This window comes from Streptomyces sp. NPDC086554, assembly GCF_040686095.1.
Lineage (GTDB): Bacteria > Actinomycetota > Actinomycetes > Streptomycetales > Streptomycetaceae > Streptomyces.
Genome location: NZ_JBFBJK010000008.1, coordinates 113,077 through 169,557, shown reverse-complemented (window position 1 = coordinate 169,557; position 56,481 = coordinate 113,077). Strand labels below are relative to the sequence as shown.

Sequence of the window (56,481 nt, the reverse complement as noted above, 5' to 3'; positions counted from 1 at the left end):
ATCGGGCCTCGTCCTCCGGCACTTCGGGGCCTTCTTCTATGTGTTCCAGGTGGCCCGACGCGGCACCGGTCATCGCCGAACCCAGCTCCTCCGGCGTGATGGTGGCCGGATCGGCGTCCGCGACGAGCCGTCCGCGGTAGATCACGCGGAGGGTGTCGGAGAGGCCGATCAGCTCGTCGAGGTCCGCCGAGATCAGGAGTACGGCGAGTCCCTCACGCCGCGCCTCGCGGATCTGGTCCCAGATCTGGGCCTGCGCGCCGACGTCCACACCGCGGGTGGGGTGGGCGGCGATCAGGAAGCGCGGCTTGTGGCTCATCTCGCGGCCGACGATCAGCTTCTGCTGGTTGCCGCCGGAGAGGGAGGCCGCGGTGACGTCGATGCCGGGCGTACGGACGTCGTACGCCTCGACGATGCGACGGGTGTCGGCCTGGGCGCCCTTGGGGTCGAGCCAGAATCCCAGTTTGCCGCGAGTATTGGGCTTTTCGGTGACGTGGCCGAGGATGCGGTTCTCCCACAGCGGCGACTCCAGGAGGAGGCCGTGGCGGTGGCGGTCCTCGGGGATGTACCCGATGCCGTCCTCGCGGCGCTTGCGCGTCGGTTCGGCGGTGATGTCCTGGCCGGCCATCCGGATCACTCCGGAGTCGGCGTGCTTGAGGCCGATGAGCGCGTCGATCAGCTCGGTCTGGCCGTTGCCCTCGACGCCCGCGAGGCCGAGGACCTCGCCCTCGTGGATGGTGAAGGAGATGTCGTCGAGCAGCGCGCGGCCCGATTCGCCGTCGGCGAGCAGCTTGAGGCTCTCGACCTGGATCATCGGGCGGTCGGTGACCGTCGACTCGGCGGTCTCGGGGGTGGGCAGTTCGCTGCCGACCATCAGCTCGGCGAGCTGGCGCGGCGTCGTCTCGGACGGGATCGCCGTGCCCACCGTCGTACCGCGCCGGATGACGGTGATGTCGTCGGCGACGGAGAGGACCTCGCCCAGCTTGTGGGAGATGAAGATGACGGACAGGCCCTCGGACTTCAGCTCGCGCAGGTTGTCGAAGAGCGCGTCGACCTCCTGCGGCACGAGCACGGCCGTGGGCTCGTCGAGGATCAGCGTGGTGGCGCCGCGGTAGAGGACCTTGAGGATCTCCACGCGCTGCCGGTCGGCGACACCGAGGTCCTCGACCATCGCGTCGGGGCGCACCCCGAGGCCGTACCGCTCGGATATCTCTACGATCTTGCGGCGGGCCGCGCCGCCGATGCCGTGCAGCTTCTCGCTGCCGAGAACGATGTTCTCCAGGACGGTCAGCTGGTCGGCGAGCATGAAGTGCTGGTGCACCATGCCGATGCCGCGCACGATGGCGTCGGCGGGGCTGCCGAAACTGACCTGTTCGCCGTCGACCGTGATGGTGCCCTCGTCCGGCTTCTGCATGCCGTAGAGGATCTTCATCAGGGTCGACTTGCCCGCGCCGTTCTCGCCGACGAGGGCGTGCACGGTGCCCTTGCGGACACTCAGGCGGATGTCATGGTTGGCCACGACACCCGGGAAGCGCTTGGTGATGCCGACGAGCTCGACGGCAGCGGCCTGGGCGGTGGTCTTGCCCTTGTCGGGACTAGTGGACGCGTCGATGGCGCACTCTCCTCGGGAGTCCTCGGGAGTCTTAAGGAAAGGGGCCACCTACGCGCGTAGCGCCCCTGGTTCAACGGGAGTTGAGGTGTCGGCCGCGCGAACGGGGCGCGGGGGAACCATCGTCCCCCACACCCCGTTCCGCGGCAGTGACTTCGCTGTAACAGCGCGGGCTGCTGTGGCAGCGCGGTCTGTTGTTACAGCGTGATCTTGACCTTGATCTTGCCGCTGATGATGCCCTGCTCGGCCTTCTTCAGCTCGGCCTGCAGGTCCTTCATCTTCTTGAACTCGGGGTTCGAGTCGGCGAGCGCGACGCCGCCGGACTTCAGGTCCGCACGGACCACGCCGCCCTTGGCGTTGCCATCCTGGACCGACTTGGTCAGGTTGTACACCGCCCCTGCGACGTCCTTGGTCGCCGACGTCAGGATGTACTTCTTGTACTTGGCCAGGGCCTTCTGCTTGTACTGGTCGGAGTCGACACCGATCGCCCACACCTTCTTGGCGGCGGCGGCCTCGATGACGCCCTGACCCGAGAGGCCGGCCGCGTGGTAGACCACGTCGGCGCCGTCCTCGATCTGGCCGCTGGCGCCTTCCTTGCCCTTGTCCGGGCTGGAGAAGCCGCCGTCCTCGGCCTTCTCGGTGAGGAACTGGCGCTTGATCTTGACCGACTTGTCGGTGGCCTGGACGCCCTGGACGAAACCGGCCTCGAACTTGCGGATCAGGTTGTTGTTCACGCCGCCGATGAAGCCGACGGTCTTGGTCTTGGTGGCCTTGGCCGCAGCGACGCCCGCCAGGTACGAGGACTGCTCCTCGTTGAAGACCAGGTCGGAGACGTTGTCCGCCTTGATGGTCTCGTCGTCGACGATGCCGAAGGTGACCTTCGGGAACTGCTCGGCGACCTCCTTCACGGCGGGCGCGTACGCGTAGCCGATGCCGATCACCGGGTTGTAGCCCTGCTTGGCCAGCTCGGTGAGGCGCTGCGCCTTGTCCGCGTCGCCCTCGCCGTCGGTCGGCTCGACAGCCTTGGAGCCGACCTTCAGGTCCTTGGCGGCCTTGTCCATGCCGGCGGTCGCGGCGTCGTTGAAGGACTGGTCGCCCTTGCCGCCGACGTCGTACGCGATGGCTACGCCCTTGCCCTTGCCGTCGCTCTTGGAGCCGGCGGCGTCGCTGGACGTGCCGCCGCAGGCGGTGGCGGAGAGGGCGAGGGCGGCGGTCGCGACGCTCGCGGCTGCGATCTTGGAAACCCGGCGCATAGAGAGGAACTCCTTTGTACAAGCAAGCACAAGCACGTACGAGCGCCTCACCTGGCGCTGATTTCGCCGCAGCGTAACGCGCGTAGACCTGACATAAGAACCCTTCTGTCCCGTCCGTTATCGAGCTGTGGCCGCGAGGTTGCGGGGCCATGCACAGGGCGTTGCGGCGGCATGACAAAGGGCAGGGTTCCCCGGCCGCTCCGGCCTGCGGGGCTCCCTGCCCTTCGTACCGTCCGCGGGTTACGGGACGGTCTCGACGGTGACCTTGCCGTCGACGATGTCCTTCTTGGCCTTCTCCACGGCGGCGACCACGTCCTTCATCGCCGTGTACTTCGGATTCGAGTCGGCGAACCCGACACGTCCCGACTTCAGGTCGTAGCGCTGCTCGCCATGCATCGGCTTGCCCTCGACGACCGACTTCGTCAGGTCGTACACGGCGCCGCCGACGTCCTTGAGGGCGGACCCGAGGATGTAGTCCTTGTACTTGGCGAGGGCCTTCTGCTTGTACTGGTCGGAGTCGACACCGATCGCCCACACCTTCTGCGAGCCGGCCTCCTGGATCACGCCCTGCCCCGAGAGCCCCGCCGCGTGGTACAGCACATCGGCGCCCGCCTCGATCTGGCCGCTCGCCGCGTTCTGCCCCTTGTCGGGGCTTGCGAAGCCGCCCTCCTCGGGCTTCTCCGTCAGATACCGCTTCTCGATCTTGATCTTCGGGTCGACGGACTTCACGCCCTGCACGAAGCCGGCTTCGAACTTGTGGATGAGGTTGATGTCCACACCGCCGATGAATCCGACGTGATCGACCTTGGTCGCCTTGGCGGCGGCGACACCGGCGAGATAGGACCCCTGTTCCTCGTGGAACACAAGATCGGCGACATTGTCGGCCTTCACCGTGTTGTCATCGATGATCCCAAACGTAACCTTGGGAAACTTCTTGGCGGCTTCCTTCACGGCGGGCGCGTAGACGAACCCGACGCCGATGACGGGGTTGTAGCCCTGCCGCGCGAGCTGTTCAAGGCGCTGGGTCTTGTCGGCACTGGACTCGCCGTCGCCCGGCTCCATGTCCACGCCGCCGATCTTGAAGTCCTTGCGGGCCTTCGTGTAGCCGGAGTACGCCGCGTCGTTGAACGACTGGTCGCCCTGGCCGCCGATGTCGTAGGCAAGACCTATGCCCTTGCCCTTGTATTCCGAGGACGAGCCACTCTTGGTGTCGCCCCCGTCGTCCTCCGAGGCCTCGTTGCTGGTCTTGCCGCATGCCGATGCCGCGAGGGCGAAAGACGCCACGACGACGGCCAGTTGGGAAATCCTTGATCCACGACGCAAACGCATAGGACGCACCCCTTACGTTCCCCGACGCGCCGTTGACGGCGCTGATTGCGGCGCACAGTAACGCGCGTAGAAAGGGAGGGGAACGGGGTTTCGCACTGCCGTTACCTATTCGTGCCGAGGGCCGGTTACGTCCGGATGAACGGGCCCGGCGCAACCGGCCCATAGCGGGCCCGCGGCGGCCCTCGGCTACCGCGCCGCGTCGAGGAGCGCGGCGGCGGTGAAGAGCTCGACGCCCACCGTGATCGCCGACTCGTCCGCGTCGAAGTCGCCTTGATGGAGATCGCGGACGGTGCGCTCGCCGGGCGTACGGACGCCGAGGCGGGCCATGGCGCCGGGCACGTGCTCCAGATACCAGCTGAAGTCCTCTCCCCCCAGGCTCTGTTCGGTGTCCTCCACGGAGTGCGTCCCGCGCCGCTGCTCCATGGCGTCCCTCAACAGGTCGGTCACATCAGGGTCGTTGACGACGGGCGGGACACCGCGGATGTAATTCACCTCGGACTTGGCGCGGTAGAGATCGGCGATCTCCTGGATGGCGCCGTGCACGAGATCGGGCGCCTGCCGCCAGGCTTTCAGATCCAGACACCGGACGGTCCCGGACAGCTCCGCATGCTGCGGGATGACGTTGCAGGCATGCCCGGACTCGATCCGCCCCCAGGTCACGGCAAGACCGGACCGGGCGTCGATCCGACGAGCGACAAGCGCCGGTACGTCCGTCACGATCTTGGCGGCGGCGGTGACGAGATCGGTGGTGAGGTGCGGCCGGGCGGTGTGACCCCCCGCCCCGTCGAGCGAGACCTCCAACCGATCGCAGGCGGAGGTGATGGCGCCGTGCCGCAGCCCGATCCGCCCCGCGTCGACCCGGGGATCACAGTGCACGCCGATGATCCGCCCGACCCCTTCGAGCACGCCCGACTCGATGGCATCGGGCGCACCACCCGGCAGGACTTCCTCCGCAGGCTGGAAGATCAGCCGTACAGGACACGGCAGTTGACCTTGCTTCGCCAGCTCGGCGAGGACGAGACCTGCCCCGAGGACCACGGTGGTGTGCACGTCGTGCCCGCAGGCATGGGCGCGATCGGGCACGGTGGACCGATACGGGGAACCGAGCTTGGTGTCAGGGATGGGCAGCGCGTCGATGTCGGCACGCAGGGCGAGCATGGACCGCGCGCCGCCGCTCTCCCGCTCACCGATCTGTTCAATACCGATGTCACATACGAGTCCCGTACCGATGTCGAGTACGCGGGGCTTGAGACCCGCGAGTTCGAGCCGGGCCTTGAGGGCGGCGGTGGTACGGAACTCCTGGTTGCCGAGCTCCGGGTGCATGTGCAAGTCGCGTCGGAAGGCAATGAGTTCGGCACGCAGATCGTCGGGAAGCGCACCGGGGAGCATGGCTTCCCCGGCGACGCCGCCTGCTTCCCCGGGCAGATCGGCCTCGGACTCTCGTGACATCAGTTGGTTCACCCTTTGAAGGGTAGGGCGAGGCAGGGGCCAACTGACCCACGATCAACAAAAGTTCAGCCCGATAGGGTAAGAAAAAGTGGCCGCGTGGCGCATGGCTCCTGGTTGAGCTGGGTAAACTCCACCGCTTCTCGAGCGGACCGCGAGCCTCCGCGCGGCGACGACCTGGTCTGCCTGGGTTCGGGGGTGACCCGGCGTTGTGTTCGTACCGGGGCCGCCCGGTTGGCCGGAGGTTGGCGGTTCCGGGCCGGGAGTCAAGGGCGCTCCTTCGTCGCGTCGGCTTCGCCGATTCCGCTTCGCTTCACCCTTGACACCCACCCCTCCACCGCACGGAGGAGATGACCGGGCGGCCCTGGAAGCGGGGCTCACGGGGACCACCCGGCGGGCCACCCGGCTTCGCGGCCGGGTGCGGACTGGTTCGGAGCAGCGCGCCGCATCGCAGGCGGGGCGCGCGGCCGCTCCGGGGATGGGTCCCGGCTTCGTCAAGCGTCTACCGACCGGATCGTCCGGACCCTCCGAGGTGACCGTCTCGCGTCACGAGTGCGGGGGTCCGGGACCTACTTTGGGAAAGTTGTGTTCTGGCACAAGGGGGGCGCGCGGAATTCGAAACGCAACTTTGCCAAAGTAGGTCCCCCACACCCCCCTGACCAGTCCGCCACTGCGGAGTAACTGGCCGTCGGGTGCGGTCAGTTGCGCCTCTGACGCCCGCCCGCCCCAGAAGATCCGGTCCGCACACGCTTGACGAGACTGGCACCCATCCCCGAGCCGACCGCGCACCCCTCCAGCCGGACGGACGGCACGTGAAACGAACTAGTCCGCACCCGGCCGTGAAGCCGGATGACCCAACCCCCAGTCCCCGTGAGCCCCGCTTCCAGGGCCGCCCGGTCATCACGCTTCTCGCGGTGGAGGGCTGGGTGTCAAGGGTGAAGCGAAGCGCAATCGGCGCAGCCGACGCGCAGCGCAGCGGAGCGCCCTTTACACCCAGCCCGGAACCGCCACTCTCGGGACAACCGGGCGGCCCCGGTACGAACACAACGCCGGGCGTCACACCGTAGCCGTAGCTCCCGCCGAAGCCATCGAAGCCAGGCGGTGGACGTCGCGGGCCGTTCCCGTGACACCGGAGAGGAAGCCCTGGGCCCGTGGCGACGCGTTTTCCGTCAGCCAGGCCGGGTCGATGTCGCAGACCGCGACCCTGACCTCCGTACCCGCCAGGGCTAGGGGAAGCGTGTGGACCACCGTCGAGGGGAAGCTCAGGATCGTGCGGCCGATCGGGCCCCGGCGGGCGATCAGTTCCAGGGGGAGGTCCGGGCGGACCACCTGCAGGCCCGTCTCCACCGCCAGGCGGTGGAGTTTCTCGGAGCTTTCGCGGCGGTGTGCGAAGTAGCGTGTTGCGCCGTGTGCGCGGGCCAAGGAGCGGACCGCTTCCAAGTAGCGGTCCGGGTCCACCACGCCCGTCTCCACGAGGGACGTGCCGACCAGGTCCGCGCCCTTCGACACCCGCGGCGGGCCGAAGCGTTCACGGGTCCAGGAGAAGGTGTTCGCCGTGATGACGACCCCCGCCGGCGCCGCGTCTATCGGCATCGAGGAGAAGACCTCCACCGTGCGCTTGCCGCCCGGCGTCAGGCGGCGGCGCGCCGAGGCAGAGATCGGGGTGAAGGCCAGGTCTCGTACGCCGGGACGGCCGCCACGGCGGTGCCAGCGCACAAGCCGTTCACCGGCGGCCAGTTGGGAGATGAACTCCATCGTGGCTGTGCCGTCGTCCACGACGACCAGCGAGCGCGCCCGCGTGATCGTCAGGAGCAGTTGTACGTAGCGCGAGAACGGGTCGCCGATCACTATCCGGTCCGCCGATCGCAGCGCGCCCGTCAGGCCGCCGATCGTGTGGAAGGGTGCGGCCGGGCCGCCGCGCGCCTCCTCCCAGCGGACGTTGAGGCCCTCGTCGCGGGCGAGTTGGGCCATGCGGCGCAACTGGCCGCGGGTCATGGGGTCGTTCGGGGAGAGGACGACGACGGTGAGTCCCCCGGCCGGGCCGGTCGCACCCGCCGTATGCGCCCACTCGAGGACGTTGAGGAGCTGCACAGGGCTCTCTACGAACGCCAGCGTGGTGGGCGCCGCAGCGGTGGGGGCCATCGGCCCGGGTCGGGGGCTCATCGTCGTATGACCGTGTCCTGTCCTTGTTGTAAGGAGTCCCGGTTGTAAGGAGTCCCGGGGGCCTGGTGAAAGGTCCCGGTAAGAGCGGCCGCGCGCTCAGACCGCGACCGGCTCGCGCTCGCCCGCCTCGGCCTCGGCGACGACGCCCGCGACGCGGCGCAGCTTCTTCATCGGGCCGAGCTCCGACTCGTAGACCTTCTTGACGCCGTCACCGAGGGAGGCCTCGATGGTGCGGATGTCGCGGACGAGGCGGGTCAGGCCCTGCGGCTCGACCGAAGCGGCCTGGTCCGAGCCCCACATGGCGCGGTCGAGGGTGATGTGACGCTCGACGAAGGTAGCGCCGAGGGCGACCGCGGCGAGCGTGGTCTGCAGGCCCGTCTCGTGGCCGGAGTAGCCGATCGGGACGTTCGGGAACTCCTGCTGGAGGGTGTTGATGACGCGCAGGTTCAGCTCCTCCGCCTTCGCCGGGTACGTCGAAGTGGCGTGGCAGAGAAGGATGTTGTCCGAGCCGAGGACCTCGACCGCGTGGCGGATCTGCTTCGGGGTCGACATGCCGGTCGAGAGGATGACCGTGCGGCCCGTGGCGCGCAGGGCGCGGAGCAGCTCGTCGTCCGTCAGGGAGGCGGAAGCGACCTTGTGGGCCGGGACGTCGAACTTCTCCAGGAAGGCGACGGCCTCGGTGTCCCACGGGGATGCGAACCAGTCGATGCCGCGCTTGGCGCAGTGCTCGGTGATGGCCTGGTACTCGGACTCGCCGAACTCCACGCGGTGGCGGTAGTCGATGTACGTCATCCGGCCCCAGGGGGTGTCGCGCTCGATGTCCCACTGGTCGCGCGGGGTGCAGATCTCCGGGGTGCGCTTCTGGAACTTGACCGCGTCGCAGCCGGCGTCGGCGGCCACGTCGATCAGCGCGAGCGCGTTCTCGAGGTCGCCGTTGTGGTTGATGCCGATCTCGCCGGTGATGTAGACGGGGCGGCCGGGACCGGCGGTCTTCGAACCGAAGGTGCGCAGACGGGAGTTGGAGCTCATGGCAGGAACTTTCCTTACTTGTTGAGGGAGGGGCCGAGGATCCATGCGGCGATCTCTCGGATCGCGCCGTCACCACCGGGGAGAGCGGTGACCGCGCGTGCGGCGCCGCGTACGACGTCGTGGGCGCTCGCGACCGCCACGGGCCAGCCGACAAGGCCGAAGCACGGGAGGTCATTGACGTCATTGCCGACGTAGAGCACGCGCTCGGGAGCGATGCCCTGCTCCTCGCACCACTGCTTGAGTGCGAGGTCCTTGCGGTCGATGCCGTGCAGGACCGGAATCTTGAGCTTCCGGGCCCGTGCGGCGACGACCGGGTTCTGTTCCGTGGACAGGATCAGCAGCGGCAGGCCCGCGTCACGCAGGGCCGCGATGCCGAGTCCGTCCCCGCGGTGCACGGAGACGAACTCCCGTCCTTCGGAGTCGATCAGCACCCTGTCGTCGGTCTGGGTGCCGTCGAAGTCGAGTACGACCGCGTCGATGTCGTCGCGGGTCGGAAGGGCGTCGGCCCGGTCGGCGTCGAAGAGCGGGGCGAGCGCGCGGGCCCGGGCGAGGTCGTGCGGGTCGTCGATCTCCAGGACGCGCGCCGGGTCCGTACGGACGAGCTCGGTGCGGCCGAAGAAGCGGTGCTTGTGCTCTCGGAAGCCCGCCACGTCCATGGCGTAGACCGCGCCGGTCTCCAGGAGGTCCTGGGGGCGGTCCTGGCGGCGCGGCCGGAAGGACTTGTCGTGGTTGACGCCGTAACCGCCGTCGGTGGCGGTGGAGTTGGCGACCTTGGTGGTGCCGCCCAGCTCGCCGGTGCGCTGTGCGCCGAGGGCGGCGGGCTCGTCGTCGGCGTCCCGCCAGACGAAGCCGTGGAAGGGCGCCACGGTCAGCGCCGTGTCCGCGCCGCCGTCGATGATCGAGCCGACCACACCGTCGACGTCCTCGCGGACGATGAAGGGGCTGGTGCACTGCACGAGGAGGACCACGTCCACGGTCGCGCCGTGCTGCGCCTCGTGCGCGTCCATCGCGTGCAGGACCGCCGCCTCGCTGGTCGCGGTGTCCCCCGCGATCGCGGCGGGGCGCAGGACCACCTCGGCGCCGGCGGACCGTGCCGCCTCGGCGATCACGTGGTCGTCCGTGGAGACCACGACGTCCGTGACGAGCCGCGCCGCCAGGCACTCACGGATGGCGCGCGCCACCAGCGGCACACCGCCGACCGGGGCGAGGTTCTTGGCGGGTACGCCCTTGGAGCCGCCGCGGGCCGGGATGACGGCGAGGACACGGCGGGTTGGCGCGCTCCCTGGGGCGGGGTTGGACATGAGGGCTCCTTGAGAGGGGTGGGGAATCACAGCTCGCCCATCCGCCGGATGACGGGGGCCACGCGCTGCACCCCGTGCCGGTAGGCGCCGCGCGCCGCGCTGCGGACCGCCTGGCGCACCGGTCCCGGCTCGCGGTCCGCGGCGGGTGCACCGGGCAGCGGGGCGCCGTCCGGGCCGAGGTGATGGCGGGCCAGGATGCCGGGGAGGTATCCGGGGGCGGTGGTGAGGCTGTAGTACGGGGCAATCGCGGGGAGTTGGTGCTGAGCCAGGAGCGCGGTGACCCGGTCCCGCGCTTCGTCGAAGGCCTTCTCGTACGTCCCGTCGGGCGCGACGCCCTGCCGTGCGACCCACTCCGGGGCGGCCTCGGGGCTGTGCCCCGCGTCGATCTCGTCCCAGGACGTGAGGCACCCGGAGCCGATGAAGTGGTGGTTGCCGAGCGCCTCGCGCACCCCGAGGTCGGTGAGGACCGCGGTGGGGATGCGACGGTGCAGGGATTCGAGCGCGGCGGTGGAGCTGACCGTGACGAGCAAGTCGGTGCGGTCGAGTACCTCGCCCATGTTCCCGTACACGAGACGGCAGTTGGGCGGCAGGTTCTCGCCCTTGGCGAGCTTCTGGTAGGGCAGTTCCTCGATGTGCGTGGTGTGCTCGCCGGGCTTGCTGCGCAGCTTGATCAGGACCTCGCGGTCCGGGTGCAGGCGTGCGTGCTCGACCATGCGGCGCAACAGATAGGTGCGCTGCTCGCGGCTCTCCGGCACGGAGGGCTGCGCGGCGAACACCACGGTGTACGGGTCGTGTCGCTCGTAGGCCGATCCGCCGAGAAACGGCAGCGCGGCCTCCGTCACCGATGACGCGTCGGCGCCCACACCCTCGTACACGGCTCGGAAACGCTCCGCGTCCTGCCGGGAGTTGGCGAGGACGATGTCCGCGCCGTGCCGGAGCAGCAGGCCGTCGGCGAGCTTCTCGTAGACGACACCTACATAGCCAGTGACGACGACGGGGCGCTTGCCGGAGCCGGCGGACGCGGCGGCGTCCTCCGTTGTACGGGCGAGCCCGTGGAGCACCGCCTGGACCGCGCCGCCCACGAGGGCGAGCACGATCACGTCGGGCGCATCGCGCTCGACCTCACGCAGGAACTCGACCGCGGTGACCTCGCGGAGCGAGTCCGCGCGCACCCCGACCTCTTCGAGCTGACGGACGGTGGGCGTGGCCCGGCCCCTCAGGAGGCGTCCGTCGAGGCGCGTGTCCGGGTCCCCGCCGGTGAGGCGGCTCGCGGTGAGCGCACCCCATTTCCACCGGGTGTCGGAGTCGGCGAGCACGGTGATCCGTGTCGTCCCGCTGTTGCTTACTGGCACAGGAAGGACGCTAGGAAGGCATTTCGATTCGCGGCCCAACTCAGGTGCAACAAACGGTTAACAGCATGCCGACGAATGGCGAATCAGCCCGGGAAACCGCTGGTAAGCAGCCGGGTTAACCATTCCGCCATGCTTCGTTCACCTGACATCCCACCATCGGTCAAGACGAATGCCGGGCCGACACCTAACGTCACCCACGTGGTTAAGCTCTCCGTCATCGTGCCGTTCTACAACGTGCAGCAATACGCGCCCGACACCTTGAAGAGTCTGCGAGCGAACGCACGCGACGACTTCGAATTCATTCTCGTCGACGACTGTTCGAAGGATGAGACTCCAGAGATTCTGGAGCGTGCCGCGCGCGAGCTGCCCGGCGCCGTCCATCTCAGACATGAGACGAACGGCGGTCTGGCGACCGCCCGCAACACGGGCCTTGACGCGGCACGCGGCGAGTACCTCACCTTCCTGGACGGTGACGACTGGCTCGCGCCCGGCTATTACGCCCAACTCGTGGACTCCATCGAGCAGTTGGGGTGCGACTTCGTGCGCACCGACCATGTGCAGTGCACCGCGCGGGCGCGCAGCGTCCACCGCGTCCCGCACGGCCTGCGCGGTGTGGCGATGTCGCCGCGCGATGTGATCCTGCCCGCCGACCGCTCGACGTCCGTCGACTACGCGTACGCCTGGGCGGGCATCTACCACCGGCGCCTTGCCGACCGCGGCCTCCTTCACTTCACGGACGGCCTGCGCACCGCGGAGGACCGGCCGTGGATCTGGCGCCTTCACCGCGAGGCGGAATCGTTCGCCGCGGTGGGTCTGCTCGGTGTGTTCTACCGGCGCGGCGTCGCATCGTCACTGACACAGATCGGCGACGTACGCCAGCTCGATTTCATCCGGGCATTCGACCAGGTCGTACGGGAAACCGCCGAGGACCGCGACGCGGACAAACTCCTGCCCAAGGCCGTCCGTACTTACTGCGCGATCATTTCCCACCATCTGGGATCCATCGAAAGGTTCGAGCCACCTGTGGCGCGGAAATTGAAGTCAATGAGTGCGGCCGCGCTGAAGCGGATGCCGCAGGGTGTCCTGGACGACGCCCTCGACTCCATGGACATACAGCGGGCGACGCGGCTTCGCCGACTGCGCCGGCGTCCGGTGTCGGCGGAGGTGGCCGCGTAATGGCGAAGACGCAGATCTTCATGGCGTCCACGCTGTACGGCACGGCAACGCTGGCCGCCGCGATCGACGCCGACCGGTTCGGGCCCGCCGACCGGCGGATCCTCCTGGTCAGCAATAACGCGGCGACGCCGGAGACGACGGTCGCCGTGGACGAGATGCCGGGGTTCGCGCGGCTGCGCGACCGGTTCGACGAGGTGCGTTCCTGGAACGAGGCCATCCACCCTTTTCATCCGGGCGGCTGGTCACCCCGGTCGGACGACATCCCGATGTGGGAGCGGTACGTCCGGCTCCTGTGGGACCTCGGTGACGACGACATCGAGCTGGCCGTCGAGTCGATCCAGGTCAACCCGGCCCTTGCGCTCGCGCAGATCTTCACGGGCGCGCCCGTGGACGTCTACGCGGACGGCCTGATGAGCTACGGCCCGACCCGCAACAAGATCGACCCGCTGGTCGGCACGCGCGTACGGCGGCTCCTCCACCTGGACCTGGTGCCGGGCCTGACCCCGCTGCTCCTGACCGAGTTCGACGTACCGCCGGAGATCGTGCCGACCGAAGCCTTCGTGAAGGTCCTCGGGCAGCTGGCCGACACCGAGACGGGCAACCCGGATATCCCAGACATTGCCGAACCGGCCCTGCTGCTCGGCCAGTACCTCTCCGCCCTCGGCATCCTGACCGCCGAGGAAGAGGAGGAGCTGCATGTACGCATGGTGCGCGGCGCCGCCGAACTCGGCCACACCCGCGTGGTGTTCAAGCCGCACCCGAGCGCGCCCGCCCGCTGGTCGCGGCTCCTGGAGAAGGAGGCGGAGGCGATCGGCGTCGAGCTGACCGTCCTCGACTCACCGGTGCTCGCCGAGGTGCTCTACCAGCGGATGCGCCCCGCGCTGGTCATCGGCTGCTTCTCGACCGGGCTGCTCACCGCGTCCGCGCTGTACAACCTCCCCGTCGCGCGCACCGGCACGGAGACCCTCCTGGAGCGCCTCGCGCCCTACCAGAACAGCAATCGCGTACCGGTCACGATCGTGGACGCGCTGCTTCCCGACCTCGCCGACAAGGGTGCGGTCACCGGGCGCCAACCCGGCATGCCCACACCGCGGTTGGGCGAGCTGCTCGTCGCCGTCGGCTTCGCCATGCAGCCGCAGATCTATCCGCGCCGGCGGACCGCGGCCGAGCGCTATCTCTCGCAGCATCTCTCGCCGCACACCTGGCGCTACTTCAAGCGGCGCCGCTTGACGGCGCTCGCGCTGCCGGGCGCGCTGCCGTCGCAGCTGTCGTTCATCCCGCGCAACGCGGCCGTACGCCGGGTCGCCCGGCGGGCCCGCTCGGTCAAGCGCACCATCAAGCGGACCGCGCTCGGATGAGTTCTCCCGCCACGACGCTCCCGAAGCACTCTCCGGGGGCGGGCACAACAGACACCCTTTCGCGCACGATCCCGGCCCCGGCGGCCAAGCGGGCGCGGCCACGTCTCAGAGCGCTCGACGGGCTGCGGCTCGTCGCGGCGCTGATGGTCGCGGCCTACCACTACGGCGGCCGTGACGGTGAGATAACCGAGGCCTGGGGCAGCTCGCCGCAGCTTCAGTTCCCCACGGCGCACAACTGGTTCGCGTACGGCTGTCTGGGCGTGCAGATCTTCTTCGTGATCAGCGGATTCGTGATCTGCATGAGCGGCTGGGGCCGTCCGCTGCGGTCCTTCTTCGCGTCGCGCGTCTCCCGGCTCTTCCCGTCGTACTGGGCCGCGATCATCTTGGTGACGGCGGTCTTCGCACTCCCCGTGGTGACGTATCAGGCGGTCTCGCCGAGCGACGCCCTGGTGAACCTCACCATGCTCCAGCAACCGCTGGGCGTGGACCGGGTGTTGGGGGTCTGCTGGACGCTCTGGGCCGAGCTGCGCTTCTACGCCCTCTTCGCGCTGTTCGTGGTCCTGCCTGGCGCGAACAGGGCCCGCGTGATCCTGTTCTGCGCGGTGTGGACCCTGGCGGCGGCGGTCGCCGAGGGCGCCAACGAGCCGTTGCTCGACCTCGTCCTGATGCCCGAGTACGCGCCCTTCTTCATCGGCGGCATCGGCATCTACCTCGTCCACCGCGACCGCAAGGACCTCACGGCGTGGGGCATCGTGGGCGCGAGCTGGCTGATCGGCCAGCATTACGCGGTCTCCCGCCTCTGGCACGCCCCGAACCCGGACTTCTTCTCCTACCGCACGTCGTTCGGCATCATCGCCGTCGTGACGGCGGGCTTCGCGGCGGTCCTGCTCATCGCGCTCGGCGCGCTGCACCGCGTGGACTGGCAGTGGCTGACGGTGGCGGGGGCGCTGACGTACCCGTTCTACCTGGTGCACGAGCACCTGGGCTGGGTGACGGTGGCGGCGCTGCACCGAGGGCTCGGCCTCCCGTCGTACGCGACGTTCGCCCTCACCATCGGGGTGATGCTGACTCTCGCGTGGCTGCTGAACCGTTTCGTGGAGGAGCGGTTCACGCCGCTGATCCGCAACGGGCTCATGACCCGGAAGTGACGCCACGTGGGCCAAGACCTGCATCGATGAGCCAGAACTACGCGTCCCGCAGCGTCGCCCCGATCCCGGTGACCAACGCGGCAAGCCCCTTCTCGAACCCCGCGTCGTAGTCCCGGAACATCTCCTGCCCCGCGGCCGCCGCGAGGGGATACGCGGCCAGGCGCTCGGCGCGGGCCGCCAGGTCGTAGCCGCCCGCCTCCTTCGCGGGGTCCGGGCCCATGGCCTGCTCCTCGATGACGTAACCGATGGTGTAGCTGTACGCCGTGAGCCAGGCGCGGGCCGCGCCGCCCGGCGTGAACCCCGCCTCGGTGAGCGTGCGCAGCTGGGCCTCCATGGGGGCGGCGTACGACAGGTCGGTGAAGCGCGTGCCGCTGTAGACCTTCGCGCCGTCCCGGTACATCAGCAGATGCCGCCGCAGGCCCCGCATCGCGGTGGTGAAGGCGGTCCGCCAGTCGGCGTCCGGCGCGGCGTCCGCGTCCGCCGCGAGGTCCTCGGTCATGCGGCGCAGCATCTCCGTCGCCATCTCGTCGAGCAGCGCCTGCTTGTCCTTGAAGTGCCAGTACAGCGCGGGCGCCTTGACGTCAAGATCCTTGGCGATGGCGCGCAGGGTGAGCCCGTCGAGCCCCGTCTCGTTCAGGAGCTTCAGCGCGGTGCGCGCCACCCGGGTCCGGTCAAGCGGTGTCGTAGCCACCTTGACAATTTAACACCGTTAAGCGCAGGCTCGGGGCATGGCATTTAACAGCGTTAAGGAAAGTCCACTGGAGGAAAGCCCCCTGACCGTGGACGTACTCATCGTGGGCGCAGGGCCCACCGGCCTGACCCTCGCCTGCGATCTAGCCCGGCGCGGGGTCCACGCCCTCGTCGTCGAGCGGGCCGGCGCCCTCTTCCCCGGCTCGCGCGGCAAGGGCATCCAGCCGCGCACCCAGGAAGTCTTCGACGACCTCGGGATCATCGACGCGGCCATCGCGACGGGCGGTCCCGCGCCGGTCGGGATGATCTGGCAGGACGGCGCGCGACAGGGCGAGCACCGGATGTTCGACGAGACGGAGCCGACGCCGGACGCCCCGTACGCAAGCCCGCTGCTGCTCCCCCAGTGGCGCACCCAGGAGATCCTGTACGCACGGCTGCGCGAACTCGGCGGCCCGGACGTGGAGTTCGGCGCCGAGTTGAGCGATCTGACGCAGGACAGGGAGGGCGTCACCGCCCGCCTCTCGGACGGGCGGACCGTCCGCGCCGCCTACGCCGTGGCGGCCGACGGCGGCCGCTCCACCGTGCGGACGGCGCTCGGTATCGGCATGACGGGCGAGACAGTGGACCCGAACCCGATCCTGGTCGCCGACGTCCGCATCCCCGCCCTGGACCGCGACAACTGGCACATGTTCCCGCCCACCGCCGATGGCGCGGGGTTCCTCGCGATCTGCCCGCTGCCGGGTACCCCGGACTTCCAGCTGACGGCCCAGTTCACGGACGGGACCGCCCCCGACACCTCGCTCGACGGCGTACGCGCGGTCGTCGCGGCCCGTACCCACCTCGCCGCCGATGACGTGACCGAGGTGCGATGGGCCTCCGACTTCCGGCCGCGCGCGGCGATGGCGGACCGCTTCCGCGAAGGCCGGGTGTTCCTCGCCGGGGACGCGGCACATGTGCACTCCCCCGCGGGCGGGCAGGGCCTGAACACCAGCATCCAGGACGCCTACAACCTGGGGTGGAAGCTGGGCGCGGTCCTGCGGGGCGCCGCACCGGAGGCCCTCCTCGACACCTACGAGGAGGAGCGCCTTCCCAACGCCGCCCAGATCCTTGCCCTCTCCACCCGCATCCACCGGGGCGAGCAGCGGCGCGGCGCGGCCACCCGGCAACTGGGCCTCGGCTACCGGGAAAGCTCACTCACGGCGGAGACCCGCACCGGGCTTGCGGAAGGGGCGCTGCGGGCGGGCGACCGCGCACCGGACGGGCCGTACGCCGGGGGCAGGCTGTTCGACGCGTTCAGGGGCCCGCACTGCACGCTCCTCGCAGTCGGCACGGATGCCGAACTCCCTTTGCTCGACGAGGAGTTGGTCCACACGTTCCGTATCGACGCCTACCCGCCCTACGGCAAGGGCCTCTTCCTGGTGCGCCCCGACGGGTACGTCGGCTGGGCGGGCGAGGACACGACAGGCCTGACGGACTACTTCAGGCTGACCCACAGAGGCAGTTGACCTCAAAAGACAGTTGACCTCAATCAAACTTGAGGTTTTACGTTCTGGGCATGACCACTTTCACGTACTCCCACAGCGACGAAGAACTCATCAACCAGCCCATCGGCTACTGGGCATCGGCGGCGGGCGAGGCCGTCGTCCACCACATCCGCACCATGCTGGCCGAGGCCGGGCTCACCCAGCCCCAGTGGTGGATCCTGAACCAGATCACCACCGATGACGGCCGTGACAAGGCGGAGGTGGTGGCCACCCTGCGCGGCTACCTGAACGTGGGCGACAACTCCCTGCACCACAACATCAGCGCCCTGCACGACCGCGCCCTGCTCACCGAGGACACCGACGGCCGACTCCGCATCACCGACGAGGGCCGCAGGCTCCGGGACGACACCGCCGCGCGCCAGCAGAAGACGCGCGCGGAGATCCACGAGGGCATCCCGGACGAGGAGTACATCCGCACCCTCAAGGTCCTCCAGCGCATGATCCACAACTCGGGAGGCGAGGCCTGGCACCACTGAGTCAGTCGCCGTCGAGGAGGGTGTCCACGGAGAGGTCGAGGGTGACGCCTACGGACGGGGGGACGGGGACGGTCTGGCCACGCTTGTAGCGTGAGCAGGTCACGTACTCGTCGCCGTTGGGGTCCGAGTACACCAGGACCTCGTCGTGCTTTCGGTCGACGACGACGTACACGGGAATGCGTGCCCTGGCATAGGTCCCGAGCTTGATCTCGGTGTCGTTGGCCCGGTTAGAGGAGGTCACCTCAAGGACCAGGTGGAAGACGTGCGGCGCGTAGCAGTTCTTCTCGACCAGCGCGTCCTTGTAGTCGGCATCGACAACAGACACATCCGGGACGGCGTAGTCGTCCCGGCCGGTGGGCAGCCACAATCCAACCCCCGGAACCGCCCTCAGGCCAGCCTCCCAGGCCCCTGCCTGCCTGAACTCGTAGGCGACCTCGAAACACGTCTCTTGATGCGGCCCATCCGGCGGCGGTGTCACAACAATGCTCCCGTTGAGGATCTCCACCCGGTGTCCGGGCAGCTCTTCCCAGAGGCGATCGGCAGCATCAGCAAGCGACGTCTCATGCATTATCACGGCCATGGCAGCCTCCTTTCGGGAACACTCTTCATGAGCGTAACCGCCCCCGCCGTCGTTCGGCCGGACATCACCCATTCGTGGAACCTCCTGGTCAGAACACGTCCACCGGCACATGCACCCCCCACACCTCCCGCAGCGCGTTGCACACCTCGCCCACCGTCGCCCGCGCCCGCAGCGCGTCCTTCATCGGGTAGAGGACGTTCGCGTCGCCCTTCGCCGCCTCCTGGAGCGAGGAGAGCGCCGCGTCCACCGCGGCCTGGTCGCGGTCCGTCCGCAGCTTCGCCAGGCGGGCGGCCTGCCGGGCCTCGATGGCGGGGTCGACGCGGAGGGGTTCGTAGGGCTCCTCCTCGTCCAGCTGGAAGCGGTTGACGCCGACCACGACACGCTCGCCGGAGTCGGTCTCCTGGGCGATGCGGTAGGCGCTGCGCTCGATCTCGTTCTTCTGGAAGCCGTGCTCGATCGCGGCCACCGCGCCACCCAGGTCCTCGACCCGTTCCATCAGCGCGAGCGCCGCCGCCTCCACGTCGTCCGTCAGCTTCTCGACGACGTACGAACCGGCGAACGGGTCGACCGTGGCGGTCACGTCCGTCTCGTACGCCAGGACCTGCTGGGTACGCAGGGCAAGGCGGGCCGACTTGTCGGTGGGGAGGGCGATCGCCTCGTCGAAGGAGTTCGTGTGCAGGGACTGGGTGCCGCCGAGCACCGCGCCCAGGCCCTGGACCGCGACCCGGACCAGGTTCACCTCGGGCTGCTGGGCGGTGAGCTGGACGCCGGCGGTCTGCGTGTGGAAGCGCAGCATCAGGGACTTCGGGTTCTTCGCGCCGAACTCCTCGCGCATGACATGGGCCCAAATACGCCTGGCCGCACGGAACTTGGCGACCTCCTCCAGAAACGTCGTACGCGCCACGAAGAAGAAGGACAGGCGCGGCGCGAAGTCGTCCACGTCCATGCCGGCCGCCACCGCCGTCCGTACGTACTCGATGCCGTCGGCAAGCGTGAACGCGATCTCCTGCGCGGGCGTCGCACCCGCCTCCGCCATGTGATAGCCGGAGATCGAGATGGTGTTCCACTTCGGGATCTCGGCGCGGCAGTACTTGAAGATGTCCGCGATCAGGCGCAAGGACGGCTTGGGCGGGAAGATGTACGTCCCGCGGGCGATGTACTCCTTCAGGACGTCGTTCTGGATCGTGCCCGTCAGCCGGCCCGCATCGACTCCCTGCTCCTCGCCGACCAGTTGGTACATCAGGAGCAGCAGGGCCGCGGGGGCGTTGATCGTCATCGACGTCGAGACCTTGTCCAGCGGGATGCCGTCGAACAGGACCCGCATGTCCTCGACCGAGTCGATGGCCACGCCGACCTTGCCGACCTCGCCGTGCGCGAGGGGCGCGTCGCTGTCGTGGCCCATCTGGGTGGGCAGGTCGAAGGCGACGGAGAGGCCCGTCGTGCCGTTCGCGATCAGCTGCTGGTAGCGGGCGTTCGACTCCACGGCCGTACCGAAGCCCGCGTACTGGCGCATCGTCCAGGGGCGGCCCGTGTACATGGAGGGGTAGACGCCGCGCGTGTAGGGATAGGCGCCCGGTGCGCCCAGTTTCTGGGCGGGGTCCCAGCCGTCGAGGGCCTCCGGGCCGTACACGGGCTCGATGGGCAGTCCGGACTCGGACGCGCGGAACTCGGACTCGCGGGACTCGTGGGACATCTCTCCACGCCTCCTACTGGTGGGCTGCCTCCAGCATGCGGCAACGTTCAGGCGTGGTCACTCGCGGGAAACACTCTCAGCGGGTTCGTCGATCGATCACGGGGGTCGTTGTGGGCAAGGGTGCGATAGCCGTGGGGGCCGTGGTCGTGGCCGCCCTGGTCAGCGGATGTAAGGCACAGGCGGTCGATTCGGACGGGAAGGCGCAGCCTCCCGTGCGGATCTCCACGACGAAGCCCGGGGACGGCGACAAGAAGGGCGCCGACAACGGCTCCGACACATCCGACAAAGGCGGCGAGAAGCCGGGCGGGGCTGACACCCCGGCCGCGGCGCCGAAGCCGCAGCCCAAGACCCTCCTCGACCGGGGCGCGAGCGGCCCCCAGGTCCGGGAGCTGCAGGCAAGGCTGCGGCAGATCGCCTGGTTCTTCGAGAATCCCTCGGACAAGTACGGCGACTCCACCGCCACCGCGGTCAAGGGCTTCCAGGGCAAGCGCGGGCTGCCCCGCACGGGGACGACGGACACCGTGACCTGGCAGAAGCTGCTCGGCATGACGCACAAGCCGACCAAGTTCGAGCTCTACTCAGGGGGCGGCATCCCGCCGTCGAAGCCCGATCCGCGCTGTCTGAACGGCCGCGTCCTGTGCATCAGCAAGGCCAGCCGCACGCTGACCTGGATGATCGACGGCAAGGCCGTGTCGACGATGGACGTGCGATTCGGCTCGCAGTACACGCCGACCCGCGACGGCACGTTCGAGGTGTACTGGAAGTCCCGGCACCATGTCTCGACGCTGTACGACACCGCCATGCCGTACGCGATGTTCTTCAGCGGCGGCCAGGCCGTGCACTACTCGTCGGACTTCGCGGCCACGGGCTACAACGGCGCCTCGCACGGCTGTGTGAACGTACGCGACGAGAAGAAGATCGCGAGCCTGTTCGCGCAGGTCAGGAACGGCGACAAGGTCGTCGTCTACAAGTGAGCCCGCTACGGGCGGAAGATGCGAAGGATTAGGCAGCGTGGGCGGGATCGGGGGAACGTCTCCCGCCCACGCTGGTGGCACAGAGCCGAAGGTACGGGGGGAACCCCCGGCTCGTGCGCGGGCCGATGACCAGTCGGCTCACTTGTTACTGCGTCACTGCTTCAAAAAACGTCACACCTTCAACGGATCAGGGGTGCGACCAGGGAAAAGAGCGGGCAGGCGCCCTGCGGAAGACGCCGCTGATCAGGATTCCGCGGAGGCGGATGCGGAGGCCGAGGGCAGCACCGGGTCGGCGCTGTAGGACGCCGTGGGGGTGGGCTTCTGCGGGCTGGTCGGCCCTTCGATCGGCGGGGCCGGGTTGGCGCCGCCGTTGCCCTCGGGGGCGTTGCCGCCGCCGGACGATCCGCCGCCGTCGTTGTCGCCGCGGTCGTCGTCACCGCCGCTGCCGCCGCTGCCGCCTTCGCCCTCGCGGTCACCGCCGTCGCCGAGCACGCGGTTGCAGGCCTCGGTGATGCCCTCGGAGCCGCCGAGGAGTTTCTCCAGGCGGCGCTTCTTCTCGCCCTTGAGGTCGCCGTTGCGGTGGTCGCGGCAGGCGGTGACCACCTGGCGGCGCCAGTCGGTGGCCTCGTCATCGCGCTGTCCGTCGCCGGTGCCGGGCTGCTGGGAGCCGCCCCGGGACGCGCCCCCGGAGGCCTCCGGCGACGTCGGCGGCGCGCTGCTGCCGGGTTCGCGCGAGGTGCCGTCCGGTGTCGTGTGTACGTCGTCGGGCTCCACGTCCGGTGCGCCGCTCGCCCCGCCCGACGCCGACTCCAGCGGCTGCGGCGGCGCGACGGGCGACGCGGAGGCCGCGGGGCCCTGCTCGTCCCGGCCGCCGAACGGCAGGACGCCCGTACCGGCCGCGACGGCGACACCGCCGATCATGCAGCCCGCGAGCACGGCGGCGAGCCCGAAGCGCACGGGGCGACCCCAGCGGGTCGGACGCCGGGGGTCGGCAGAGCTTGCGATCTGTACGGTTTGCCCCGCTCCGACGCGCGTAGAAGAGGCCCCTGCGGAAAGGCCACGAGCCTCCCGGAAAGCCGCGAGGGCACCTGCTTCACCAGGGAGTTCGGCGGAGAGGTCACCGGGCGGACCCGCGAGCACCCGCTCGTCGGCGGTCAGCGAACCCAAGGTCTTGGCAAGCCGCTCGGCCTGCTCCCGCGTGTGATGGTCGGCGCCGTCGAAGGACTCACCGCTCAGCAAACGCTCCGCCGCGTCGCGGTCCAGCCACCTGTAATCCTCGTCGGCCATCACATGTCCTTCTGCGCCCGCGAACGCGATTGCGTCACACCGGCGGATGTCACCGCGCGCCCACGCGGCTCTCGCTGCGGAGGCACGGCGTCCAACGCGTCCGGGTTCAACGGGCCGTCCGCGCCGAGCAGCTCCGCGAGCCGCTTCAGGCCGCGGTGCGCGGCCGTGCGCACCGCTCCTGGGCGCTTGCCGAGGGTCTGGGCCGCGCTCTTGGCGTCGAGCCCGACGACCACGCGCAGGACGACCGCCTCGGCCTGGTCCTGCGGCAGCTTCGCTATCAGGGCCATGGCGTCACCGGTGGCGAGCGACTCCATCGCCTCGCCCGCGGTGTCCGCGTCGGCCGGCTTCCCGGTCAGCTCGGTCTCGTCGCCGCCGATCGCGGGGCGGCGGCCCCGCATGCGGATGTGATCGAGCGCGCGGTTGCGCGCTATGCGCGCGGCCCAGCCGCGGAACCGGTCCGCGTCACCGCTGAACCGGTCCAGGTCACGGGCTATCTGCAGCCAGGCCTCGGACGCGACATCCTCCGCGTCCGGGTCTCCGACCAGCGTCCGTACGTAGCCGAGCAGCCGCGGGTGCACAGCGCGGTACACAGTCCGGAACGCGGTCTCGTCCCCGTCCTGTGCCGCAAGCACCGCGGCGGTCAGTTCCGCGTCGTCCCCCAGCACAACTTCTCCCTATGCGCCTACACCGGTTGCGGTCCTGCCCCCGCAGCCTGGCGCGAAGCAGCACGCTACGGGCTGAAGTGGGCTCACGTCCATGTTTGGTACAACGTGCAACTAGCGCGTGACAGAACGCGGTGTGACAGAAAACGCACGCGCGGCGCTGAAGGGAGTACGGGCCGCGTGCGGTCCGTGCCGCGTGACGGCCGGGGTCTCTCCTGTGGGGGGTGGCGACCCCGGCCGCTCACCTTGGCAGAGGGCCTGGCGGGTGTTTTGGTTGCCCCGCGTCCTTGGATTGCGGCTTTCGCCGCCGGGTTTTTTGTTCCGCGCCCCTGAAGGGGCGCGTCTCCCCGGAGTCTCAGTGCTTGCCGTGCGCCTTGGGGCCCTTCGGCGGTAAGTCAGTCGGGCGGCCGTGGGATCCCCGGGGGTGCTTGGAGCGCTTGCCCTTCTTCTTGCCCCTGTCCTTCTTGCCCTTGTCGTCGGCCTTTGGCTTGCTGCTCGGTCTGTCGCTCGGCTCGGCTCTCGGCTCGGCTCTCGGCTTGGTGGGGGCGCTCGACGGGGCAGAGGGCTGTGGCGACGGGGCTGCCGGGGTCGGGTGGGGGCTTTCCTTCGGCGGGGCCGGGGTGTCCTGGTGGGACGTGCCGATGGAGGCGATGGCGACCCCGCCCAGCAGCAGGCTGGCCAGGACCGCGCCGGTCGCCGCGCGCAGGGAGCCGAGGGTGCGACGGCGTACGCGGGGACGCCAGTCGTCGCGGCGGCGGGTACGCGTCCGGTGCGCGCCCGCGTCCCGCGCACAGCGGAACGCGGTGACCGCGCGGCTCTGCGAATCCGGGTCGACGTCGCCGACCCGTACGGCGTCGGCAAGGAGCACATCCAGGGCCCGCTCACCCCCGGAGGAATTCTCGTTCACGTCCATCCTGACTCCCGGGTCATCTCGACTCCCCCAGCGGACCGGGCCCGTCATCCGTCACACCCCGCGCGTCGCCGAGCTGCTCGGCAAGCCGCTTCAGGCCGCGGTACGCCGCGGTGCGCACCGCGCCGGGGCGTTTGCCGAGGACCCGGGCCGCCGATGGGGCGTCAAGGCCGACGACGACCCGCAGCAGCACCGCCTCCGCCTGGTCGCGCGGAAGCCCGGCGATCAGCGCGAGCGCCTGCTCCGTGGAGATCGCTTCCAGGGCCTGGCCCGACGTGCTGTGCGGTCCGGGGAGTTCGAGCATGTCCTGCTCCAGGGCGGACGGCCGGGGCCGGGCCTTCTGGCGGCGCAGATGGTCGAGCGCCCGGTGCCGCGCGATGGTCGCCGTCCAGCCGCGGAAGCCCGCCCCGTCACCGCGGAACCGTCCCAGGTCGCGGGCGATCTCCAGCCAGGCCTCGGCCGCGACGTCCTCCGCGGTCTCACCGTCATGGCCGACCAGGCCGCGCAGATAGCCGAGGATCCCCGGCTGCACCAGGCGGTACGCGACCGCGAAGGCCGCCTCGTCGCCCTCCTGTGCCCGCGCGACAGCCGCGCCAAGCTCCTCGTCGTACGCCTGCGCGCGACGGGGTTCTCCTCCTCGGCCCACGCTTTCCCATTCGTACTGGTGCGACACAGCTCACCGTGTCCGTGCCCCCACGCTGAGCAGCGCCGGTGCGCACAGAAATGTCACAGGTGCGGACGGTCCGGGCGGTTCAGACGGCGAACAGCGAGCCGCCGCCCAGGCCGACGTCCGCGAGGTCGAGGACCAGGGACGGGTCGGGGGCCGGCGCGACGACCGGCTTGTCGTAGTCGGACATCTCCATCTCCATGTGCTCGGTGCCCCGCGTCTGTGTCATGCCGACGATGTACGGCTTGTCGCCCGCCGCCAGATAGACGGTCATGTCGTGGTCGCCGTCCTTCTCGACGAGCGGGGTCACTCGTTGGCCGTGCCACTGCTTGTCCGGCAGCGCACGCGCGCCGTCGGCCGAGCCGACGCCCAGATCGCCGAGCGCTGTGCCCAGGTCGCACATCTGCGTGGGCGAGACGCCCTTCGGCCCCTGGGGCTCGTTCGGGATCCTCAGGTACTTCCCGCGAGCGAGCGCCGTCCGCTCCCTGGACTTTGCCGCGGCCTCCGGGCCGAGCGTCACGCCCTGGGCGCGGATCGCGTCGAGCGCCTCGTCCGAGAACCGGAAGTAGGCCTCTTCGGCGCTGACCATGATGATGTCGCCGCGCTTCATGGGCCCGTCGTCGAAGGTTCCGATGCATTTGTTGTGACGGTCCATGTGCACGGAGATCTTCTGATGCTTGCCGGGACCGGTCATCTCGACGCCGATGCGCAGGGATTCGGCGTCCTTGAGGAGCCGCATGCCCTCCGCGGACAGCCGCTCGCCGCGCACCTCGTCGGCGGGGATCGGCGGCTCCGCCGGCGTCCGCTCGACCATGCCCTCGTAGATCTTCCCCTCCGTCCCGCAGGACGTGAGCGCCCCGAGCATGAGACAGCAGGCGGCCGCCCGCATCCACCGTCTCCGCCTGCCCACGCCAAGAACCTTCCTCGCCCCAGAAACCACGGTCCCCACCCACACTCCTCGTTCACAGCTGTCACGTGACCCAGCGCAATGCTCAGGCCAGATGTCACAGGTTCGAAGTGCGGGATATATCACCCCGATTCGCGCCCTGACACGTACAACCCTTTGCCCCCACGGCCGGTCGTACGCACTCGCTTTAGCCGGGACTTGAGGTCAATCTCGTGGACCCGGGTGTGACGTCGAAGGAGATCGCGTGGGCGGAGCCCGGCTCCATGGGCTAGCACCCGGCACCGGGAATTCCAGGAATGTGACCCACCGGCCCGGAACCCGATGGCGGACTAGCCCCGTTTCCGCCCGTGCAGCGTCAGATAGAAAGTCTGCAGCGATTCGTCGGGGCCGAGCTCGAAGCGGTTGACGACCCTCCCGAGCGGGTTCCAGATCCTGCCGTCCCGCATCCGTACGCCCACGGGCTGCCCGAACCAGGCGCGCCGGCTGTCGTCGAGATCGACCCAGACGGCGCCGGCGCGCCGCACGAGCACCTCGCCCACGTACGCACCGAGCCCGAAGAGCACCACCTCGACGCGGTTGCGCTCCGGGTTCCCCGCTCGGAGCCCCTCGACGAGGGAGTCGACGATGCGGAGGCTGGCCACGCTGTAGTCGAGCGGCAGCCGGCCGCGCGCGCTCGCCCGCGCGACGAACCGCGCGGCGTGCTCCGGCATCGCGGCGGCCACTGGTGCCGCCTTCTCCTCGACCTCACGCATGGTGCCCCACCCTTTGCCGGAATCCGGGGAGCCGTGTTCGGAATCTCCCCACACTCCCAAGCGGATGGGGCACCACAAGCGTCACTCAGGAGCACGGGCCCGTGGTGGTGACACCGCTCCTCCCCCACCACCCCGCCCCTATTCATTTCCACCAAATGTCCCCGGGATCATTTCAACTGAAGCAGAGATAAGGAATTCCGAGTTGAAATTCCCTTACCCAAAAGGAAGGATCGCCAATCCAAGCGAAAACACTTGGCCGACCGGTCGGCGATTGCTGACCGGTGGGTCAAGTACCCATGCCCACAAGGAGATTCAGATGTCACGCAAGGCGGCGGCCCTCGGCTCGTTACTCGCGGCCGCGCTCCTGCTCAGCGGCTGCGGCGAGAGCGACGACGGTTCGGGCGGGAGCGGAAGCGGGTCCGACGGCGGGTCCGAATCGGCCGCCGTCGAGGCGAAGTTGCTCAACCAGGTGCCCATGGCGAAGGTGAAGGACATGGTCGGCGCCATGGGGATGTGGACGACCGACAAGAATTTCGTGAAGGCCGATCTCAACAAAATAGTCGGCTATCCGCTCGGCGGCGGAAAGGCCGAGTGGACGGTACCGCTCGGCGGTGAAATCTGCTGGTCGTCGCCGGAGCCCACCAAGGACGGCCTGGTCGCCGTGCTCTTCCAGGACGCCAAGAAGGACCCCTCCGTCTGTACGGAGGTCGGCCTCGTCGACCTGAACAAGGGCAAGCTGCTGTGGCAGAAGCAGGCGACCGACGAGTACGGCTCCGCGCAGATGTTTGACGAGGTGACCATCGGCGGCGGCACGGTCGCCGCGGCGGGCAGCCTCACCGACGCGGGCTGGACGGTGGGCGGCAAGCCGCTCTGGAAGCCCTCGGACGAAAAGTGCCCGGTGGAGGGCTACGCGGGCAGCGACGACAAGCTGATCGCGCTCCGCGACTGCGGCGAGGTCGACAGCCCTCAGCTGACGCTCCAGACCGTCGCCCCCGCGACGAAGGCGGTGAAGTCGACGTACAAACTCCCCGCCGGCACCGAGAACGCCCACGTCGTCTCCACCGACCCGCTGGTCGTGGGTGCCGACGGCGGTGACGCCAAGAAGGGCTCCTCCGGGGCCTCGGAGTTCCTGACGATCGACGACAGCGGGGCCCAGGGCAAGCTCCTGAGCACGATCAGCACGGTGGGCGGCAAGTACGGGAAGTACAAGCTGGACTGCCCGGCCACCGAGGTCACCGGCTGCCAGCAGATCGCGGTCACCAAGGACACGCTCTTCCTGGGCACTTCGGAGCCCGCGAGCGCCTCGTCGGACGCCGACAACGACATGGTCGCCCTCGACCTGAAGACCGGCAAGCAGAAGGGCAGGACCGAGGGAGTGGAAGGCGGCCCGCTGACTCCGATCGGCGTCGCCGACGACGGCAAGGTCATCGCGTACCAGGAGGCAAGCGTCGTCGACGAGGCGGGCGGCGCGGTCTGGGAGCTGGACCCGACGACGTACAAGAAGACGAAGCTCCAGCAGAACCCGTCCGCCAGCTGGGAGATGGAGGCCAGGTTCACGACGGAGCGACGGATCCTCTTCGCGGGCGAGCGCCTCTACATCGGCGGCGAGCATGTGACGGCGCCGTCCACCGTCTTCAAGAAGAAGCAGCCCCTGGCGGCGATCTTCGGCGCGAAGTAACTGGCCGGGGGCCTGAAGAGGGGATCGCAGGAGGGGATCGCAGGAGGGTCCCGCGGATACGCCGATGTCCGCGAGACCCTCCTGCTACGCGACACCGGAAGTCTCCAGACCCGGAGCTCCAGACCCAGAGCTCCAGGGCCAGAGCTCCAGGGCCGGATGGGCGCTACACCCGTCCCCGCTCCCGCCGCGAAACCACGGCCCGCAGCACCCGCCGCCCCTCGGTCGACACATCAAGGGCCTGGCGAAGGCCGCCCGCGCCAGCACCCTGGTTGGCGAGCAGTTCGAGGATTCGGATCTGCCGGCGCAACTCGGCGGCGACCAGCGGCGACATGCCCTCCGTACGCCCCTCGCGCCGCGCGCTCACGGACGCCCGCTGGGAGCCGCCGTCCGGCGCGGTGTCGAGCAGCCGGTGGATCTGCAGCGCGGCGACCGAGCAGGCGTCGGCCCATTCCCGCAGCTCGGCCGCGGAACGCGCAGCCGGCACCGCACCGAGCATCCGGTGCGCGAGCGTGACGGCCTCGTCGCCGGCGGCCTCCTCCGAAGAACCCGAGGAACCCGAAGAACCCGTGAGCGCCGCCCTGGCCTCCGCGAGCGCCGCGTCCCACGCGCCGCCCTCCGCGAGGCTCCCCCACAGCGGCCGGAGCACCTCGTCGCCGCCCCCGAGGAGCGGTAGGCACCGGTCGAGGCAGGCGAGACCGCTCGCCGCGAGACCTCTCTCGTCGGCCTCGGCTATCAGCTCGACCAGACTCGGGCCGCCCATGATGTACGCCTCCTGTTGCGGACTCTGCACGTCCTCTACTGCGTGCGGCCCGCCGGGAACGTCACACAGTCACGGAACAGTCACGGCAGAGAAGCGGAACGGGCGCCCCGCCGTTCACTGCGGCACAACGCCCAGACGGTCCAGAAAGCGGAAGAAGAGCTGCTCCGCCGAAGGCTCGGCGGCGGCGTTCAGGACGTCGAGGATCGGCGCCGCGGGCACCGTCCTGCCCGCCTCCGCCGCCCAGGCCACCGCCCGGTCCGCCGCGTCGCGCGGCTCGAGGAAGTAGTCGTCGAGGCTGAGCCCGTCGTCACCGAGGTATCCCGCCATCGCGGTCCTTGCCAGGCATGTGGTCCATGCCCCGCTCTCGGGTGCGGCCGCCTCGACGACCACGCAGTTGCTGTCCATGACGTATCCGAAGAGCGCGGGAGCGCCCGTCTCCAGGGCGAGGGTGTTCATGCTGCCCACGTCGCGCGTGCCCTCGCCGCCCGGCACCTCCCACACCTGCCAGCCGTCGTCCCGCTGGACGAGAAGGCTCAGCTCGTCCCGCACCCCCGTCACCGCCGTGAGCTCCACGAGCGGCCGCTCGCTCCTGCCCACGACGTAGTAACCCCAGTACCCCATGCCCGCGTCCCCCCGTGGTTCGACTCTGCTCAACTGCGCTCGACGGCTGCGATCGGCTTTGGCCGAATACACCACAGACTTACGCGAGTTCGCCACCAAAAAGCAGAAAACGGATCCCTACGACCTACACGGCAAGCCTGCTCGGCGGCCTATACCCCGCGTCATCCCACCGCGTCATCCCACCTCGTCCGCCAGCTTCACGAAGTCGCCCCACGGCAGCGCGGGCTTACGCGGATCCCACAGCTTCTGGACCGTCGCCCGCAGCGGCAGCCTGATCCCCGCCGCGACCTGTTCCGGGGTCTGCGATCCGGCCAGATCGCACCAGACCGCGAAGGAGCCGCCGAGAATCTGGTCGTCGTACTCGGCGCTCACCGGTTTCGTCCCGCGGATCACCAGCGGGGTCCACTGCTCGTAGATCCGCTGTCCGGTCGGATAGACGAAGGCGTTCGGCTGCCCGAGCACGTAATAGAGGTACTCGTCGTTGTAATTGACGACCTTCCGGCCCGCCTTCAGATATTCGACGGGCTCCCGCGCGCCGATCTCCTTGCCCGTCCAGTACGCGACTTCCAGATCGTCGGCGGCCTCCTCGACCCCGCCGCGGAAGAACCCGTCGTTCCACGCCTTGAGTTGCCGTTCGTACGGGCGCAAGGTGTCGGCCCGGTCGTTGAGCCAGCCCGTGGTGAGGTCCTGGACGCGGGCGCCCTGCCCGTACCGCTCGCGGGCCGCGGCGGCCAGCTGCGGATAGGAGGCCTCCGGGTTGTCGACCATGAGGGCGCTGTACTCGTCGGCGCCGAGGTGCCAGTAGCGCCCGGGGAAGAGATCGGCGAACTCCTCCAGAAGATCGTCGACGATCTCGGCGGCCTGCGGCTTGGAGATGTCCACCGCGCCGCGCGCGGCGACGCCGCGGGTGTCGACGAGCTGCACGGAGGGGTGCGCCTTGATGACCGCGCCGAGGTGACCCGGCGAGTCGATCTCCGGCACGACCGTGATGTGCCGGGCGGCCGCGAGCTTGAGGATGCGGCGGACCTGCGCCTTGGTGAGGTGCTCTGGCGATACGACCTCGGGGTGCGAGTCCGATTCGATGCGGAACGCCTGGTCGTCGGAGAAGTGCAGGCCGAGCTGGTTGTATTTGAGGTCGCCGAGTTCGCGGATACGGTCCTCGATCCACTCCGCGCTGAAGTGCTTGCGCGCGATGTCGATCATGAAGCCGCGCTGGGGCTTGGCGGGCCGGTCCCGTACGACGCCCTCGGGCGCGGTCCGCTCCCCCTTCACCTCCTGCTTCAGCGTGCGCGTCCCGTAGAAGACGCCTGCTTCCGAGGGGGCGGTGATCTTCACGCGCTGCCCCTTCACGGAGAGGGTGTACGACTCGTCGGCGTCGGGGTCCTCGCCGGTGAGCGCCAGCTCCACGTCTCCCTTGCGGGGGTCGTCGTCACCCGCGTACGCGAGCTTGAGCTCGCCCGCGAGGAGCTTGCCCTCGTCCGCGAGCTCGTCGTCGTCGATGACGATGCGCCCACCGGCGGCGGGGCGCCACCCCGGCCCCCGTGCGGCGGTGTGCTCACGCACCGCGGGGATGGTGGCCGGGGCCTTGGAGAGGGGGTACGACTTCGTGGGCGAGGGGGTGGGGGTGGGGGTCCGCGAGACGGCGGATTTACCGGCGGAGGGGGGCGGCGTGGCCTCGCCCCCGTCCCCGCCCTCGGGCCAGACGGCAACGGTGAGGGCGACGGCTCCGGCGGCAACGACGCCGGCGGCGACGGCGAGCGGCCGGGAGATCACTGGTCACCACCGGGCGTCGGGCGACGCTCTGCGGGGCACATGGGGAGGGGGTACCCCCTGCTCTTTGGAGCTTGGGGGAGGGCGGGAAAGATCCGCCGCGAAGCGGCGGCACAGGAAACACCCGGCGAGCAGCACAAGGCACCAGTCATGAGCCCACGCTAAAACGGGGCCCGCGGCCATACCGTCCACCACGCGTAGCGAAACTCTCCCATCCGGGTGAAATTCACGCATCTGTCAGACAGTCCCCATCACACCTCGCTAGCGTTACGACACGTCCCCCACCCCTCCTTCACCGATGCCCCCTGCCCAGGAGCACCAGGAGCACCCGCTGTCCCCGCACAGTTCACCGATCACCCCGGAGCGGCTGAACACCGCGGCGCCCGGCACAGCCGAAGCCGCCCTGCTCACCTGCTGCGGCAGTCACGCCTGGGCCCGCCGCCTCGTCGCCCACCGGCCCTACCCCGACCTCGACGCGCTGCTCGCCGCGTCCGACGAGGCGGCGTACGACCTCCCACCCGCGGACCTCACCGAGGCCCTGGCCAGCGAATCTCTCGAACCTCGCATCCCGCGCCAGGGCACGTACTCCGCCGCGCACACCGCACTGAGCGCCGCGACCGCCGCGTACGAGAGCCGCTTCGGTCACGTATTCGTGATCTGCCTGGACGGCGTCGCCCAGGGCGAGGCCCTGGATCATTTGCTCGCCGGAATCCGCACGCGCCTGGGCAACGACCCGGAGGAAGAGCGCGTCCTGGCCGCCGAGGAACTCCGCAAGCTGGCCCGCGGGCGACTCACCCGGCTCGTGCACGAGCTGAATAGCCCGTACGTGCCTGTTTGATTGCCTGTTTGATCACACCTGGCTACCCCGCGCGAGCGAACCGACAACTCGTCGATACGATGACGAGCGGCCGGTGGACCGTACCCGGCCGGGCCCGTCCGACCACCCAAGCCGGCTGGCCCCAATCCCCGCTCCCGGAGGGTTCTGCCGTGCCGGCTGGAACGCTGTACCGCGGCCGGGAAGGAATGTGGTCCTGGGTGGCTCACCGAGTCACCGGCGTCCTCATCTTCTTCTTCCTGTTCGTGCATGTGCTGGACACCGCTCTCGTCCGCGTCTCCCCGGAGGCGTACGACGATGTCGTCAGCACCTACAAGACGCCCCTCGTCGCACTCCTTGAGTACGGCCTGGTCGCCGCCATCCTCTTCCACGCACTGAACGGCCTGCGTGTCATCGCCGTCGACTTCTGGTCGAAGGGCCCGCGCTACCAGAAGCAGATGCTCTGGACCGTCGTCGGCATCTGGGTCGTCCTGATGGTGGGGGCGCTCTACCCGGTCCTCGGCCACGCCGTCCGCGAAGTCTTCGGGAGCTGACGCCAGACATGTCTGACACCACGCTTGAGAAGTCCGGAGTGGGCCCCGTCGAAGGCGCCTCGCTCTACGACGTCGACAACCCGGCACCCGTCATCGAGGCGCCGCGCAAGCGCACCTCCAAGACCCCGCGCTCGACCCGCGGCAACTTCGAGATGGCCGCATGGCTCTTCATGCGCCTGTCCGGTGTCGTCCTGGTCGTCCTGGTCCTCGGCCACCTGCTGATCCAGCTGGTGCTCGACGGCGGAGTATCGAAGATCGGCTTCGCGTTCGTCGCGGGCCGCTGGGCGTCCCCGTTCTGGCAGGTCTGGGATCTGCTGATGCTGTGGCTCGCGATGCTGCACGGGGCCAACGGCCTGCGCACGGTCATCAACGACTACGCGGAGCGCGCCAACACGCGCCTGTGGCTCAAGGGCCTGCTGTACACCGCCACGGTGTTCACCATCCTTCTGGGCACGCTGGTGATCTTCACCTTCGACCCGAACATCCGCTAAAGCCGAGGCGAACCCAGTGAAGATTCACAAGTACGACACTGTCATCGTCGGCGCCGGCGGCGCGGGCATGCGCGCGGCCATCGAGTCGACGAAGCGCAGCCGCACCGCGGTCCTGACGAAGCTCTACCCCACCCGCTCCCACACGGGCGCGGCGCAGGGCGGCATGGCCGCCGCGCTCGCCAACGTGGAGGAGGACAACTGGGAGTGGCACACCTTCGACACGATCAAGGGCGGCGACTACCTGGTCGACCAGGACGCCGCCGAGATCCTGGCGAAGGAGGCCATCGACGCGGTCCTCGACCTGGAGAAGATGGGCCTGCCCTTCGGCCGTACGCCCAAGGGTGAGATCGACCAGCGCCGTTTCGGCGGTCACTCCCGCAACCACGGTGAGGCTCCTGTCCGCCGTGCCTGCTACTCGGGCGACCGCACCGGCCACATGATCCTCCAGACGCTGTACCAGAACTGCATCAAGGAGGGCGTGGAGTTCTTCAACGAGTTCTACGTCCTCGACCAGCTCCTCGTGGAGGTCGACGGCGTCAAGAAGAGCGCGGGCGTCGTCGCCTACGAACTCGCGACCGGCGAGATCCACATCTTCCAGGCGAAGTCCGTGGTCTACGCGTCGGGCGGCACCGGCAAGTTCTTCAAGGTGACGTCGAACGCGCACACGCTGACGGGTGACGGCCAGGCGGCCTGCTACCGCCGCGGTCTGCCGCTGGAGGACATGGAGTTCTTCCAGTTCCACCCGACCGGCATCTGGCGCATGGGCATCCTTCTTACGGAGGGCGCCCGTGGTGAGGGCGGCATCCTCCGCAACAAGGACGGCGAGCGCTTCATGGAGAAGTACGCGCCGGTCATGAAGGACCTCGCGTCCCGTGACGTCGTCTCGCGCTCCATCTACACGGAGATCCGTGAGGGCCGCGGCTGCGGCCCCGAGGGCGACCATGTGTACCTGGACCTGACGCACCTTCCGCCGGAGCAGCTGGACGCCAAGCTCCCGGACATCACGGAGTTCGCGCGTACGTACCTCGGCATCGAGCCCTACACGGACCCGATCCCGATCCAGCCGACCGCGCACTACGCCATGGGCGGCATCCCGACGAACGTCGAGGGCGAGGTCCTCGCGGACAACACCAGCGTCGTCCGGGGTCTGTACGCGGCGGGCGAGGTGGCCTGCGTGTCGGTCCACGGTGCCAACCGCCTGGGCACCAACTCGCTCCTGGACATCAACGTCTTCGGCCGTCGCGCGGGCATCGCGGCGGCGGAGTACTCGGCGAAGAACGACTTCGTCGAGCTCCCCGAGAACGCCGAGGAGCTCGTCGTCTCCCAGGTCGAGCGCCTGCGCGACGCCACGGGCAACGAGCGGGTCGCCGAGCTCCGCAAGGAGCTGCAGGAGACCATGGACGCCAACGTCATGGTGTTCCGCACGGAGCAGACGATCAAGACGGCGGTGGAGAAGATCGCGGAGCTCCGCGAGCGCTACCTCAACGTCTCGATCCAGGACAAGGGCAAGCGCTTCAACACCGACCTCCTTGAGGCCATCGAGCTGGGCAACCTGCTCGACCTGGCCGAGGTCATGGCGCAGTCGGCCCTGGCCCGCAAGGAGTCGCGCGGCGGTCACTACCGCGAGGACTTCCCGAACCGCGACGACGTCAACTTCATGCGCCACACCATGGCGTACCGCGAGGTCGCCGACGACGGCAAGGACTCGATCCGGCTCGACTACAAGCCGGTCGTCCAGACCCGCTACCAGCCGATGGAGCGTAAGTACTGATGGCAACCCCGACCCTCGACAAGGAAGACGCCAAGCCCGAGGCCGGCTTCGCCGACTCCCCGTACATCACGGTGACGTTCCGCATCCGCCGCTTCAACCCGGAGATCTCGGCGGACGCGACCTGGGAAGACTTCCAGGTGGAGATCGACCCCAAGGAGCGTGTCCTCGACGCACTCCACAAGATCAAGTGGGACCTGGACGGGTCACTGACCTTCCGTCGCTCCTGCGCCCACGGCATCTGCGGCTCGGATGCCATGCGCATCAACGGCCGCAACCGCCTGGCCTGCAAGACCCTGATCAAGGACCTCAACCCGGAGAAGCCGATCACGGTCGAGGCCATCAAGGGTCTGACGGTCCTGAAGGACCTGGTCGTCGACATGGACCCGTTCTTCCAGGCGTACCGCGACGTGATGCCGTTCCTGGTCACGACGGGCAACGAGCCGACGCGCGAGCGCCTGCAGTCGCCGGAGGACCGCGAACGCTTCGACGACACCACAAAGTGCATCCTGTGCGCCGCGTGCACGTCGTCCTGCCCGGTCTTCTGGAACGACGGCCAGTACTTCGGCCCGGCCGCGATCGTCAACGCGCACCGTTTCATCTTCGATTCGCGTGACGAGGCGGGCGAGCAGCGCCTGGAGATCCTCAACGACAAGGACGGCGTGTGGCGTTGCCGCACGACGTTCAACTGCACGGACGCGTGCCCGCGAGGCATCGAGGTCACGAAGGCGATCCAGGAAGTGAAGCGCGCACTGATCACGCGCCGCTTCTGAGTCCTTCCGGTTCGCCGGTCGTACGTCACTGTGGGCCCCGCTCCTTTTGAGGAGCGGGGCCCACGTGCGTTCCCAAGCGCCCCACAGATAGCGTTGGTTCGCTTGCGTATCCCTCCACATCACCAGGAGACCGAAGTGAACCGCCCCATCCGTCTCGTGACGGCCGCGCTGACCGCGTCTGCGGCCCTGCTGTTGACCGCGTGTGGATCGGGAGGCGATGACAAGTCCTCCGACGAGATCGAGGGGGCGGGTGACGGCGGCGGTAAGGCTTCGGCTTCCGCGAGCGCCGAGCCCGAGGGCGCCAAGCGGCCCGAGATCAAGCTTCCGGCCGAGTTCCGGGCGGAGTTCGCGGGCTGGACGGACAGCGACCCGAAGCTGCGGGCGATCCTGGACGACGGACGGGAAGAGCTGAGGGCGAAGTACGCGGCGATCATCGAGGGGGACCCGGAGTCGGACGCGGTGGCGTTCTACAACTCGGGAACCTCCCTCACCACCGCCCGTAAGTGGATCAAGGGCTTCACCGACACCGACGACAGCCTGATCGGCGAGATCAAGGCGTACAACGCCAAGGCCAACATCGCCGACAACGGCGCGGGCCTGCTCTTCTACTGCGTCGACGAGCGCAAGGCGTCGACGAAGAACCGCAAGACCAAGAAGGTCACGGCCACCCCCGACACCCCGGAATCCGTCCTGCAGTACCGGGCCAGGCTCACCAAGTCCCCCAAGGGTGTGTGGCAGACCGTCTCCCTGGAGACCGTCCCGGGCGGGTGCAAGTGATGCGTACGACCACGAAGGCAGGGGCCTTCCTCCTCACCGCGGCGCTCACCCTGGGCCTCTCCTCGACGGCGTACGCCATCGGGGACAAGAACAACCAGAACCCTGGCCCCTCGGGCGGCGCGAACGGCAAGACGCTCATGGCCGGAGCCGGGACCACCAGCATCGAGGTCAAGCAGGTCAGCGGCGGCAAGGGCGGTTCGTCCAACAAGCCCGTCGTCCCGGTGGACCCCAACTGGAAGCCCCCGGCCTGCTGGTACGAGCCCGTGGCGACGTCCGAAGAGGTGAAGGCCGCGACGGACCAGCTCAAGAAGACCCCCAACGAGAACCTGGTCCCGGTCACACCCAGCCTCAGCTGGGGCGAGCAGCTGATGGTCGATCACTACGAGAAGGGCAAGACCCAGTCCGACGGCGCCGAGGGCTACAAGAACTTCAACATCGGCAAGAACGGCAAGTTCTGGCGGGGCGTCGTCAACCCGGACATGGAGGACGATCCGGCGGCGTACGAATGCGAGAAGAACCTCTTCTGGCAGGACGCCGGGGTCATCCCGAAGATCGCCAACGCCCCGACGCCCAAGGTCCTCGCCTCCTACGCGTACGACCAGATCAAGGTCCCCGACACCAAGGTCGAACTGAAGCCGGAAGGCAAGTCGACGGTGAACCTGCCCACCTGGGTGTGGCTGGACAAGGGCACCTTCGAGGACGTCAAGGTCCGCGCCGAACTGCCCGGCACCGGCCTGTGGGCCGAGACAACGGCCAAGCCGGTCGGCCTCCACCTGGAGCCCGGTACGGCGGACGCGCAGACCTTCCCGGCCTCCGGGGACTGCAAGGCCAACGACGACGACAGCATCGGCACCCCGTACACGAAGGGGTCCTCGAAGCAGGACCCGCCGTGTGGCATCTCCTATCTGCGGGCCACCGGCGGGAAGCCGTTCCAGCTGAAGGCGTCCATCACCTGGGAGATCACCTGGGAAGGCACCGGCGGCGCGGGCGGCGACCTGCCGAACGGCACGTTCGACGGGACGCAGGACGTCGAGGTCCAGGAGATCCAGTCGATCAACCGCTGACCCGCGGCGGCAGCCGCCCTGCACGCCAGCCGGGTGACGTCCGCGTCCATGTGGGCGCTCCGCGGTGGCAGTGCGGCTGAATCCGGGCCGGCCGACCTACTCTGACGGAATGTCAGACAACCAGTCGGTCGGCCTTTCAGCTGACCAGTCCGTCGGCCAGTCCGCAGGCGGGGCCGCCGCCGGACAGGCGACCGATCTCCTCGGGTTCGACAACGTCCTCTTCCCCGTGGGCGACCTCGACGAGGCCGTCGGGTTCTACGAGCGTCTCGGGTTCCCCGTCTCCGCCCGGATCGACGAGATCGGGCTCGCCATTCTCAAGGTGGGCAAGGAGATGCCCGGCGTGCTGCTGCGGGTGGAGGACGAGGCCGTGCGGCAGCCGCCGCCGTGGGCCTCCCCCAGGGTGTGGCTCGAGGTGCGCGACGCGCGCGCCGCGGGGCGCGCGCTGGGCGCGGCAGGGGTCAAGCTGCTCACGCCGCCGTTCTCCGTGGCCACCGGGTGGACCGTCGAGGTCGCCGACCCGTGGGGGAACGTCGTCGGGTTCACCGACTACTGCAAGCGGCCCGAACTGGCGCGGAGTTAACCGCAAGGGGTAGCAGTGGCGTCGGGCGGGCGTCAGCGCCAGGACGCGCCGCCGCCCTCCTCCGCCACCAGCATGATGCGGCGCAGCATGTCCGAGAACTGGGCCCGCTCGTCCTTCGAGAGGACGCCGAGGACGCGGTACTCCTCGTGGCCGAGGACATCCATCGCGCCGAGCCAGATCGAGCGGCCGGACTTCGTCAGCTCCACGTCGACCCGGCGCCGGTCCTTCTTCGAGGGGGTGCGGCGGATCAGGCCCCGGCCCTCCAGGCCGTCCAGGCGGCCCGTCACGGAGGCGGGGGCGAGGTCGAGGTCGGCGGCCAGTTCGGAGGGGGTGGCCCGGCCGCCGCGGCCCGCCAGCTTGTGGAGGGTGTCGAACTCCGGGCGCTCCAGGTCGAAGTCGATCAGGGACTGCTCGCGGATCCGGCGCAGGTGCACCGTCAGCTTCTTCATGCGGGTGACGGCGCCCTCGATGTCGGGGTCGAGGTCGGGGAGCACGGGGAGCCAGCGTTCGACGTGACCGTCGGTCCAGTCGCGGGCGGCCGGCTCGAGGGCTCCTTCGTGGGCTTCGTGGGCCTTCTCGGGTACGTTCCCCGATCCCGCGTCCCTCGCCGATCCCGCGTCCCTCGCCGTCGTGCTGTCGCGCTTGCCTGCCATGGAGCGCAGCCTACTTCGGCTCCATATATTTCGTTGACGAATAATTCGGTTCCGAAATACAGTCCTCCCCATGCCGTCGCACCCCCTGTTGCGCAACCGCCCCTTCCGGCTCCTCTTCCTCGGCCGCTCCCTCTCCCTCATCGGCGACGCCGTCATCCCCGCCGCCCTCTCCCTCGCCGTCATCCGCGCCACCGGCTCCGCCTCCGCGCTCGCCCTCGTCCTCGGCTGCGCGATGGGCCCGAGGCTGCTGCTGCTTCCGCTCGGCGGGGTCGTCGGCGACCGGTTCAATGCCCGTACCGTCGCGCTCGGCACCGACGTCGTGCGGTGCCTGACCCAGCTCTTCGTAGGCGTCGAACTCCTGGGGGGCAACCCCCAGTTGGGGCACATCGCCCTCGCCTCGGCGGTCGGCGGCGCCGCCTCCGCGTTCGCCATGCCCACCCTGCCGACCCTCATCACCGGCACCGTCGACGGGAAGGAACGGCACGCCGCCAACTCCGCGCTCGGCATCGTCAAGAGCACCGCCGTGGTCGGCGGGCCCGCGCTCGCCGGGCTCCTGATCACGTACGCGGGCCCCGGCTGGGCATTCGTGCTCGACGGGGTCTCCTTCGCCGTCAGCGCGTGCCTGCTGGCCGCCATCCGCGTACGGCGGGTCACCCCGGAGGGGCGCCGTTCACTCCGTAGGGACCTGGTCGAGGGATGGCAGGAGGTGCGGTGCCGGGACTGGTACTGGACCAGCCTCGTCGCGCACTCGGCGTGGAACGGCGCCGCCGCCGTGCTCACCACCCTCGGACCCGCCATCGCCGTCAAGGAGTTGGGCGGCGAGGACGTATGGATCGGCATCCTGCAGGCGGGCGCGATCGGGCTGCTGCTCGGCTCGCTGCTCGCGGGGCGGGCACGGCCCCGGCGCCCAATCCTGACGGCCAACCTGGGCCTCGCGACATACGCCCTGCCCCTGGGCCTGCTGGCCGCCGAGGCCCCCGCCCCGCTCATCATCGGCGCCTACGCCGTCGCACAGGCGGGCCTCGGCTTCCTCAGCCCTGTGTGGGAGACATCGGTCCAGGCGGCGATACCGCCCGGCGTGCTGGCCCGCGTCACCTCGTACGACTGGCTGCTCTCGTTGGCCGCGATGCCCCTCGGGTACGTGCTCGCGCCCCTCGCGGCGGACGCGTGGGGCGTGGCGGCGCCGCTCTGGATCGCGGCCTGCGTGGTGGGCGTCGCGTGCGTGGGAACGGCGGCGGCGCCGGGAGTGCGCGGGTTCAGGGCAGGCGGCGCGGGTGCACCTCGTGAAGTCGGGGGTGGGAGTGGTCAGTTCACCCCGGACTGCGAAGGCGACACCGGGCGTTCGAAGAACGTCTCCAGGGACACCGTCGCCTGAGTGCCGCTCACCCCTTCGATGGCGTAGAGCCGCCGCAGTACGTCCTGGAGCTGCTCCGTCGTGGACGTGCGGACCTTGACCAGCACGCTCGCCGACCCCGCGATGACGTGCGCCTCCTGGATCTCGGGGATCGCGGCGAAGTCTTCCGCCCGGTCCCCCATCCACGCCGTCGAGTCGACCATGACGAACGCCAGGACGCCCCGGTCCACGGCCGCGGGGTCGACGTCGACCGTCGTGCGGCGGATCACCCCGCGCTCGCGCAGCTTGCGTACGCGTTCATGGGCCGCGCCCGCCGAGAGGCCCACCGCCTTGCCCAGGTTCGCGTAGGACCGGGCCGCGTCCTGTTGCAGCAGCGCCAGCAGCTCCCGGTCGGTGTCGTCCACCCTCATTCGCTCCCCGTTCCTTACGCCGTATCTCATACTGTTGTACCGTCCTGGAGCTGAATGATATTCGATTCTGCCTCAGGATGGTGTCGTCATGTCTTCCCAGAAGTACCCGACGTCGTACGAGATTCTGGACGAGCGCTTCCGTACGGGGCGGTGCGCCAACGGGGACAGCAAGCTCGAAGTGCTGTACGACGACTGCCGGTGGGCCGAGGGGCCGCTGTATCTGCCCGCCTGGCGCCAGCTCGTCTGGAGCGACATACCCAACGACCGGCTGCTGCGCTGGGACGAGGCGACCGGCACGGTCGGTGTCTTCCGGACGCCCGCCGGGCACGTCAACGGCAACACCCTCGACCGGGAGGGGCGGTTGATCTGCTGTGAGCAGGGCAACCGCCGTGTCACCCGCACCGAGCACGACGGCCGCGTCACCGTCCTCGCCGACCGCTTCGAGGGCAAGCGGTTCAACAGCCCGAACGACGCGGTGGTCCGCTCCGACGGGTCGGTCTGGTTCTCCGACCCGGACTTCGGGATCACCAGTGACTACGAGGGGTTCCGGGCGCCTGCCGAGATCGGCGCCTGCAACGTCTATCGGATCGACCCCGTGACCGGTGCCGTGCGGATCGTAGCCGACGGCTTCGAGGGGCCCAACGGGCTCGTCTTCTCGCCCGACGAGCGGCAGTTGTACGTCTCGGACTCGCGTGCCGCCAGAATCCGCGTCTTCGATGTCGGTGCCGACGGGACGACGCTGTCGGACGGCTCCGTCTTCGCCGAGTCGAAGGACTCCGGCTTCGACAACATCCGCTTCGACGACGAGGGCAGGCTGTGGGCGGCCGCCCTCGACGACGGGGTGCACTGCTACGACCCCGACGGCACCCTCATCGGGCGGATCACGGTCCCCGAGGCCGTGGCCAACATCGCCTTCGGCGGTCCGAAGAACAACCGCCTCTTCATCGCGGCGACGACCTCGCTGTACTCGCTGGTGATGTCCGTGACCGGCCTTCCGCGGGTGCGGAAGGCCGTCTGAGCCCCCTGCCGGGGTCAGTTGACCGCGTCCACCTCCCCCGCGTCCACCTCCCCCGGAGCCAGCTCCACGTCGTACATGAGCGGCTCGTCCGCGATCACGATGTGGCGGGCGCGTGAGGCGTGGCCGGGGGCCGTGGCGGCCAGCAGGTAGGCACCCGCCGACGGGGCCGCCACGATGTACGAGCCGTCGGCCAGTGACGCCACGCGGTCCAGTTGGCGGCCGCCCTTGGACAGGAGCGTCAGGGTCGCGTCGGCCACCGGCTCGCCCTCCGTGGTGCGGACGAAACCGTGCACTACGGAGGCCAGGCCCGAGCCGTTGGACTCCACGCGCGCGTGGGGGACGGTTTCGGACGGGGCCTGCTCCGGCTCCTCCCGTGGCTCAACCGCCAGGTGCGGCAGGCGCTTCTCCAGGCCCGCGGGGAGCCACCAATTGGCGCGGCCGAGCAGCTGCATCGCCGCAGGGACCAGCGCCGTACGCAGGATGAACGCGTCCAGGGCCACCGCCGCCGCCAGGCCGATGCCCGCCATCGCGCCCTCCATGTCGCCGCTCAGGACGAACGCGGAGAAGACGCAGATCATGATCAGGGCCGCGCAGTTGATGACCCTGCTCGTCTCGGCGAGGCCCACACGGACCGCGCGTGCGTTGTCCTTCGTATGCACCCATTCCTCGTGCATGCGACTCACCAGGAACACCTGGTAGTCCATCGAGAGCCCGAAGAGCAGCGACAGCATGATGACGGGCAGGAACGCCGTGATCGGTCCCTCCTTGCCGACGCCGAGGAGCTCCGTGCCCCAGCCCCACTGGAAGACCGCCACGAGTACGCCGAAGGACGCGGCCGCCGCGATCAGATTCATCAGGGCCGCCGTCAGGGGCACCACCAGGGAGCGGAACGCGATCAGCAGCAGGAGGAAGCCGAGCGCGATGATCGCTCCTACGAAGTAGGGCAGCCGCTCGCCCGTCACCGCGGCGAAGTCCTTGAAGACGGCCGTCACGCCGCCGACGTGCGCCTCGACGCCGGCCTCCGGAATCACGTCTCCCCGTAGCCGGTCGATGAGCTGGTCCGTCTCCTCGGACTGGGGGGACGTGGTCGGGACGACGTTGATGACCGAGATGCCGTCCGACGGTGGGGCCGCCGCCACCTGCGCGACGCCCTCCGTCGCCCGGACGCTCTCCACCAGGCCTGAGGTGTCGCCTTCTTCGGCCACTACTTGGAGCGGGCCGTTGAATCCCGGACCGAAGCCGTCGGCCAGCATGTCGTACGCCTGCCGGGTCGTCGTCAACTCCTGGTGGTTGCCCTGGTCGGTCGCGCCGAGCCGCAGGGAGAGCAGCGGCAGGGCGAGGAAGGCCATCACTACGAAGGCGAGTGCCGCGATCGGACGCGGCCTCTTCTGTACGTATGACGACCAGCGCGCCGCGAGGCCGCTCGGCTCGGCGGGCTCGGGCCCCGTCGCCGCGAGTCGCCGCCGCTGCCTGCGGCTGAGCACCCGGGGGCCGAGCAGCCCGAGGAGCGCGGGCAGCAAGGTGACGGCCGCGAGGACGCTCAGGATCACCGTCAGGGAGGCCGCGATGACCACGCCGTCCAGGAAGCGCATGTTCATCACCAGCATCCCGGCGAGCGCGATGCACACGGTGCCGCCGGCGAACAGCACGGCGCGGCCCGAGGTGTTCAGCGCCTGCGCCGCCGCGTCCCGCGGCTCCATGCCGCGCAGGATGCCGCGCCGGTGCCGGGTCACGATGAAGAGCGCGTAATCGATGCCCACGCCCAGGCCGATCAGGGAGCCGAGCAGCGGGGCCACTTCGGGGATGTCCGTGACATGGCTGAGCAGCATCGTCGAGAGCATGCCGAGGCCCACTCCGAAGACGGCGATGACGATCGGCAGGACCATCGCGAAGAGCGATCCGAAGGCCAGGAAGAGGACTACGGCCGCGGCCGCGATGCCGACGAGTTCGGAGGTGCCGGTCGGCGGCTCCTGGATGCGGGTGATCGCCTGGCCGCCGAGTTCGACCTGGAGGCCGCCGCGTTCGGCGTTCTGAGCCGTGTCCACGACGTCCTGGACGAGGTCCTTGGGGACGGAGTTCGCCTGCTCGGTGAAGGTCACCTGGGCGTAGGCGATCCGCCCGTTCTCGCTGATCTGGGCCGCGCCTGCCTCCTTGGAGGCACCCGCCTTCTCAGAGGCACCCGCCTTCTTGGATGCGTACGGGCCCACCACCTCGCCGACGCCCTTCATGCCGGCGATGTCCTTCAGCGCGGGCTCGATCCGGGAACGTACGTCCTCATCGCGCACTGATGCGCCCTCGTCGACGCGCCACACCACCGTGTCGGTGTCCCCCGAGCGCTCCGGGAACGCCTTCGTCATCAGGTCGTACGCGCGCGTGGAATCCGTGTCGGGCAGGGAGAGCACATTCGAATAGTCGGTGCCCGCGGAGGTCCCCGCCGCCCCCAGGCCGAACAGAGCACCCACCCACAGCACAAGGACCACCAGGCGGTGCGCATGGCACCACCGCGCCAATGCCGTCACGATCCGTTCCTCCTCCGCGTCGCCGAGCCCCCCAGGTCCGTGCCTCGTCGGACCTCAGCATCGGCGGCACGGCGCCACTGCGGCGCGGCGCGGCCATGATTCTCAAGTAACTCCAAAGCACCGACCGAGACTTCGTATAACGTCCGCGCCGATACTGGGGGCATGAGCCACGCCGAAGGCCGCCGGGGAACAGATGTCGGAACGCCGCGGGGCGAGGCGGCGACCGTCCTCGTCGTCGAGGACGAGCCGAGCATCGCCGACGTGCTGGCCATCGCCCTGCGCTACCACCGCTTCGACGTGATGGTGGCGGGCACCGTGCGCGAGGCCCTCGCGCTCGACGGGCGCACCCGGCCCGACGTGGCACTCCTGGACGTGATGCTGCCGGACGGCGACGGGCGCGCGCTCGGCAGGGAACTGCGCGCCCGGCGCCCCGAACTGGCCCTGGTGTTCCTGACCGCGCGGGACGCGCCGTCGGAGGTCGTGGGCGCGCTCGGCTTCGGCGACGACTACATCACCAAGCCGTTCAACATCGACGAGGTCGTCGCCCGTATCGGGGCGGTCCTGCGCCGCACCAGGGCGGGCGACGTGCTCCCCCAGCGCCCGCCGCTGCGCTACGGCGACCTGGAGCTCGACGACGCGACGTACGTGGTGCGCCGCGCGGACCGCACGGCGCAGCTCACGCCGACCGAGTACGCCCTGCTGCGCTTCCTGGTGCGCAACGCGGGTCGCGTCGTGCCCAAGGAGCAGCTCCTGCGCCATGTGTGGAGTTACGAGCACACCGCGGAGTCGACCGTCGTCGAGACCTACATCAGCTATCTGCGGCGCAAGCTGGCCGCCATCGGCCCGCCGGTGATCACGACCCGGCGGGGCGTCGGATACGGACTCGCATGAGGCGTGCGCACCGCGGCATGCGCTCGCTGCGCGCCAAGCTCACCTGGGTCAACGTGGCGCTGCTCGCCCTCGGCATCGTCACCGCCACGGCCGTGAGCATCATGGGCATGCGGCACTTCCTGCTCGACAACATCGACGCGGAGCTGAACTCGTCGCGCGAATCGCTGCACCGCATGGGTCTGACCATGGAGCAGATCGAATACATCAGCGCGCTCGGCATGGCGCTCGACAACCTCTCCCCCGACGACACCGACCGAAGTGGGCTCCCGCGCGCGGACACGCTCATCGTCGCGATCGGCGCCTCCGGGAAGCCCGTTCCCATCGGCTCGCTGGAGCCGACAGCACGCCAGCGTGCCCTGGCCGCTGCGGTGGACGACCCGGGCGCCCTGGTCAGCGCCTCGCAGCCGCGCGACGTCACCTTGGACGGCGACCCCTACCGCACCGTGGGCGCCCGCCTCGACGACGGCACGACCGTCCTGATGGCCACCTCCACGGAGAGCCTGCATTCGGTCATCAAGAAGGCGCTGAAGGTCGACGCCGCCTTCGGAGTGGCCCTGTTGGGGCTGCTCGCCGTCCTGACGATGATCTCCGCGCACCACCGTCTGCGCCCGCTGGAGGACATGGTCGAGACCGCGTCCGCGATCGCCGACGGCGACCTGACGCGACGGGTGCCGCCGCACCCCCGTGATGGAGACCGAGCAGCTGCGGCTCGCCCTCAACTCCATGCTCCATCAGGTCGAATCGGCCTTCGAAACCCGCGAACGCAGCTCGGCACAGCTGCGCCGCTTCGTCGCCGACGCCTCGCACGAGCTGCGTACGCCGCTGTCGGCGATCCGCGGCTATCTCCAGCTGTACGACAAGGGGATGCTCCGCGACCCGGCGGAGCGCACGCGCGCGTGGGACCGCGTCAACGCCGAGGCCGACCGGATGGGGCGCCTGGTCGACGAGCTGCTGACCCTGGCCCGCCTGGACCAGCAGCCGGAACTGCGCTTCAGGAACGTCGACTTGAGCCGCCTGGTGCGGGACGCCGCCGACGATCTGCGGGTTCAGGAGCCGGAGCGCCCGCTCACCGTCCGCGCCGATGGCGCCCTGCTGATCCGCGCGGACGAGTCGGGGCTGCGCAAGGTGCTCGGCAATCTGCTGGGCAACGTACGCGTCCACACCCCCGCCGACGCGCCGGTCACGCTGGGCGTGGAGCGGGCGGACGGCCTGGTGCGGCTGCGCGTCGAGGACCTGGGGCCCGGTCTCGCGGCGGAGGACGCGGCCCGCATCTTCGACCGCTTCTTCCGCGCGGGCGGCGGCGCGGGCAGCGGCCTCGGCATGGCGATAGTGCAGGGGGTCGTCACCGCGCACGGGGGCGAGGTCGACGTGGAGACGAGCCCGGGCAAGGGGCTCACCGTGACGGTCACTTTGCCCGCGCAGCGCCCGGGTTGAGGCCCGCCTCGCGGCCGTGCCGACGGGGCTCCGCCTCAGGGCCACCTGGCGTCCCCCGCGCCCCGCACCAGCGCCCACACCGTCTTGCCGTGTCTCCCGCGCTGCCAGACGCCCCACGCCTCGGCCAGTGCGTCAAGGAGTCTCAGGCCCCGGCCGTTCTCGTCCTCCCAGGTGCCGGTGCCCCGTAGCTCCGGGCCCATGGGGCTTTCGTCGGACACCTCGATGAAGCAGTCGCCGTCGGCGAGCACCGTGACCGCCACCTCGAACTCCCGCTCAAGGACGAGGCCGTGGCAGACCGCGTTGGTGGCGAGTTCCGACACCAGGAGTACGACGTCATGGCGCGCCCCGCTCTTCTCCGTATGCCCCCAGGCCGTCAAGTGATCGCGAACGCGAATGCGAGCGAGCGCGACGGACGCCGGATGCGGTGGCAGCCGGAACGCGTGACGTCGTAACAAACCTTGGCCCCCCGTCAGCCTCCGGCACACCAAAGCACCGGGAACCGCACACACTTCCGACACCAAATGCTGCGCAGAGGAAGCGCCCGGTGTCACACCGTCACCGTGCGACCCCGCAGTATCCGGCCAAGTCCGAACCAAATCGAACCGACAGCCGATTACGCCTGACGGGAGGCCAGTTCCACGACCGTGATGTCGGACGGCGCCCCGACCCGCACCGGCGGCCCCCACGCGCCGGCGCCGCGCGTCACGTACAGCTGGGTGTCGCCGTACCGCTCGAGTCCCGCAAGGGTCGGATTGGCCAGGTCGGCGATGAAGTTGCCTGGCCAGAGCTGTCCGCCGTGGGTGTGCCCGGAGAGCTGGAGGTCGACGCCGTGCTTGACCGCGTCGTGGATGACGACCGGCTGATGGGCGAGGAGCACGGACGCCCGTGACCGGTCGCGGTCGCCGAGGGCCTTGGCGAAGTCGGGCCCGCGCCCCTCGCTCTCGCCCGCCACGTCGTCCACGCCCGCGAGGTCGAACGCGGGCAATTCGGCACGCGCGTTCACCAGGGGGCGCAGGCCGAGTTCGCGTACGTGATCGACCCACTGCTCCGCGCCGGAGAAGTACTCGTGGTTGCCGGTGACGAAGTAACTGCCGTGCCGGGCCCGCAGCTGCGCAAGCGGCGCCGCGGCGGGCCCGAGGTTCTCGACATCGCCGTCGACGAGATCACCGACGACGGCGATGAGGTCGGGCTGCGTGCCGTTGATCGTGTCGACCACGCGCTGGGCGAAGCCGCGTCCGAGGACCGGCCCCAGGTGGATGTCGCTCACCACGGCGATCCGGAACCCGTGCGCCGCGCGCGGCAGCTTGGCCAGCGGCACGGTGACGCGCTTCACCCGGGGGCCGCGCAGCACGCCGTACGTTCCGTAGCCGACCGTTCCGACGGCGACGGCCGCGGCGGTCCCGCCGACGATCCGTGAGACGAAGAGGCGGCGCGAGGGAGTGGCTGGTTTCCGTGGCGCTTCCTGGACACTGGCGGGGGCGTCATCCGTCGAAGCCGGGTCCTCCGTAGGAGTGGCTTCCGTAGGCGTCGTCTCCGTAGGGGTGGCCTCCGCAGACGTCGTCTCCGTAGGAGTGGCCTCCGTGGACGCCCTCTCCGTAGAAGTCGTTTCCGAGCGTCGCCGGCGAAGCAGCACAGCGCGTACGAGCTCGCCCGCGAGCAGCGCGAGGACCAGGTAGATCGACAGGGCCATCCACATGAAGCCCGGCCAGGCGAGCACCTGCTGCAGCCAGAACGGCGCACCGGCCCGCTCACTGGCGACCGCCGCGAACATCAGCAGCGGACCCACCGTGAAGACGACCGCCCCGGCCCGCCGCACGAACCCGGGCCGCTTCGTGGTGTCCCGCACCAGGCGACGCCACGCATACCACTGCAGCCCGCCGAAGGCCCCGAGCACGGCGAGGCCGATGAGCACGAAGAGAATGATCACGCCTATGACGTACGGCGCAGAGCCCGCACCCCACGCAACCCGATGGTCCCCACCACCGTCCCCAAGACAAAGGACGTGACGGCGAGCGTCAGGTGCACCCAGAAGTACGCGGTCGGGTCGCCGTCGTCGAAGGCGAGCCCGCTGCCGTCCTTCCACAGGTTCTTGACGAAAGTGATCCAGATGAACCAGCTCCACACGCCGAAGGCGAGCAGGAACCAGGAGACCGGGCGGCTGAGCTTCATACGTTCAGTATCGCGAGCCTCCCTTCCGCACCGCCGCCGGGGTGGGGAGCCCGACGCACAGGCCACCTCGGCGGCGACTTCCACAGCGGCGCCCTGTACGTTCTCGTCCGTGCCTGCCGTAAAAAAGACCGCCTTGTTGGTCACTTCCGCCGCGTTGTTGACCTTTTCGACCGCAGCGCCCGCACTGGCGGACGGCAAGCCAGGAGGCGACAAGAAGCCCAAGCCACCGTCCTCCATGTCGACGGTCGGCGGCGCCAAGCTCGGCGAGGCAGGCACCCAGGTCAGCCTGAAGGCGGGCGCGCCGGTGCTCCCCAAGGACCTGTCGGCACGCTCCTGGATCGTCTCGGACGCCGAGTCCGGCGACGTGCTCGCCTCGCACAACGCGCACTGGAAGCTGCCCCCGGCGAGCACCCTGAAGATGCTCTTCGCGGACACGGTCCTGCCGAAGTTCCCCAAGACGCAGAAGCACAAGGTCGAGCTCTCGGACCTGGCGGGCATCGGCGCGGGCAGCAGCATGGTCGGCGTCAAGGAGGACGAGACGTACTCGGTCCACGACCTGTGGCTAGGCGTCTTCCTGCGGTCGGGCAACGACGCGGTGCACGTCCTGTCGTCGATGAACGGCGGCGTCCCGCAGACCGTCAAGGACATGCAGTCCCACGCCGAGGAACTGCAGGCCCTGGACACCCACGTGGTCAGCCCCGACGGCTACGACGCCCCCAAGCAGGTCTCCTCCGCGTACGACCTGACGCTGTTCGCCCGCTCCGGGCTGCAGAAGAAGGACTTCCGCGAGTACTGCTCGACGGCCACCGCCAAGTTCCCCGGTGAGACCAAGAAGGTCACGAAGGGCAAGGACAAGGGCAAGAAGAAGCGCGAGTCCTTCGAGATCCAGAACACCAACCGACTCCTTACTGGAGACGTCGGTCTCGACCCCTACAAGGGCATCGCGGGCGTCAAGAACGGCAGCACCACGAACGCCGGCACCACCTTCACCGGTGTCGCCGAGCGCGACGGCAAGGTGCTGCTCGTCACCGTCATGAACCCTGACTCCGAGGAGCAGCACGCCGTCTACAAGGAGACGGAACGCCTTCTGGACTGGGGCTTCCAGGCCTCGGGCAAGGTCGACCCGGTGGGCGAACTGGTCCCTCCGAAGGGTGCCGCCACGGGCAGCGGCAAGGGCGCTCCGGGCGCGGGCAAGGGCAAGTCGGGCTCGTCCAAGAACGTGGCGCACGCCGCCGAGAAGGACTCGGGTGGTGGCGTCGGCGTCGCGCTCGGCGTCGTGGGTGGTGTGCTGGTGCTCGTGGCCGCCGGGTGGTTCGTGATCAGCCGCCGGCTGCCGCTGCCGGACCTGGTGCGCCGGAAGGGCCGTCACTGACGTCTCCGGAGGGCGCCTCGTCGTTCTGGGCGTCCTCCTGGTCGTCTTCTGCCGGCTCTTCTTCTGTACGTCCCTGCTTCCGCGTCGCCGTCCAGGCGGCGCAGAACAGCAGGAGTTTCGCGGTGAAGTTGATCCACAGGAGCAGCGCGACGGGCACTCCGAAGGCGCCGTACATGTTCTTCGCTGCGACGCCCTTCATGTAGCCGCCGAGCAGCAGCTTGAGCAGCTCGAACCCGGCCGCGCCGATCAGACCCGCGGTGATCAGGTGACGGCGCGGCGGCTGGACCCCCGGCAGCAGCGTCAGGACGTAGAGCAGCAGCAGGAAGTCCGCGAGGACCGCGATGGCGAACGCGATCGCCTGCAGCAGCAGCCCGCCCCAGCCGTCCCTGGAGACGCCGAGGAGGTCGGCGCTCCAGCCGACGGCGGTCGACGCGAGGGTCGAGGCGACGACGGACGCGAGTCCTGCGCCGCCGAGCCCGACGAGCACCCCGGCGTCCTTGACCTTGCGCAGGACGGGGTTCTCCTCCTCGTCCTCCAGCTCCCAGACGACCCGCAGGCACTCCCTTATCGAGCCGACCCAGCCGATGCCGGTGAAGAGCAGCAGGGCGCCCGCGATGAGCCCGATGGTGCCCGCGTTGGCGACCAGGGCGTCCAGGTTCAGCTGGTCGGAGATGCCGGGGACCTGCTTCGAGATGGTGTCCTCGAGCTTCTCCTGCTGGCTCTTGGAGAGCGTCGCGGCGGCGATCGCGGCGGCGACGGTGATCAGCGGGAAGAGCGCAAGGAAGCTGATGAACGTCATCGCGGCCGCGAGCCGGGTCCAGTGCACACTGTCGAGCCGCTCGTACGCGCTCCACGCGTGCGTGCGCATCACCCGCTCCACCAGGGGCCCGATTCCGGGGAGCTTTTTCAGCCAGTCCATGATGCCTCCCTGCCCGCTGTGCGGAAGACCAAGGTCCGGGTACCCCAGAAACGCAGCACAGTGGCGAGTGCCATACCGACTCCCGCCCCGGAGACGGTGTCCGCGCGCTGTGAGGTGAGGCCGAGGCCGTAGTGGGACACGGCGATGCAGAGCAACTGCACCACGGCGCCCGCGATGTTGACGGCGAAGAAGATCCCGTACTGGCGGAGGCGCGACACCCTGGCCTGCTCGCGCCGGTAGGTGCCGAGCGCGTTGCCCGCGTACGCGACGGCGCAACCGGCCACGAAGGACAGCGCCTTGGCGGTCAGCGGGTCGAGGCCGACGGGGCCGCGCAGCCAGATGAAGAGGCCGAGGTCGGCGGCGTACGCGCAGATCCCGGCGGCGGCGAAGCCGAGCAGTTCGGGGCCCATGGCCCGCAGCCGCTCCCTGAGGGCGCTCACCAGTCGGCGACCGCGAGTCCGTACATCGCCAGCCACACCACGCCGATGACGGCGAGCGCCCGGTCGCGCAGGACGACGTCCTCGGGCTCGCCCGCGGTGCCCCGGTCGGCGAACACGGCGTACCGCAGGACCGCGAGGACGAAGGCGGCCATCGACAGCTGCCGCCAGGGCAGCAGGCTGCCGTTGGCGGTGCCGCCGCTCTCCATGGCCCACAGGCAGTACGCGAGGACGGCGACCCCGGCGGCCAGCTGCCACACGAAGCGCAGGTACCCGGTGGTGTATTCGGTGAGCAACGCGCGCGTGGCGCCCAGTTCCTCGGCGCTCTCCGACATCTGGACGGCTTCGGAGTAGCGCTTGGCGGAGACCATGAAGAGCGCGCCGAAGCCGGTGGTGATGAGGAACCACCGCGAGAGCGGGATGCCGAGGGCGAGGCCGCCGATCATGGCGCGCATCAGGAAGCCCGTGGTGACGACGGCGAGATCGACGACGAGGACGTGCTTGAGGCTGACGCAGTAGGCGAGTTGCATCACTACGTAGGCGGCGAGCAGTGCCGCGGTCAGCGGTGTGCAGAGCGCGGCGGCGGCCGTGGGCGCGAGGACGGCGAGCAGTCCCCCGACCGCGTACGCGACAGGCACGGGGACCTGCCCGGCCGCGACCGGTCTGCGGCACTTGGTGGGGTGGGCGCGGTCGGCGTCGGCGTCGCGTGCGTCGTTGATGAGGTAGACGGCGGACGCGGCGGCCGTGAACAGCGCGAAGACGATGGTGAGTTGGCTGAGCGAGTGGCGTGAGAAGAGCTCGCCCGCCGCGGCGGGGGCCGCGACGACCAGGACGTTCTTGACCCACTGGCGGGGGCGCGCGGTCTTCAGGAGGCCGAGCGGCAGGGCGAGCGGACGGGGGCCCGACGGCTGGGGCCGGCCGGGGCGTTCGAGCAGGGCGGCGCGTTCAGCCATCGCTGCGGCCTCCGTGCATCCAGGCGGCGCCCACGCGCGCGGTGAGGGCGCCCAGAGCCGCCCCTGCGGCCACGTCGCTCGGGTAGTGGACGCCGATGACCATCCTGGAGACGCACATAGCGGCGGCGACCGGCGGGACGAGGCGGGCGCCCGCGGGGCTCAGCGCTCCGTAGGCGACGGTCGCCGCGGCGGCCGAAGTGGCGTGCGAGCTGGGAAAGGAGTGCCGTCCCGCGGTCCTGACGAGGGGCTCGGCTCCGGTGTCCGCGCCGGGCCGCGGGCGCCGTACGACCCGTTTGACGCCCATGCTGGCCAGGTGGGCCGCCGCGGTGAGCGCCGTGCCGCGCAGCCACGCGCCGCGCCGCTCACGGTCGACCACGGCGGCAGCCAGACCCGCGACGAGCCAGAGCGCCCCGTGCTCACCGGTCCAGGAGAGGGCGCGCGCGGCCGCGGCCACGCGCTGGTCGGAGCCGCAGTCGCGCAGGGCCGACAGCAGCCGGTGGTCCATGTCGTGCATGTGGCCTCCCTTTCCGGGGACTTCAGGGACTCCGGCTCCGGAGACTTCGAGGACTCCAGGAACCTCGCCTCCCGACTCTTCTAGGCGATCTCTCAATATTTACGTCAATATCGGACGACACTCCATCAATCACCCATTTCGGTGAGAGCTCTGATGATTCATGACAAACTGCCCATGCATGGGCGATACGGTCGATCCCATGCCTGCCGACTCCGCATCCCCTTCCGTGACGACGTCCGAGGCTGTGTCCGTGTCCGGCTGGGGGCGCACCGCACCCACCACCGCCCGGCTGATCCGCCCCCGTTCGCCCGAGGAGGCCGCCGCGGCCCTCCGCGCGTGCGACGAGCGCGGCGGCATCGCCAGGGGCCTGGGACGGGCCTACGGGGACGCCGCGCAGAACGCGGGCGGCGCGGTCATCGACATGACCGGGATGGACCGTGTGCACGCCATCGACGCCGACGCGGGCACCGTCCTGTGCGACGCCGGCGTCTCGCTGCACCGCCTGATGGAAGTCCTGCTCCCGCTCGGCTGGTTCGTGCCGGTGACCCCGGGGACCCGGTACGTGACGGTCGGCGGCGCGATCGGCGCGGACATCCACGGCAAGAACCACCACGGCTCCGGTTCGTTCTCGCGCCATGTCGACGCCATCGAGCTGCTCACCGCCGACGGCACGGTGCGGTCCTTCGAGCGCGGCACCGCCCTGTTCGACGCGACGGCCGGCGGCATGGGCCTGACCGGCGTGATCCTCGCGGCGACCATCCGACTGCAGCCGGTCGAGACCTCCTTGATGACGGTGGACACGGAACGCACTGCCGATCTGGACGACTTGATGGCCCGCCTCACCGCCACCGACCACCGCTACCGCTACTCGGTCGCCTGGATCGACCTCCTCGCGCGCGGCAAGTCGATGGGCCGCTCGGTGCTCACGCGCGGCGACCACGCTCCCCTGGCCGCCCTTCCTGCACGCGCGCGTAGAGCCCCGCTGACGTTCCGCCCGGGCCAACTGCCGCCCGCCCCGCGCTTCCTGCCCGAAGGGCTCCTCGGCCGGAAGTCGGTGGGCCTCTTCAACGAGCTCTGGTACCGCAGGGCACCCCGCTCCCGCGTGGGCGAGCTCCAGAAGATCTCCACGTTCTTCCACCCCCTGGACGGCGTCCCGCACTGGAACCGCATCTACGGACGCAGCGGTTTCGTGCAGTACCAATTCGTCGTCGGACACGGCAAGGAAGAAGCCCTGCGGCGCATCGTGCGGCGCATCTCGGAGCGCGGCTGCCCGTCCTTCCTCGCCGTACTGAAGCGCTTCGGAGAGGGCGATCCGGGCTGGCTCTCCTTCCCGATGCCCGGCTGGACGCTGGCCCTGGACATCCCGGCGAATCTGCCGGGACTCGGCGCTTTCCTCGACGAACTGGACGAGGAAGTGGCCACGTCCGACGGCCGCGTCTACCTGGCCAAGGACTCCCGCCTGCGGCCCGAGACACTCGCCGCGATGTATCCGCGGCTCGACGACTTTCGCGCGCTGCGGGCCGATCTCGACCCGCGCGGCCTGTTCCGCTCGGACCTCTCGCGCCGCCTCGCCCTCTAGCACCTCCAGGAGTTGGTCCCATGAAGGACGCCTTCGGCACCCCCCAGTCGCTGCTCGTGCTCGGCGGCACCTCCGAGATCGGCCTCGCCACCGCCCGCCGTCTGGTCGCGCGGCGCACCCGCACGGTGTGGCTGGCCGGGCGGCCTTCCCCGGGCCTGGAGAAGGCCGCAGCGGGCCTGCGCGACTTGGGTGCGGACGTCCGCACCGTGGCCTTCGACGCGCTCGACTCGGAGTCCCACGAGAACACCCTCGGCAAGATCTTCACCGAGGGCGACATCGACATGGTCCTGCTCGCGTTCGGCATCCTCGGCGACCAGGCACGCGACGAGGACGAGCCGCTGTCGGCGGTGCGTGTCGCGCAGACGAACTACACCGGGGCGGTCTCCGCGGGCCTGGTGTGCGCGCGGGCGCTGCAGTCCCAGGGGCACGGCTCCCTGGTGGTCCTCTCGTCCGTCGCGGGCGAGCGGGCGCGGCGCTCCAACTTCATCTACGGGTCGAGCAAGGCGGGCCTCGACGCCTTCGCCCAGGGCCTGGGCGACGCGCTGCACGGAACGGGCGTGCACGTGATGGTCGTGCGCCCCGGCTTCGTACGTTCGAAGATGACGGCGGGCCTCGAAGAGGCCCCGATGGCGACCACTCCGGAGGCGGTCGCTGAGGCCATCGAGACGGGCCTGCGCAGGCGCTCGGAGACGGTGTGGGTGCCCGGGGCGCTGCGCGTGGTCATGTCGGCGCTGCGGCATGTGCCGCGGACGGTGTTCCGGCGGCTTCCGGTGTGAGGTGCCTCTCCTGTTTCTGCGGTGAGGCACCTCCTAGGGGGAGGTCAGCGGGCGGGCAGCGTGCCGTGCGCGGCCGGGGCCGCCGCCTGCGGAGGCACGACCGGGCCGCCCCCTCCGAAGACGAACTCGCGCAGCTTGCGCCACACCCCGTCGGCGCCCTGCTCGTAGAGCGCGAACCCGGTGCAGGGCCACTCGGCCTCGTAGTCGGCGAGCTCCGTGTACGCCCGGTCCATGGCCTCTTCGGAGATGCCGTGCGCCACCGTGACATGCGGGTGGTACGGGAACTGCAGCTCGCGCTCGATGGGCCCGGAGGCGTCCCTGACGCGCTCCTGGAGCCATCCGCAGGCCGAGCCGCCCGCCACCACCTGGATGAAGACGACGGGCGACAGCGGACGGAACGTACCCGTCCCGGAGAGCCGCATCGGGAAGGGGCGCCCGGCGGCCGCGACGGCCACCAGGTGCGCCTCGACCGCGGGCAGCGCCGCTGCGTCCACCTCGGTCGGCGGGAGCAGCGTGACGTGGGTGGGAATGCCGTGCGCCGCGGGGTCCCCGAAGCCCGCGCGCCGCTCCTGGAGCAGGCTGCCGTGTGGCTCCGGGACCGCGATCGACACACCGATCGTTACGGTCCCCACGTCGTACTCCTGTCGGTCGGGTGGCGGGCAGAGGGCGCTGCTGTACCTGGCTCGGTACAGGGGGATTGTGTGGCTCAGTGCTTGGCGGGCAGGAAGCCCACCTTGTCGTACGCCTGGGCGAGAGTCTCCGCGGCCACGGCACGCGCCTTCTCCGCGCCCTTGGCCAGGATCGAGTCCAGCGTCTCCGGGTCGTCCAGATACGCCTGGGTGCGGTCCCGGAAGGGGGTCACGAACTCGACCATGACCTCGGCGAGGTCGGTCTTCAGCGCACCGTAGCCCTTGCCGGCGTACTTCTGCTCCAGTTCCGGAATACCGGTCCCCGTGAGCGTCGAGTAGATGGTCAGGAGGTTGCTGACACCGGGCTTGTTCTCGGTGTCGTAGCGCACGACCGTGTCCGTGTCGGTGACCGCGCTCTTGACCTTCTTGGCGGTGGCCTTGGGCTCGTCGAGGAGGTTGATCAGGCCCTTGGGAGCGGACGCCGACTTGCTCATCTTGATCGACGGGTCCTGAAGGTCGTAGATCTTCGCCGTCTCCTTGAGGATGTACGCCGCCGGAACGGTGAACGTCTCTCCGAAGCGGCCGTTGAAGCGCTCGGCCAGGTCACGGGTGAGCTCGATGTGCTGGCGCTGGTCCTCGCCGACCGGGACCTGGTTGGCCTGGTAGAGCAGGATGTCCGCGACCTGGAGGACCGGGTACGTGAAGAGGCCTACGGAGGCGCGGTCCGCACCCTGCTTGGCGGACTTGTCCTTGAACTGCGTCATGCGCGAGGCCTCGCCGAAGCCGGTGAGGCAGTTCATGATCCAGGCGAGCTGGGCGTGCTCGGGGACATGGCTCTGGACGAAGAGGGTGCAGCGCTCCGGGTCGAGTCCCGCGGCGAGCAGCTGGGCGGCGGCAAGGC

At 69.7% G+C, this 56,481-nt stretch carries 54 protein-coding genes and 1 pseudogene (3 of these 55 running past the window's edge); 22 read left to right on the top strand and 33 right to left on the bottom strand.

Annotation, left to right across the window (positions count from 1 at the left end):
• Positions 1-2 carry a 2-nt sliver of an ABC transporter permease gene (locus tag AB0O76_RS15415; RefSeq protein ID WP_365490206.1) on the bottom strand. Its footprint begins 1,150 nt before the window's first position, so a 2-nt sliver of its 1,152-nt coding sequence is all that appears in the window; its start codon straddles the left edge of the window (only 2 of its three bases are visible, at positions 1-2); its stop codon lies off the left edge, out of view.
• Positions 1-1,609: the 5' portion of an ABC transporter ATP-binding protein gene (locus AB0O76_RS15410; RefSeq protein ID WP_365490674.1), read on the bottom strand. The gene continues 2 nt to the left of window position 1, outside the view; the window shows 1,609 of its 1,611 coding nt (coding positions 1-1,609); it begins with the start codon at positions 1,607-1,609; only part of the stop codon is in view: it crosses the left edge, with 1 base visible at position 1. Before AB0O76_RS15410 ends, AB0O76_RS15415 begins: the two co-directional genes overlap by 4 nt.
• A 194-nt stretch (positions 1,610-1,803) precedes the next feature.
• Positions 1,804-2,859, bottom strand: a complete 1,056-nt coding sequence (locus AB0O76_RS15405; RefSeq protein ID WP_365490204.1) for a BMP family ABC transporter substrate-binding protein — start codon at positions 2,857-2,859, stop codon at positions 1,804-1,806.
• A gap of 240 nt (positions 2,860-3,099) precedes the next feature.
• On the bottom strand, positions 3,100-4,182 hold the full coding sequence (locus tag AB0O76_RS15400) for a BMP family ABC transporter substrate-binding protein (protein ID WP_365490671.1): 1,083 nt from the start codon (positions 4,180-4,182) through the stop codon (positions 3,100-3,102).
• Positions 4,183-4,374: 192 nt separating this feature from the next.
• Positions 4,375-5,637 carry a M20 family metallopeptidase gene (locus AB0O76_RS15395; protein ID WP_365490202.1) on the bottom strand — a complete coding sequence of 421 codons (1,263 nt, stop codon included), beginning with the start codon at positions 5,635-5,637 and terminating at the stop codon, positions 4,375-4,377.
• A gap of 1,053 nt (positions 5,638-6,690) precedes the next feature.
• The gene (locus AB0O76_RS15390) at positions 6,691-7,797 is read right to left on the bottom strand and encodes a hypothetical protein (protein WP_365490199.1); all 1,107 of its coding nucleotides are present in this window, start codon (positions 7,795-7,797) and stop codon (positions 6,691-6,693) included.
• A 96-nt stretch (positions 7,798-7,893) separates the two neighbouring features.
• Positions 7,894-8,826 (bottom strand): N-acetylneuraminate synthase family protein, encoded by a 933-nt coding sequence (locus tag AB0O76_RS15385; protein ID WP_365490196.1) that lies wholly within the window; start codon positions 8,824-8,826, stop codon positions 7,894-7,896.
• Between the two features lie 14 nt (positions 8,827-8,840).
• Entirely contained in the window at positions 8,841-10,127 is a 1,287-nt protein-coding gene (locus AB0O76_RS15380; RefSeq protein ID WP_365490193.1) for an N-acylneuraminate cytidylyltransferase, read from the bottom strand.
• 26 nt (positions 10,128-10,153) lie between these two features.
• Entirely contained in the window at positions 10,154-11,479 is a 1,326-nt protein-coding gene (locus AB0O76_RS15375) for a DUF6716 putative glycosyltransferase (protein WP_365490190.1), read from the bottom strand.
• A gap of 198 nt (positions 11,480-11,677) precedes the next feature.
• Here AB0O76_RS15375 and AB0O76_RS15370 point away from each other — a divergent pair, with 198 nt between their 5' ends.
• Genes AB0O76_RS15370 through AB0O76_RS15360 form a run of 3 tightly spaced genes read left to right on the top strand, consistent with a single transcriptional unit; the run spans position 11,678 to position 15,161 of the window.
• A complete protein-coding gene (locus AB0O76_RS15370) occupies positions 11,678-12,655 on the top strand; it encodes a glycosyltransferase family 2 protein (protein ID WP_365490187.1) in 978 nt (325 codons plus the stop codon).
• Complete coding sequence (locus tag AB0O76_RS15365; protein WP_365490184.1) at positions 12,655-14,013, top strand: alpha-2,8-polysialyltransferase family protein; 1,359 nt, start codon at positions 12,655-12,657, stop codon at positions 14,011-14,013. Before AB0O76_RS15370 ends, AB0O76_RS15365 begins: the two co-directional genes overlap by 1 nt.
• Positions 14,010-15,161, top strand: coding sequence for an acyltransferase (locus tag AB0O76_RS15360; RefSeq protein ID WP_365490181.1), 1,152 nt, complete (start codon positions 14,010-14,012; stop codon positions 15,159-15,161). Before AB0O76_RS15365 ends, AB0O76_RS15360 begins: the two co-directional genes overlap by 4 nt.
• Positions 15,162-15,198: 37 nt before the next feature.
• Here AB0O76_RS15360 and AB0O76_RS15355 read toward each other — a convergent pair whose 3' ends face one another.
• Entirely contained in the window at positions 15,199-15,852 is a 654-nt protein-coding gene (locus AB0O76_RS15355) for a TetR/AcrR family transcriptional regulator C-terminal domain-containing protein (RefSeq protein WP_365490178.1), read from the bottom strand.
• 37 nt (positions 15,853-15,889) lie between these two features.
• Here AB0O76_RS15355 and AB0O76_RS15350 point away from each other — a divergent pair, with 37 nt between their 5' ends.
• Both AB0O76_RS15350 and AB0O76_RS15345 read left to right on the top strand, forming a co-directional pair.
• Positions 15,890-17,356, top strand: a complete 1,467-nt coding sequence (locus AB0O76_RS15350) for an FAD-dependent oxidoreductase (RefSeq protein ID WP_365490175.1) — start codon at positions 15,890-15,892, stop codon at positions 17,354-17,356.
• Between the two features lie 50 nt (positions 17,357-17,406).
• Positions 17,407-17,871, top strand: coding sequence for a MarR family winged helix-turn-helix transcriptional regulator (locus AB0O76_RS15345; RefSeq protein ID WP_365490172.1), 465 nt, complete (start codon positions 17,407-17,409; stop codon positions 17,869-17,871).
• 1 nt (position 17,872) lies between these two features.
• On the opposite strand, the gene AB0O76_RS15340 is transcribed toward AB0O76_RS15345, so the two are convergent.
• Positions 17,873-18,451, bottom strand: a complete 579-nt coding sequence (locus tag AB0O76_RS15340) for a Uma2 family endonuclease (protein ID WP_365490169.1) — start codon at positions 18,449-18,451, stop codon at positions 17,873-17,875.
• Between the two features lie 88 nt (positions 18,452-18,539).
• Complete coding sequence (locus AB0O76_RS15335; protein WP_365490166.1) at positions 18,540-20,144, bottom strand: methylmalonyl-CoA mutase family protein; 1,605 nt, start codon at positions 20,142-20,144, stop codon at positions 18,540-18,542.
• Positions 20,145-20,275: 131 nt separating this feature from the next.
• Here AB0O76_RS15335 and AB0O76_RS15330 point away from each other — a divergent pair, with 131 nt between their 5' ends.
• Positions 20,276-21,118, top strand: a complete 843-nt coding sequence (locus AB0O76_RS15330; protein WP_365490163.1) for a L,D-transpeptidase family protein — start codon at positions 20,276-20,278, stop codon at positions 21,116-21,118.
• 243 nt (positions 21,119-21,361) lie between these two features.
• Here AB0O76_RS15330 and AB0O76_RS15325 read toward each other — a convergent pair whose 3' ends face one another.
• From AB0O76_RS15325 to AB0O76_RS15300, 6 genes are all read right to left on the bottom strand, one after another.
• The gene (locus tag AB0O76_RS15325; protein ID WP_365490160.1) at positions 21,362-22,405 is read right to left on the bottom strand and encodes a hypothetical protein; all 1,044 of its coding nucleotides are present in this window, start codon (positions 22,403-22,405) and stop codon (positions 21,362-21,364) included.
• Positions 22,405-23,070, bottom strand: a complete 666-nt coding sequence (locus tag AB0O76_RS15320) for an RNA polymerase sigma factor (protein WP_365490158.1) — start codon at positions 23,068-23,070, stop codon at positions 22,405-22,407. Before AB0O76_RS15320 ends, AB0O76_RS15325 begins: the two co-directional genes overlap by 1 nt.
• A 352-nt stretch (positions 23,071-23,422) precedes the next feature.
• A complete protein-coding gene (locus AB0O76_RS15315) occupies positions 23,423-23,980 on the bottom strand; it encodes a hypothetical protein (RefSeq protein ID WP_365490155.1) in 558 nt (185 codons plus the stop codon).
• A 13-nt stretch (positions 23,981-23,993) separates the two neighbouring features.
• Entirely contained in the window at positions 23,994-24,623 is a 630-nt protein-coding gene (locus AB0O76_RS15310) for an RNA polymerase sigma factor (RefSeq protein ID WP_365490152.1), read from the bottom strand.
• Between the two features lie 106 nt (positions 24,624-24,729).
• Positions 24,730-25,554, bottom strand: a complete 825-nt coding sequence (locus AB0O76_RS15305) for a hypothetical protein (protein ID WP_365490149.1) — start codon at positions 25,552-25,554, stop codon at positions 24,730-24,732.
• 326 nt (positions 25,555-25,880) lie between these two features.
• Entirely contained in the window at positions 25,881-26,303 is a 423-nt protein-coding gene (locus AB0O76_RS15300; protein ID WP_365490146.1) for a hypothetical protein, read from the bottom strand.
• 316 nt (positions 26,304-26,619) lie between these two features.
• On the opposite strand from AB0O76_RS15300, the gene AB0O76_RS15295 reads away from it, so the two are divergent.
• Complete coding sequence (locus tag AB0O76_RS15295; protein WP_365490143.1) at positions 26,620-27,981, top strand: hypothetical protein; 1,362 nt, start codon at positions 26,620-26,622, stop codon at positions 27,979-27,981.
• Positions 27,982-28,144: 163 nt separating this feature from the next.
• On the opposite strand, the gene AB0O76_RS15290 is transcribed toward AB0O76_RS15295, so the two are convergent.
• The 3 genes from AB0O76_RS15290 to AB0O76_RS15280 all read right to left on the bottom strand — a co-directional run bounded on the left by AB0O76_RS15290 (position 28,145) and on the right by AB0O76_RS15280 (position 31,132).
• Positions 28,145-28,741: a hypothetical protein gene (locus AB0O76_RS15290; RefSeq protein WP_365490140.1), complete on the bottom strand. Its 597-nt coding sequence runs from the start codon at positions 28,739-28,741 to the stop codon at positions 28,145-28,147.
• A gap of 114 nt (positions 28,742-28,855) precedes the next feature.
• A complete protein-coding gene (locus tag AB0O76_RS15285; RefSeq protein WP_365490137.1) occupies positions 28,856-29,362 on the bottom strand; it encodes a hypothetical protein in 507 nt (168 codons plus the stop codon).
• 174 nt (positions 29,363-29,536) lie between these two features.
• The gene (locus AB0O76_RS15280; RefSeq protein ID WP_365490668.1) at positions 29,537-31,132 is read right to left on the bottom strand and encodes a glycoside hydrolase family 20 protein; all 1,596 of its coding nucleotides are present in this window, start codon (positions 31,130-31,132) and stop codon (positions 29,537-29,539) included.
• A 298-nt stretch (positions 31,133-31,430) separates the two neighbouring features.
• Here AB0O76_RS15280 and AB0O76_RS15275 point away from each other — a divergent pair, with 298 nt between their 5' ends.
• The 8 genes from AB0O76_RS15275 (at position 31,431) to AB0O76_RS15240 (ending at position 37,953) form a co-directional block, all read left to right on the top strand.
• Positions 31,431-31,970 carry a 2-oxo-4-hydroxy-4-carboxy-5-ureidoimidazoline decarboxylase gene (locus AB0O76_RS15275; protein ID WP_365490134.1) on the top strand — a complete coding sequence of 180 codons (540 nt, stop codon included), beginning with the start codon at positions 31,431-31,433 and terminating at the stop codon, positions 31,968-31,970.
• 149 nt (positions 31,971-32,119) lie between these two features.
• Positions 32,120-32,500: a succinate dehydrogenase, cytochrome b556 subunit gene (gene sdhC, locus AB0O76_RS15270; RefSeq protein ID WP_076684883.1), complete on the top strand. Its 381-nt coding sequence runs from the start codon at positions 32,120-32,122 to the stop codon at positions 32,498-32,500.
• Between the two features lie 8 nt (positions 32,501-32,508).
• Positions 32,509-32,991 carry a succinate dehydrogenase hydrophobic membrane anchor subunit gene (locus tag AB0O76_RS15265; RefSeq protein WP_266870224.1) on the top strand — a complete coding sequence of 161 codons (483 nt, stop codon included), beginning with the start codon at positions 32,509-32,511 and terminating at the stop codon, positions 32,989-32,991.
• A 16-nt stretch (positions 32,992-33,007) separates the two neighbouring features.
• Positions 33,008-34,762 (top strand): succinate dehydrogenase flavoprotein subunit, encoded by a 1,755-nt coding sequence (sdhA, locus tag AB0O76_RS15260; RefSeq protein WP_365490131.1) that lies wholly within the window; start codon positions 33,008-33,010, stop codon positions 34,760-34,762.
• Positions 34,762-35,532, top strand: coding sequence for a succinate dehydrogenase iron-sulfur subunit (locus AB0O76_RS15255; RefSeq protein ID WP_365490128.1), 771 nt, complete (start codon positions 34,762-34,764; stop codon positions 35,530-35,532). The genes sdhA and AB0O76_RS15255 overlap by 1 nt, the downstream gene beginning before the upstream one ends.
• A 135-nt stretch (positions 35,533-35,667) precedes the next feature.
• Positions 35,668-36,309, top strand: coding sequence for a hypothetical protein (locus AB0O76_RS15250; RefSeq protein WP_365490125.1), 642 nt, complete (start codon positions 35,668-35,670; stop codon positions 36,307-36,309).
• A complete protein-coding gene (locus AB0O76_RS15245) occupies positions 36,309-37,373 on the top strand; it encodes a hypothetical protein (RefSeq protein WP_365490122.1) in 1,065 nt (354 codons plus the stop codon). Before AB0O76_RS15250 ends, AB0O76_RS15245 begins: the two co-directional genes overlap by 1 nt.
• Positions 37,374-37,482: 109 nt before the next feature.
• Positions 37,483-37,953 carry a VOC family protein gene (locus tag AB0O76_RS15240; RefSeq protein WP_365490117.1) on the top strand — a complete coding sequence of 157 codons (471 nt, stop codon included), beginning with the start codon at positions 37,483-37,485 and terminating at the stop codon, positions 37,951-37,953.
• 32 nt (positions 37,954-37,985) lie between these two features.
• Here the strand turns inward: AB0O76_RS15240 and AB0O76_RS15235 are convergent, their stop codons facing one another.
• Entirely contained in the window at positions 37,986-38,606 is a 621-nt protein-coding gene (locus tag AB0O76_RS15235; protein ID WP_365490114.1) for a MarR family transcriptional regulator, read from the bottom strand.
• 70 nt (positions 38,607-38,676) lie between these two features.
• Here AB0O76_RS15235 and AB0O76_RS15230 point away from each other — a divergent pair, with 70 nt between their 5' ends.
• On the top strand, positions 38,677-39,981 hold the full coding sequence (locus tag AB0O76_RS15230; protein WP_365490111.1) for an MFS transporter: 1,305 nt from the start codon (positions 38,677-38,679) through the stop codon (positions 39,979-39,981).
• On the opposite strand, the gene AB0O76_RS15225 is transcribed toward AB0O76_RS15230, so the two are convergent.
• Positions 39,912-40,364, bottom strand: a complete 453-nt coding sequence (locus AB0O76_RS15225; RefSeq protein ID WP_365490108.1) for an Lrp/AsnC family transcriptional regulator — start codon at positions 40,362-40,364, stop codon at positions 39,912-39,914. The genes AB0O76_RS15230 and AB0O76_RS15225 overlap by 70 nt on opposite strands.
• A gap of 94 nt (positions 40,365-40,458) precedes the next feature.
• On the opposite strand from AB0O76_RS15225, the gene AB0O76_RS15220 reads away from it, so the two are divergent.
• Positions 40,459-41,388 carry an SMP-30/gluconolactonase/LRE family protein gene (locus AB0O76_RS15220; protein ID WP_365490105.1) on the top strand — a complete coding sequence of 310 codons (930 nt, stop codon included), beginning with the start codon at positions 40,459-40,461 and terminating at the stop codon, positions 41,386-41,388.
• 14 nt (positions 41,389-41,402) lie between these two features.
• Here the strand turns inward: AB0O76_RS15220 and AB0O76_RS15215 are convergent, their stop codons facing one another.
• On the bottom strand, positions 41,403-43,898 hold the full coding sequence (locus tag AB0O76_RS15215) for an MMPL family transporter (protein WP_365490665.1): 2,496 nt from the start codon (positions 43,896-43,898) through the stop codon (positions 41,403-41,405).
• Between the two features lie 171 nt (positions 43,899-44,069).
• Here AB0O76_RS15215 and AB0O76_RS15210 point away from each other — a divergent pair, with 171 nt between their 5' ends.
• Both AB0O76_RS15210 and AB0O76_RS15205 read left to right on the top strand, forming a co-directional pair.
• Positions 44,070-44,798: a response regulator transcription factor gene (locus tag AB0O76_RS15210; RefSeq protein WP_365490102.1), complete on the top strand. Its 729-nt coding sequence runs from the start codon at positions 44,070-44,072 to the stop codon at positions 44,796-44,798.
• Positions 44,795-46,232: pseudogene (locus tag AB0O76_RS15205) on the top strand (HAMP domain-containing sensor histidine kinase). Before AB0O76_RS15210 ends, AB0O76_RS15205 begins: the two are co-directional and overlap by 4 nt.
• A 35-nt stretch (positions 46,233-46,267) precedes the next feature.
• Here AB0O76_RS15205 and AB0O76_RS15200 read toward each other — a convergent pair.
• From AB0O76_RS15200 to AB0O76_RS15190, 3 genes are all read right to left on the bottom strand, one after another.
• Entirely contained in the window at positions 46,268-46,687 is a 420-nt protein-coding gene (locus AB0O76_RS15200) for an ATP-binding protein (protein ID WP_365490099.1), read from the bottom strand.
• Between the two features lie 158 nt (positions 46,688-46,845).
• Positions 46,846-48,159 (bottom strand): metallophosphoesterase, encoded by a 1,314-nt coding sequence (locus tag AB0O76_RS15195; RefSeq protein WP_365490096.1) that lies wholly within the window; start codon positions 48,157-48,159, stop codon positions 46,846-46,848.
• Between the two features lie 2 nt (positions 48,160-48,161).
• Positions 48,162-48,401: a hypothetical protein gene (locus tag AB0O76_RS15190; RefSeq protein WP_365490093.1), complete on the bottom strand. Its 240-nt coding sequence runs from the start codon at positions 48,399-48,401 to the stop codon at positions 48,162-48,164.
• A gap of 109 nt (positions 48,402-48,510) precedes the next feature.
• On the opposite strand from AB0O76_RS15190, the gene AB0O76_RS15185 reads away from it, so the two are divergent.
• Entirely contained in the window at positions 48,511-49,773 is a 1,263-nt protein-coding gene (locus AB0O76_RS15185; RefSeq protein ID WP_365490090.1) for a D-alanyl-D-alanine carboxypeptidase, read from the top strand.
• On the opposite strand, the gene AB0O76_RS15180 is transcribed toward AB0O76_RS15185, so the two are convergent.
• From AB0O76_RS15180 to AB0O76_RS15165, 4 genes are read right to left on the bottom strand one after another with little or no spacing between them, the layout of a single operon-like run.
• Entirely contained in the window at positions 49,721-50,692 is a 972-nt protein-coding gene (locus AB0O76_RS15180; RefSeq protein ID WP_365490087.1) for a YihY/virulence factor BrkB family protein, read from the bottom strand. The two genes, AB0O76_RS15185 and AB0O76_RS15180, sit on opposite strands and share 53 nt — an antisense overlap.
• Positions 50,680-51,102 carry a GtrA family protein gene (locus tag AB0O76_RS15175; protein ID WP_365490662.1) on the bottom strand — a complete coding sequence of 141 codons (423 nt, stop codon included), beginning with the start codon at positions 51,100-51,102 and terminating at the stop codon, positions 50,680-50,682. Before AB0O76_RS15175 ends, AB0O76_RS15180 begins: the two co-directional genes overlap by 13 nt.
• 26 nt (positions 51,103-51,128) lie before the next feature.
• Positions 51,129-52,082 (bottom strand): decaprenyl-phosphate phosphoribosyltransferase, encoded by a 954-nt coding sequence (locus AB0O76_RS15170; RefSeq protein ID WP_365490084.1) that lies wholly within the window; start codon positions 52,080-52,082, stop codon positions 51,129-51,131.
• Entirely contained in the window at positions 52,075-52,596 is a 522-nt protein-coding gene (locus AB0O76_RS15165) for a phosphatase PAP2 family protein (protein WP_365490081.1), read from the bottom strand. Before AB0O76_RS15165 ends, AB0O76_RS15170 begins: the two co-directional genes overlap by 8 nt.
• A gap of 199 nt (positions 52,597-52,795) precedes the next feature.
• Here AB0O76_RS15165 and AB0O76_RS15160 point away from each other — a divergent pair, with 199 nt between their 5' ends.
• Together AB0O76_RS15160 and AB0O76_RS15155 are read left to right on the top strand one after the other, a co-directional pair.
• A complete protein-coding gene (locus AB0O76_RS15160) occupies positions 52,796-54,175 on the top strand; it encodes an FAD-binding oxidoreductase (RefSeq protein WP_365490078.1) in 1,380 nt (459 codons plus the stop codon).
• A gap of 20 nt (positions 54,176-54,195) precedes the next feature.
• Positions 54,196-54,951, top strand: coding sequence for a decaprenylphospho-beta-D-erythro-pentofuranosid-2-ulose 2-reductase (locus AB0O76_RS15155; protein ID WP_365490075.1), 756 nt, complete (start codon positions 54,196-54,198; stop codon positions 54,949-54,951).
• A 44-nt stretch (positions 54,952-54,995) separates the two neighbouring features.
• On the opposite strand, the gene AB0O76_RS15150 is transcribed toward AB0O76_RS15155, so the two are convergent.
• Positions 54,996-55,583 carry a 2'-5' RNA ligase family protein gene (locus tag AB0O76_RS15150; RefSeq protein ID WP_365490072.1) on the bottom strand — a complete coding sequence of 196 codons (588 nt, stop codon included), beginning with the start codon at positions 55,581-55,583 and terminating at the stop codon, positions 54,996-54,998.
• A gap of 74 nt (positions 55,584-55,657) precedes the next feature.
• A protein-coding gene (gene trpS / locus AB0O76_RS15145) for a tryptophan--tRNA ligase (RefSeq protein ID WP_365490069.1) crosses the window boundary here: on the bottom strand, positions 55,658-56,481 show its 3' portion. It continues 190 nt past the right edge of the window; 824 of the gene's 1,014 nt are visible here — the last part of the coding sequence; the start codon falls outside the window, past its right edge — the gene reads right to left on this strand; its stop codon occupies positions 55,658-55,660.

Bases quoted from the DNA above. Each gene is read 5' to 3' on its own strand.
- AB0O76_RS15405 (WP_365490204.1), bottom strand. From the start codon at position 2,859: ATGCGCCGGGTTTCCAAGATCGCAGCCGCGAGCGTCGCGACCGCCGCC.
- AB0O76_RS15395 (WP_365490202.1), bottom strand. From the start codon at position 5,637: ATGTCACGAGAGTCCGAGGCCGATCTGCCCGGGGAAGCAGGCGGCGTC.
- AB0O76_RS15390 (WP_365490199.1), bottom strand. From the start codon at position 7,797: ATGAGCCCCCGACCCGGGCCGATGGCCCCCACCGCTGCGGCGCCCACC.
- AB0O76_RS15385 (WP_365490196.1), bottom strand. From the start codon at position 8,826: ATGAGCTCCAACTCCCGTCTGCGCACCTTCGGTTCGAAGACCGCCGGT.
- AB0O76_RS15380 (WP_365490193.1), bottom strand. From the start codon at position 10,127: ATGTCCAACCCCGCCCCAGGGAGCGCGCCAACCCGCCGTGTCCTCGCC.
- AB0O76_RS15365 (WP_365490184.1), top strand. From the start codon at position 12,655: ATGGCGAAGACGCAGATCTTCATGGCGTCCACGCTGTACGGCACGGCA.
- AB0O76_RS15360 (WP_365490181.1), top strand. From the start codon at position 14,010: ATGAGTTCTCCCGCCACGACGCTCCCGAAGCACTCTCCGGGGGCGGGC.
- AB0O76_RS15350 (WP_365490175.1), top strand. From the start codon at position 15,890: ATGGCATTTAACAGCGTTAAGGAAAGTCCACTGGAGGAAAGCCCCCTG.
- AB0O76_RS15345 (WP_365490172.1), top strand. From the start codon at position 17,407: ATGACCACTTTCACGTACTCCCACAGCGACGAAGAACTCATCAACCAG.
- AB0O76_RS15340 (WP_365490169.1), bottom strand. From the start codon at position 18,451: ATGGCCGTGATAATGCATGAGACGTCGCTTGCTGATGCTGCCGATCGC.
- AB0O76_RS15335 (WP_365490166.1), bottom strand. From the start codon at position 20,144: ATGTCCCACGAGTCCCGCGAGTCCGAGTTCCGCGCGTCCGAGTCCGGA.
- AB0O76_RS15325 (WP_365490160.1), bottom strand. From the start codon at position 22,405: ATGGCCGACGAGGATTACAGGTGGCTGGACCGCGACGCGGCGGAGCGT.
- AB0O76_RS15315 (WP_365490155.1), bottom strand. From the start codon at position 23,980: ATGGACGTGAACGAGAATTCCTCCGGGGGTGAGCGGGCCCTGGATGTG.
- AB0O76_RS15300 (WP_365490146.1), bottom strand. From the start codon at position 26,303: ATGCGTGAGGTCGAGGAGAAGGCGGCACCAGTGGCCGCCGCGATGCCG.
- AB0O76_RS15295 (WP_365490143.1), top strand. From the start codon at position 26,620: ATGTCACGCAAGGCGGCGGCCCTCGGCTCGTTACTCGCGGCCGCGCTC.
- AB0O76_RS15290 (WP_365490140.1), bottom strand. From the start codon at position 28,741: ATGGGCGGCCCGAGTCTGGTCGAGCTGATAGCCGAGGCCGACGAGAGA.
- AB0O76_RS15285 (WP_365490137.1), bottom strand. From the start codon at position 29,362: ATGGGGTACTGGGGTTACTACGTCGTGGGCAGGAGCGAGCGGCCGCTC.
- AB0O76_RS15275 (WP_365490134.1), top strand. From the start codon at position 31,431: ATGCCCCCTGCCCAGGAGCACCAGGAGCACCCGCTGTCCCCGCACAGT.
- AB0O76_RS15265 (WP_266870224.1), top strand. From the start codon at position 32,509: ATGTCTGACACCACGCTTGAGAAGTCCGGAGTGGGCCCCGTCGAAGGC.
- AB0O76_RS15255 (WP_365490128.1), top strand. From the start codon at position 34,762: ATGGCAACCCCGACCCTCGACAAGGAAGACGCCAAGCCCGAGGCCGGC.
- AB0O76_RS15245 (WP_365490122.1), top strand. From the start codon at position 36,309: ATGCGTACGACCACGAAGGCAGGGGCCTTCCTCCTCACCGCGGCGCTC.
- AB0O76_RS15240 (WP_365490117.1), top strand. From the start codon at position 37,483: ATGTCAGACAACCAGTCGGTCGGCCTTTCAGCTGACCAGTCCGTCGGC.
- AB0O76_RS15235 (WP_365490114.1), bottom strand. From the start codon at position 38,606: ATGGCAGGCAAGCGCGACAGCACGACGGCGAGGGACGCGGGATCGGCG.
- AB0O76_RS15230 (WP_365490111.1), top strand. From the start codon at position 38,677: ATGCCGTCGCACCCCCTGTTGCGCAACCGCCCCTTCCGGCTCCTCTTC.
- AB0O76_RS15220 (WP_365490105.1), top strand. From the start codon at position 40,459: ATGTCTTCCCAGAAGTACCCGACGTCGTACGAGATTCTGGACGAGCGC.
- AB0O76_RS15210 (WP_365490102.1), top strand. From the start codon at position 44,070: ATGAGCCACGCCGAAGGCCGCCGGGGAACAGATGTCGGAACGCCGCGG.
- AB0O76_RS15190 (WP_365490093.1), bottom strand. From the start codon at position 48,401: ATGAAGCTCAGCCGCCCGGTCTCCTGGTTCCTGCTCGCCTTCGGCGTG.
- AB0O76_RS15180 (WP_365490087.1), bottom strand. From the start codon at position 50,692: ATGGACTGGCTGAAAAAGCTCCCCGGAATCGGGCCCCTGGTGGAGCGG.
- AB0O76_RS15175 (WP_365490662.1), bottom strand. From the start codon at position 51,102: ATGGGCCCCGAACTGCTCGGCTTCGCCGCCGCCGGGATCTGCGCGTAC.
- AB0O76_RS15170 (WP_365490084.1), bottom strand. From the start codon at position 52,082: ATGGCTGAACGCGCCGCCCTGCTCGAACGCCCCGGCCGGCCCCAGCCG.
- AB0O76_RS15165 (WP_365490081.1), bottom strand. From the start codon at position 52,596: ATGCACGACATGGACCACCGGCTGCTGTCGGCCCTGCGCGACTGCGGC.
- AB0O76_RS15160 (WP_365490078.1), top strand. From the start codon at position 52,796: ATGCCTGCCGACTCCGCATCCCCTTCCGTGACGACGTCCGAGGCTGTG.
- AB0O76_RS15155 (WP_365490075.1), top strand. From the start codon at position 54,196: ATGAAGGACGCCTTCGGCACCCCCCAGTCGCTGCTCGTGCTCGGCGGC.